Raw genomic sequence first — 57,671 nt, 5'->3', positions numbered from 1 at the left:
AAAATCCTTCAAGAAATCCTTTGAAAAATGGAATTTCTTTATAGTCACCAACAGGTTCTGCAAACGTTCCTGGTGAAAGAATCGCTTTTGTTGCCATAATTGCAATAATTCCAAGTAAAATTGGCGTTAATATTTTTCCGATATGATCTACTAATTTTGATGGATTTAATGATAAGAAGTAGACGACTGTAAAGAAAATCGCGCTAAAGATTAACATAGAGTACCATTGGTCCGGGAAAAGTGGTGCAATCCCAATTTCGTAAGATACAGATCCAGTTCGTGGAATAACAAATAGTGGGCCGATTGAAAGATAAATAATGATAGCGAATATTGCTGCGAATTTTGGATGAACACGGCTTGCTAAAGTGTTAAAACTACCACCGGCAAGGGCAACAGCGACGATAGCTAGTAAAGATAAACCGACGTCTGTAATAATAAATCCTGTAATGGAAATCCACATATTTTCTCCGGAAGAAAGACCGAGAAGGGGCGGGAAAATCATATTACCAGCACCGAAGAAAACTGCGAATAGTAATAAACTAATCGAAAGTATTTGCGCTGGTTTTAAAGTTGTACGCATATAAAGAAAATCCTCCTAATGAGTGTTTTTGTCGAAAATTCAAATAATTTGTCGAGTAACTGTTACTATTTTAAAGGTCTGATGACTAGAAAGCAATAGGGAATTTTGAAAATATTAAAAAATAATGCATTAAATCGAATAAATATACTATTTATATCTTCAATAGGAAGGATTTAACTTTGAACGTAAAAAAAACACATATCGATCGGATACGTGTTTTAAAAAAATATTTTTTTATCACGTTCTTCTTTTAATATTTCAACTGCTTCTCGGAAACGTTGTGAATGGACAATTTCACGTTCACGTAAGAAGCGTAGACTATCATTTATATCTGGATCATCGGATAAATTAATGAGCCATTGATATGTTGCTCTTGCTTTTTCTTCGGCCGCAATATCCTCGTATAGATCGGCGATTGGATCACCTTTAGCCTGTATATACGTTGCAGTAAATGGAACACCAGCTGCATTATGGTAATGAAGTGCGCTATCATGGTCAGCATAATGAGGATCAAGTCCAGCAGCTTTCATTTGTTCAGGAGTTGCATCTTTCGTTAGTTTATAAACCATCGTAGCAATCATTTCAAGGTGAGCAAATTCTTCTGTACCAATATCAGTAAGTAGGCCAATGACTTTATCAGGAATTGTATAACGTTGATTTAAGTAACGTAGTGCAGCAGCTAGCTCGCCATCTGCACCGCCGTATTGCTCAATTAATAATTTTGCAAGTGCTGGATTGCAAGTTCCCACTTTAACTGGGTATTGTAATTTCTTTTCATAAATCCACATAGTTTCTCTCCTTTATATTTGCCATGGCCAAGGACCTTTGCTCCATTCCCAAGGGGAATTCGAATAACTGTTTCCAAACTGTTGGAGTGGTCCGTATTTTTCTTCCATCTTTTGTTTTAATACTCTCCGTTTATAGGAAAAATCATTAAATTGATTAATCGCAGCGGTGTCATCTGGATGTGTATCTAAATAAAGAGTGAGTTCAACTAGTACAAAGTCCAGTTCTTGAAGCTCCAGTAAAAGCTCATAGTATTCTTCAGGTAGCGATTGATTCACGTCAGTAGTCACCGCCCTTTTTTATAAGGATTTTCATAATAGTCATAAAAAACAGGCCATAAAGTCCCTTTTTGTAGTGCTTCTTTTGGTGTGAATTGTGGTAAGTTTGGCGGTTGAAAGCCTAAAAATAAATTAGGAGGAGTAGAATAATATTTTTTTCCGATAGGAGGACAAGGATCGAGAGGGCTATGGTAGGGCACGAATGATCTCATATATTTATTCACGAATAAACCTCCTTACATGTTCATTACTACGTATTGTATTCAGACATAATGAGCATTTATGACACATATAAAAAAGTAATAGGTACGGGGGGAATGAATGTGGAGACTGTGAAACAATTCATTGTATTGGAAGTAAAGAACTTAAAGGAAACTCTGTATTTTTATGAAGGGATTTTAGGAATAACACCTAGTTCAGAAAGGCCGCAATTAGATATTACAGGGGTTTGGTATGATACCGATTCAACGAGAATTAGTTTTGTGATGAATCGCAGTTTGGGCGGGCGTGAGAAGAGTGTTACGGACTCAGTTGATGTTCTAACATTTTCAATTTCTAACATAGAGAATGTAAAGAAGAGGTTAGTATTTTATAAAATTCCATATACAGAAAAAGAAAGTGAGAAAAGTATTGTAGTACAAGACCCGGATGGATATAAACTTCAAGTGGTAGAGAAGGATGAATAAGCGGAGGGGATTTAGTGGAGAGAAATTATGAAGAAAGTGCGTTGTTTGAGCATCAATTTTGGCTAAAGGTACTTACTGATCATGCACAATTTTTACTGGATGCGTTAGCTCCGAAGGAAAAAGAGGATATAAAGAAAGCTACTTACTTTGTTGAAATATTTACGAATCTGTTAAATAAAGTTCGGAATGTAAATCTAATGGCATTCTCAAAAGAGGCTGAACAAGCTGCTAAGGAAATTCGAGCGTTTAAATTAAATATTATGCAGAAGCAGTTGGAAGGGAAAATTACTATTCATTTTACGCCAACTTTTATTAATCATATGGTAAACGAAGTGGAAGAGTATATAACAGTTTTAGAGTTTTTGAAGAAAGGGGAAGTTCCGCCTGTTTTTCATGAATTGCATTATCATCTCGTTTGGTTAACGGATGCGGCTGGTCATGCGGGTTCTATTTCTGGTGGGCTAGATCTTGTTGAAAAAAGATTGAAAGAGAAAAGCGAAGAATTTACGAAGCATTTTGAACAATTTTACTTAAAGGCAGTTGAGATGACTGGATATTTACGAACGGAGCTTCATCATTTTCCAGCATTAAAGAAGTTTACAAAAGATGTTTCACTTGAATTGAAATTATTTTCGCATTTTTTACATGAAGTGGAAGAGCTCGAGTTATCGAATGAAGTATTAAGTGTATTATCAGCTAGAATGGCAGATCATATGGCAAGAGAGGAATGTTACTACTTATTAAAACTAGCTCAATCGTCTGGACTTGAAATGCCGAAATGTAATCCGCTTTAAAGAAAAAAGAGGTCAATTTTATTTGGCCTCTTTTTCTTTTTTGTTTTCTCTTTTTATTTTTGCTTGTTCAATGCTTGCTTGTAATGTCTCCATAATATTAAGGATGTTCGGAGCTGGAGAGATTGTTTCAGTTTTTTTCTGTTGTTCAATTTTATTCTCGATTAATTCGGTAAGGGCTTCTTTATATTCATCTGTATACATTTCTTGTTCAAAAGGATTTGTAAGGTGGTGGATTAAATTAATTGCTGCGGTGAGTTCTTGTTTTTGTATAGGATAATTTTCGTTACTTGGTAAGTTAGGTGTATTTGTTATATCGCGAATTTCATTAGGGTAGTGGATGGTTTGTAACATAAGTCCATCTTCAAAGTTACGGATAATAGCTAAATGTTGTTTTTTTCTAATAGAAATATGAATAAGCCCAAGTTTATTTGTGCGTTCAAGAGCTTCTTTTAATAATAAATAGGATTTTTCATGTCCTGGGGTAGGGCCTATAAAATAAGAACGGTCATAAAGAACAGAATCGATTTCGTTATTTTGGACAAAAGATATAATACGAATGGATCGTGGTTCGTGAGCCTTTTGCAACGCAGCTAATTCTTTTTCATCCATAATAATGTATTTATGAGGTGCATATTCATAGGCTTTGACAATATCTGTATCATCAATTTCTTCATCCGTACAATCAGGAGCGAATTTTTTATATTTAATAGGTGTTAAGCATTCTTTATGGAGACTTAAAAATTTTATATCGTTTTCTTCTACGGCACTGTATAGTTTGATTCCTATATTTAATAGTCCAAGTGAAAGTGCACCTTTCCATACGGTATGCAAATGAAACATCTCCTTTCGTTCAAAAATGATTATGTATATTATGAGATAGTAAGAAATTTCCTATACGTTTTTTGTTTTTTACGGAAGGGCCTGGGATATAAAGTGAAACTTTAATCAGTGGGGGTTTTCTTCATCCCCCACTGATTATCAGCCCTCACCAATCGGACTTTTAGGGGCAGCCCGACCCCAACCTAACTTCTTTGCTTTCGCTAAATTTTGAGGTGGGGGTCTTACTGCCCATTAAAGCGGGATAAAATGTATTGACAAGCCCTCTGAAATATTTTAATGTGAGTGTATAAAATTGTGTATAAAGGGGAGTAACTTATTACAGTAAAGTCGTCATTACAGGGAGAAACCCTCGGCTTTATTGGCAACGTTTCGTTGTTAGTGAGACCTTTACCAGCAATGGTAAAGGCCCCTTTCTGTCTATTTTAGGACCCTTACCATATTTGGTAGGGTTCTTTTTGTATACAAAGAGAGGAGATATAAAAATGAAAAAACTTATTAGTAGATTAAGAGTTGTATTTCATGTTCGCCGATTTGTTCCATTCCTATTTGACTTTTTTACTTCAAAAGAGGTTTCAATAAAGAAGAAAATTTTATCCATTGCTTTTTTAGTTGGTTATGTAGTGATGCCGCTCGATTTAATTCCAGACTTCTTACCGTTTATCGGTATTTTAGATGATATTGGAATTGTATTATTCATTTTGAACCGAATTGTCAAAATGGCGCCAGTTCAATTACAAGAAAAGCATAACGTAAACGTAGGATAGGAGTTAAAAATATGGAGCAAATTATTTTAGATATAATCGAGTTTTTAAAGCAGTTTTCTTATTTTGGAGTTGTGTTAGCATTAACGTTCGAATTTATTCCAGCAGAAGTAGTGTTGCCAATGGTTGGGTATTGGGTATACGAGGGTGATATGAATTTCTGGTTAGCTGTATTAGCAGGGACACTTGGCGGAACGACAGGACCATTAACGCTATACGCACTCGGTTATTACGGTGGTCGTCCGCTATTAATAAAATACGGAAAATACTTCTTTATTAAAGAGGAACAAATTCAAAAAGCAGATGATTTCTTTGAGAAATATGGACCAGTTGTAGCATTTGTTGGACGCTTTGTACCAGGAGTTCGAACGCTTATCTCTGTTCCATGTGGTATGGCGAAAATGAATATATGGAAATTTAGCATATATACATTTGTAGCGATGTTCCCGTTAACGACTTTATATGTGTATTTTGGAATGAAATTAGGGCCGCATTGGGAGAAGGCCGCGGATGTTGTTGGACAATATATGTTACCGATATTAGCGGTCGTAGTTATTGTTGTAGGTGGTATATTCATCTATAAATTTATGAAAAAAAGAAACAGAACGGAATCTATCTAGTCATTTGAATATTTTTTGAAAATAGATGAATCGTACAGGCAAAAGACTCTAAAGGACATACACATATAGGGAATAGAAAAGAGAGAGGGGAAACAACTATGTCTTGTGAGTGCTCAGGGGCTGCATTAACTTGTTGTCCAGATAAAAATTATGTACAAGATAAAGTGTGTAGTCCGTGGTCTGCTACTGTAGTTGCAACAGCAATCGATAATGTTCTTTATACAAATAATATTAACCAAAACGTAGTTGGTACTGGTTTTGTTAAATATGATGTTGGACCAGGCCCAATTACTGTAGAGGCGCTTGATTCTGCTGGTACTGTAATAGATACACAAACATTAAATCCAGGAACGAGTATTGGGTTTACGTATCGTCGTTTTGATATTATACAAGTCGTGTTACCCGCAACACCTGCTGGAACGTATCAAGGAGAATTTTGTATTACAACACGTTATCCACTTTCATAGCAGAATAGGAGAGGATCAAAATGGGAATGAGAAGTTCCAGTTTGTCTTGTTGTTCTAATAAAACACTTGTGCAAGATCAAGTATGTACAGACTGGTCTATTACAGGTGCTGGTACTCAAATTGTATATACGAATAATATTACACAAGAAGTATATGGTTCAGGTTACGTGAAATATGATGTAGGGGCGGCTCCAATTACAGTTGATTTTTTAGTAGGCGCTACGGTAGTTGATACTGTTACTGTTCAACCGCAAAGTAGTGGTACTTTCACTGTACGATATTTTACAACTGTTCGAATTACTACGACAGGCACAACTGTTAATCAAGGAGAGTTTTGTATTACTGTACGTTATCCGATTTCATAAAAAAGCATACCGTAAATGGTATGCTTTTTTATGTTAAGGAAGTGATGAAATTGGCATTCTATAAGCGACATGTAAATTCGCAACAGTACTTACCTTCTAAATATAATGAAGGATTACTTTCTATATTAATAATACTGACAGATTGTAAGTCTTTTCCTGTGTAAGATATCGTATTACCAGGAAAAACAGTGAAAATATTAGTTACTGCTCCAACGATTTGAATTGTAACCGCTTCTGTGCTGCTAGTACTATTGTAAACCGAGACAGTACCTGATATAAGTAGTATTCCATCGCTTTGCCACAGTATCATTGGTTGTGATTTATGTTTGGCAGAGGAAATAGTGTTATTCGTTATAAGAAAATTTCCTGCAAATTCATTTGTTACTAGTTCGTAATTTGGATTTGAAGGAGAGGGCGGTGGACAGGGATTTGGGCAAATAATAGATAAAGGAGCGAAGCAGCCAATACTTTTTTTGTTCTTCAATACAACCCCTCCTTTTAAGTAGTCTTTTACTATTATTAAATGTAGAAGCATGGCCGATGTGTTAAAAAAAGAAGGAAATGTTAAAAATTAAGATTGTCTAATAGGCTTAAACCTTAACTTATCATTAGTGTTATAGAAAAGATTATATGTAAATAGTCATAGGAAAAGAATAATCAGACTCTGTTAGACAAAAGGTGGTTGTATACAATAATACAAGGAATGTTGGACTTAACTTCTAATTAACTGTATATTTACAAAAGTCTAATAAAATTAATTTGTTATTTAAACGGCATTAATATGTTTTAGATAAAATAGCCCTTGTAATGAATCAACTATTATGAGGAGGATTCACGTGGAAAGAACTGTTTTACGAAAAGTAAAAGGTCTTATTGGATTATTAATGGTTTTTGTATTAGCATTCGTATCATTTCCGTGGAGTACATCAGTCAAAGCGGAAGAGAAGAAGCAAGAAAAGGCACCAAGTGAAAAGAAAATAGTTTTTCCAGTCGTAAGTGATGTACATATTAAAAATAGTGGAACGGATGATACGTTTCGCTGGAAAAGAGCGATTGAACAGTTCAATACGCTTGCGCCAAAGCAAGATGCGTTTGTTATTGTAGGTGATTTCACAGATACAGGATCAGTGCAGCAGTATGATCGTTTCATGCAAGTATATAATGAAAATGCAAATAAAGATGCGGTACGAATGAACTCTCTTGGTAATCATGACTATTGGAACGGTTTATCTGTAGAGGGAGCACAGAAGCGTTTCTTAGAAAAGACAGGCATGGAATCAATTTATTATCATAAAGTGGTAAAGGGTTATCACTTCCTTGTCATGTCTCCAGAGAATGGGACAACTCATGGATATTATTCAGACAAGCAAATTAATTGGTTAAAAGAAGAGATGGCAAAAGCGCAAAAAGATGATCCAGAAAAACCAATTTTCGTATTTTTACATCAGCACATTAAAGATACAGTATACGGTAGTCAAGAATGGGGAACGCAAGATAGTGCAAAAATTAATGAGGTATTAAAACAATACCCACAGGTTATTACGTTTTCAGGGCATTCGCATTATCCGTTAGATGACCCAAGATCAATTCATCAAAAAGACTTTACATCAGTTGGTACATCTTCTGTAAGTTATATGGAAGTGGAAGGTGGGAAAGTACAAGGGAATATCCCATCAGGAGCAAGTACATTAAGTCAAGGTTTATTAGTAGAAGTGGATGATAAAGAAGTAACGATTAATCGCCGTGATTTCCATACAAATTCTTGGACAGGCGAACCGTGGAAAATTCAGTTGCCATCAAAGAAAGAAACATTTACACATGTAGAAGATCGTGATAAAGAAAAGCCTTACTTTGCAAAAGATGCGAAGTTATCGGTATCAAATGTAACAGAAAATGCAGCAACAGTAACATTCCAGCAAGCGTTGGACAACCTTCTTGTTCATTCTTACCGTGTACAAGCTAAAGATAAGCAAACAGGTGAAATAAAGAATAAATTGTTAGCATTTTCAGAGTTTTATCGTGATCCAGTACCGAAAGAGTTGACATTTACACTTGCAGGTTTAGATGGCGGGAAAACATATACACTTGAAGTTGTTGCGATTGATTCATTTGGCAATGAGAGTGTACAGCCGTTAACAGCAGAGATCACTACGAAAAAAGATAATATTGATCCGAATGTGAAAGTACCAAAGGCCGATGTTTTTGATGTAAACTTTGCAGATGGTACATTTAAAGACAATTCATCATTTGGTACAAAAGGTGATGTTAAGGGCAATGTGACTATTGAATATGATAAAGCATTGAAAAAGAATGTTATGAAGCTAAATGGAAAAGCAAATACATTTGGATACCTTCCGTTTTCAGCAGCACAAAAAGAGAAAGTAGCAAATACGTTTACGCTAGAAACTGTATTTTCAATGAATGAACTCCGTGGACAAGGTATTTTGCAAAATACAGAGAGCGGCGGAATTGGCTTTGAATCTACAGGAAGTGGTTATGTAGAATTATGGGCTCATATTGGCGGTAGCTATAAACGTGTTGGCGTTCAATTAGCGGCCAACAAAACATACCATTTAACAGGAACGTATAACGGCAGTGAAGTAGCAATTTACGTAGATGGTAAAAAAGTAAATAGTCAACCAGCTACAGGGAAAGTATATCACCCGAACGTACCATTTGCACTTGGTGCTGACCCTGATAGTAACGGGAATGGTGGTATTCCGTTAAATGGACAAATTGCGCTTGCGAAATTATATAGTAAAGCGTTAAGTTCTTCAGAAGTATTAGCAGCGTATAATGAGTTTTCTAATCGTACAAAGTTAGAAGAAGTACACGCGTTATATGAAGAGCTTGGGAAAGTGAAAGAAGTGTTAGCTGGTACGTATGAGTTTGGTGATAAGCCAGGTCAATATTCAAAAGAAGCATTTCAAGCATTAGAGAAAAGCTATAACGCTGCAAAGCAAGTGTTTGAAAATGTAGGAAGTACTGGAGAACAAGTTGTTCAAACGTATAATGAATTAAAAACAGCTAATGTAACATTTGTACAATCAAAAGTGGCAGAAGAACAACCGAAAACACCGAAAGAAAAATTACAAATGAATATTGCATCTGCAAAAGCAGTAGTGAAAAAAGCGCAAGCTGCAAATGTAACGGACGGTTCAGTGAAATCATTGAGTCAAAAAATTACAGTGGCAGAATCTGTGTTAAAAGATGCGAAAGTAAAAGATGCACAAGTAGAAACGATGAATCGTACGGTAGAGTATGCAATTTCACTCGTTGAAAAAAGCATAAACAAATAAGAGAGAAGAAAAAGAAGCTTATCATGATAGGCTTCTTTTTTGTTATACTAAAAGTAGCATAGAATGAAGGAGCGAATAATTTGGAAGAGAAAAAGCTGAAAAGAATTCTTGAATATGTATGGATCGCGGTTGTGCTCCTTGTAGGATATTATTTCTTAAAAGAAAAAAGTATATGGGTTCTATTTTTAATGACGTTTTTATTAGCGGGTTTAGGCACGTTATTTATTAACTTCTTCTTTGATAGTTTAAATGCATGGAAGAAGAAAAAGAAGGGAACGAAGTAAAGGAGGGAACATATGCAAAAGTGGAAGCTACTATATCAGGTGATTATTTTCTTAGTGCTTGTAGGTATTGGAATTATTAAATACGGAACGCCAATAGGAAATTGGGCATCGTTTACAGCTTGCATCGGCATATTTTTCATTTTACAATCGTTAACGAAAAAATATAATAGTACAGAAAGATAGCTCGCCGCTAAAACGGCGAGCTATTTTGTTATGCTTTTTTCTGTTCATCATTTGTTTTTTCAGAAGCTAAATGACTATGTTTTCTAGAGTAGAAGAAATAGAAACATAAACCGACTATAAGCCAAGCTATAAAGCTAATCCATGTCGTTTTAGATAAATTAGCCATCAAATATAAACAGCAAAGAATTGCGACAACTGGTAATACAGGTACGAAAGGTGTACGGAATCCGCGTTTCAAGTCAGGGTGTGTTTTTCGTAAAATAAGTACTGCACAGCAAACGAATGTAAAGGCTGTTAACGTACCGATGTTAACTAAATTAGCTAGTAAATGTAAGTCTAAAAGTCCTGCTAATAAAGCGGCAACAACGCCAGTGATCCATGTGTTTAATAAAGGAATTTTGACTCTTTTATTTACACGTGCTAACGCTTTTGGAAGTAGGCCATCGCGGCTCATCGCATAAGAGACGCGAACTTGTCCATACATAACGACGAGGAGAACGGTTGTCATTCCAGTCATCGCTCCAACAGCGAGTAGTCCAGCAATTGTATCTTCACCAACGAAATGTAAGGCAAACGCAACTGGATCAGAAACATCTAATTGTGTATACGGAACCATACCAGTTAAAACGAAAGATACAATCATGTATAAAACAGTACAAATAAGAAGGGAACCGATAATGCCAATTGGCAAATCACGCTGTGGTTTTTTCGTTTCTTCTGCAGCGGTTGCGATTGCATCAAAGCCTAAAAAGGCGAAGAATACAGTGGCAGCTCCAGTAATAATACCGTCGTATCCGAACGGAATGAAAGGTGTCCAATTTTCAGGTTTTACATATTTCGCACCTGCTACGATAAAGGCGATAATAACAGCTAACTTGATAAGAACCATAATATTATTAATGCGTGCGCTTTCACGTATACCGAAACTTAAAAGACCAGTAATGAGTAGTAAAATACAAACAGCTGGTAGATCGATAAGACCACCTTTTCCTACGCCAGGGGCCGAGGCGATTATGGCGGGCAGATGGACGTTAAATCCTTGTAGTAAAGATTGTAAATAACCAGACCAACCGACAGCTACTGCCGCGACTGCAAGTAAATATTCGAGCATTAAACACCAGCCGACGATGAAGGCGACGACTTCTCCGACTGTCATGTATGCGTAAGTATACACACTTCCTGAGACAGGAATAGAAGAAGCGAATTCGGCATAACAAAAGGCTACACAAGCACAAGTAAATGCAGCAATAAGGAATGATAGCATAATACCAGGACCAGAATGTTTCGCTGCGACAATACCTGTTAATACAAAGATCCCTGTCCCAATTACGGCGCCAATTCCTAAAAACGTTAAATCAAGTGCAGTTAATGTTCTATTTAACTGCCGTGGTGATTCAGTACTAAGCGCTTTTTTTCGTAATAATGACTTCACTTTGGACTCTCCCCCCGTTTTTTCATTTCCATAACTGCGAATATAGTAGGAGCCCACTAGAAAAGAGTATGTAAGTAAATGGAGGTACAGTTATGGTATGTAGTTTTTTAAAATTGCTGGATTAATCTTAATATAATTCAGAATATTTTGTCAAATAAAAATGTGAAAAATAAAATGCGAATGAATAGGGGAAACTACTGGCAGGAATGGACGAGGGTTAATAATCCACCCATTAAAGTTAAAGTAGGAGCAGATGCTATGTTATTTTATTTTGAACTTGTCGTCATTTTACTTTGTACGAAATTAGCTGGCGATATTAGCGTGAGACTCGGCCAGCCTTCTGTACTTGGTAAATTAATTGTCGGTATTATTATCGGTCCGGCTGTACTCGGTATTATTAATAGCTCTGAATTAATCGATGAACTGAGTGAGATTGGTGTTTTACTACTTATGTTTATGGCAGGGCTTGAAACCGATTTAGAAGAGTTAAATCGGAATTTGAAATCGTCATTTGCAGTAGCGGCTGGTGGAATTATTTTTCCTTTCATCGGTGGTTATGTAACAGGATTGTTGTTTGGATTAATACAATCTCATGCAATTTTCTTAGGTTTATTACTTTGCGCAACATCAGTTAGTATTACGGTACAAACGCTAAGGGATTTAGGGAAAATGAATACGAGAGAAAGTACAACGATTTTAGGTGCTGCCGTATTTGATGATGTTATCGTCGTTATTTTATTAGCGTTTGTTATGAGTTTTTTAGGAACGCAAGATGTGAATATAACACTTGTTATCGTAAAGAAAATTATTTTCTTCGTCAGCATAGTTTTTATCGCATGGAAAGTTGTTCCGTGGATTATGAAAATGCTTGTGCCACTTCGTGTAACTGAGGCATTGATTAGTGCAGCTCTTATTATTTGTTTCTCTTTTTCGTATTACAGTGAAATGATGGGGATTGCAGGTATTATCGGAGCATTTGCAGCTGGAATTGCCATTTCTCAAACAGAGTATAAGCACGAAGTAGAACATAAAATTGAACCGATTGCGTATGCGATATTTGTGCCAGTGTTCTTCGTAAGTATCGGAATGGAAATTACATTTCAAGGTATCGGAAGCCAGCTTTGGTTCATTATCATTATGACGCTTATTGCGATTTTTACAAAGTTAATCGGATCAGGTTTAGGAGCAAGACTAACAGGGTTCAACCTTCAATCTTCTATTAGTATCGGAGCAGGGATGGTATCGCGTGGTGAAGTAGCACTTATCATCGCTGCGAATGGACTTACGGCAAATTTATTAGCGAAAGAAAATTTCACAGCGATTGTTATTGTTGTTATATTAACGACGATTATTACGCCGCCGCTTTTGAAGAAGTATTTTGTATAGAGAGGAAGAGCTTATCTGATGGAGGTAAGCTCTTTTTTTATTGGAAAAAGCAATAGTCATATAGCGTGAATAGGTTGTAATTATGGTAAAATCTACGTATATGATAAGTCAAGGGGAGAAAATGTGTGAAGATTACGAAGGGGAAGGTTATCGGTGTAATCACACTTATTGCACTCTGTATATCATTTACCGCATGGAAAGAGTCAAAAGTGAAAGATTTTCCAGTTTCTATTTTTTCTTCTTATGTAGAAGACGAAAACCTGAAAGACTATAAGTACACTGCTTTTGTACCTGACTTTGCAATTTGGATACATGGATGGGAAAAACAGCGATCTGAAGGTGAAATAACGTCATATAAAAAAGGGGATCGAACTGTAATCGTTCACCATCCACCTGGTAATGATGGTTTTTATCTATATGATACAAATGATAGTAGAGAATATACGCAACCGTAAGAAGTGGAGGTTAAATAGTGAAAGCTTCGACGTTACTATTTAAAATTGAAAGTAATATGGATCAATTTTCACCAGCTGAAAAGAAGGTTGCCATGTACATAATGGAGAATGCAGAGATTGTTCCGAACTTAACGACGAAAGAAGTGTCAACGAATGCAGGCGCAAGTGAAGCAAGTGTTGTTCGCTTTTGTAAATCGATTGGAATCGGAAGTTTTAAAGCATTTAAAATTGCGCTCGTTCGTGAATTAACGATTGCTGATTATAATATTAATGATTTTTCAGTGATGAATACGGAAGATGGACCGTACGACTTGTTTAATAAAGTTACGTATGTGAATAAAGCTGCAATTGAGGCAAGCGTTACAGCTATAGATAAAAAAGAACTTGAAAAAGCTGCAGATCGTATTGTAAATGCCGATAAAATTATCTTTTATGGAGTAGGCGGATCAGCTACTCCAGCGATGGACGGAGCTTATAAATTTACAAGGCTCGGATTTACAGCGATGATGCTATCTGATTTTCATATGATGTTGCCGCTTGTGACGAATTTAAAAGAAGGCGATATATTTGTGGCGATTTCAACATCTGGTCGTACGAAAGATGTACTTGAAATGGCGCAATATGCGAAGAGACAAGGTGCAACAGTTATTGCGATTACGAAGCTTGATCAATCATCACCGTTATATAAAGAGGCGGATATTCGTCTTTGTATGCCAGATGTAGAACAAGATCATCGTATTGCAAGTATTGCTTCAAGAATGACGCAACTCAATATGATAGATGCTCTATATGTGATTACTTTTAATCGCATTGGTAATAAAGTGCTGGATCAATTTATGGAAACAAGAGAAGAAGCTTTGCGATTACGGAAGCTGAAATGAGAAGATGGGGAAACCCATCTTTTTTTCGTATCGACATAAAGTGAAACTTTAATAATTGGGGGTTTTGTTCATCCCCCAATTATTATTAGTTGAACCAATCGGACTTTTACAGGCAGTTGATCCCCCACCTATCTTTTTTGCTTTCGCTGAATTTGAGGTGGGGGTCTTACTGCCAGTTAAAGTGGGATAAATTCGTCATGAAAAGAAATTAAATTTCATAAAATAATAAAGTAATATTGATTTTAAATTTCTTGAAGTTATAATGAAAGTATGAAATAAAATTTCAAAGTAGGTGGTAATATGTTAGAAAATTTATCGACAGAACATCGTAATGAGAAGACGATGAATTTAGATGAGATGAGCATAAAAGAAGTGTTGCAAAGTATGAATGAAGAAGATCGAACTGTTGCGTTAGCAGTTGAAAATGAAATAGAAGAAATTGAAAAGGTTGTAGGGGCTGTTATTCAGTCTTTTGAAGAAGAGGGCCGATTAATTTACATTGGGGCTGGTACGAGTGGCCGTTTAGGTATTTTGGACGCAGTGGAATGTCCGCCGACATTTGGCACAGATGATACAATGGTGCAAGGATTTATAGCAGGTGGATTGAAAGCGTTTACTAAAGCGGTAGAAGGTGCCGAAGACCGTGAAGAATTGGCAGAAGAAGATTTAAAAAGTATTGGATTAAACGAGAAAGATACATTGATTGGAATTGCAGCAAGTGGCCGAACTCCTTACGTAATTGGCGGCTTGAAGTACGCAAATAGCGTAGGAGCGAGTACAGCTAGTATCTCCTGTAATAAAAATGCTGAAATAAGTAAATATGCAAAACTAAATGTGGAAGTAGAAACAGGCGCAGAGATTTTAACAGGCTCAACACGTTTGAAAGCTGGTACAGCGCAGAAATTAGTACTGAATATGATTTCGACAGCATCTATGATTGGTGTTGGGAAAGTATATAAAAACTTAATGGTAGATGTGCAATCTACAAATGAAAAATTAGTAGAACGATCAAAACGAATCATTATGGAAGCAACAGGTGTTAGTTATGAAGTAGCGGCAGAGCATTATGAAAAGGCAGAACGTAATGTGAAAGCTGCGATTGTTATGGTGTTATTACAGTGTGAGCAAGGGGAAGCACTGCAGAAATTAAAAGAAGCGAAAGGGTTTGTGAAGAAGGCACTATAAGATAATAGGGAGGGGGATTCTATTATGAAGAAAGAAGAGAGAATGGCCAAAGAAATTTCAGAGCAACTTGGGGGAATAAAAAATATTCGCGGCATTGCTCATTGTATGACGAGACTGCGATTAACGCTTCATGATGAAAGTAAAGTGAATATGGAACTTTTGAAAAAGGTTGAAGGGGTTATGGGTGTTATTGAAGATGAGACGCTTCAAGTCGTTGTTGGACCAGGGACAGTAAATAAAGTAGCAGCTGAGATGGAAGGTTTAACAGGACTACGGATTGGTGAGGTGGCAGATCATCACCTTGAAGACCTTGGGCAAGAGATGAAGTCAGAGAGGAAGAAGAAAAATAATACGCCAGTGAAAAACTTTTTACGAAAAATAGGAAGTATTTTCATTCCGTTAATTCCTGGTCTTGTTGCGTCAGGTATTATAAACGGGGTCGCTAACTTTGCGAAAAACGCAGGTGCTGATCCGAATGCAACGTGGCTACAAATGTTATTACTCATTGGCGGCGGTATCTTTACTTTCTTAGGAATTTTAGTCGGTTGGAATACAGCGAAAGAATTTGGCGGGACACCAGTTCTTGGAGCAATTGCTGGTATTTTAATTTTTAACCCAGCGATGGCGAACGTAAAATTATTCGGTGAAGCGCTTGTACCTGGACGGGGTGGATTGTTTGCCGTTATTTTTGCAGCATGGCTTATGGTTGTAGTGGAAAGACAAGTTCGAAAAGCAGTGCCAAATGCAGTTGATATTATTATAACGCCGCTTATTACTGTGTTAGTGGTGAGTATCGTAACGATGTTAGCGATTCAGCCGGTAGCAGGTTTCTTATCTGAAGGAATTACAAGCGGCATTAATGGTATTTTAAGTATTGGTGGAGCGTTTGCTGGAGCAGTACTTGCGGGAACATTTTTACCACTCGTTATGGTCGGTTTGCATCATGGTTTAACACCAATTCATATGGAGTTTATTAATCAAACGCACGTAACGCCTCTATTACCAGTACTTGCGATGGCTGGAGCTGGGCAAGTAGGAGCAGCGATTGCCATCTATGTGAAAACAAAAAACAAACGACTTCGTAACGTAATTAAAGGAGCATTACCAGTTGGCTTTTTAGGAATTGGCGAACCGTTATTATACGGGGTTACATTACCACTTGGGAAACCGTTTCTTACAGCTTGTTTAGGAGCAGCAGTTGGCGGTGCATTCCAAGCAGTTATGAAAACAGCCGCACTCGGAATCGGTGTATCAGGATTATCATTAATTCCGTTAATTGCTGATAATAAATATTTACTATATTTCCTTGGATTAGTAGTGGCATATACGTTCGGATTCATCTTTACGTACTTCTTCGGATTTAAAGAAGAAATGGCAGAAAACATATAGAGAAAGGGATTCCTTTCTCTTTTTCTATTCATAGAAAGGGAGATTCATATGATCGGAGTTTCAATTTACCTTGCAAAAGAACGAGTAAAGAAGCAAGAAGAGTGGCTAAAAGTAGCGAAGGAAAACGGGTTCTCATCTATTTTTACATCATTGCACATTCCTGAAGATGACCCTGGTACGTATAAAGAGCTAATTCAAATACTTGGGAAACAAGCTCTTGAAAATGAAATGGAATTAATGGTCGATGTTTCTCCAAAATCGTTACACCATTTAGGGATGACGTATGAAAATGTGGAGGAGCTATTGGACTGGGGCATTACAGGCTTAAGAATGGACTATGGCATCAAGCCGAAAGAGATTGCACGCGTATCTCACAAGATGAAAGTAGCTTTAAATGCGAGTACGATTACAGATTCATTTTGGAAAGAGTTAATCATAGAAAATATAAAGGTAGAGAATATAGAAGCGTGGCATAATTTTTACCCGCGACCAGAAACAGGACTAGCAAAATCATTCTTACAAAAAAAAAACGAATACTTACATGAGTGCGGAATAAAAACGATGGCATTTATTCCGGGAGATGGTGAAAAACGTGGTCCGCTATGTGAAGGTTTGCCAACGTTAGAAAAGCACCGCAATATACGCCCGCTTGAAGCATACTTAGAACTTGTACAAGATTGTGGTGTCGATAAGGTGTTAATCGGGGATATAAGCGGAAGCATAGAAAGTGTACAAGAGATAGCGAGTGCGAGTAGAGGAATTATTCCGCTGCGGTATGAGCCATTGATAGAGAAAAGTGAAGTATTAAAAATGGTAGAACAAGTGCATACAAATAGACTAGATCCAGCGCGTGATGTCATTCGTTCTGTAGAATCACGAGAAGAAAATAAAGTCGTGTTACAGCCAATGCATACAATTGCAAGAAAGAAAGGCAGCATTACAATTGATAATGAATTGTACGGTAGATATGCAGGAGAGATGCAGGTTGTTATACATGATTTGCCTGTAGATGAGAAAGTGAATGTTGTTGGGATGGTTGTAGAAGAGGACTTGTCTTTATTTCCGTATGTTGGCGCTGGAAAAATGTTTCAAATTTTTTGTGTAATAGAGTAAAAGCTTGAATTGGCACTATTCTGTAGGAAAACATTATCCGTAAAAGGGATAATGTTTTTTGTTTTCTTAAAAAAAGTATTTGACGAATGAAATAAAATACCGTATTGTTTTGACTTGTAAATAAAAGTTCACCATAACAAAACAAAAAGGAGAGTTCAAAATGAACCAATATATTGGGAATTTAATTATTCGTATCGTGTTAGGAGTGACATTTTTTGCGCACGGTTTAGCGAAGTTTCAATCAGGTATCGATAACGTAGCAGGATGGTTTACAAGCATCGGCTTACCAGGTGGTCTTGCATACGGCGTAGCAACAGTTGAATTAGTTGGTGGTATATTATTAATTATCGGTTTAGGCGTAAAATATGTAGGATTGTTATTCGCTCTTATTTTAGCTGGAGCTATCGTAAAGGTAAATGGAGCAGCAGGTTTATTAGGAGATGGAAAGAATCCAGGATATGAATTGGATCTTGCATTATTATCAATGGGTGCGTATTTATTCGTTGTAAAAGCAGAAGGGTATGTAGATCGTTTCTTAAAAGAGAAAGTAATGAAAACGAAGTAAACTTATTTATAAATTGTTGACTTGAATCGTTAATGTAACTATAATGATTACGACGTGTGAATTAAGAATAAAACAATTTAAATATTTTTTTACACAAGGTGTAACAATGAAGGTTACATCTTGTGTAAAAAATAAATAGAAAGGAAGGAAGTAACATGCCTAAATCAAATTTAGAAGTTATTCGAAGTACATATGAAGGATCTGCTTCTTCGAATGCAAAACATTTAGCGGAAGCCCTCTCTGAAAAAGTAGAATGGACAGAGGCAGCAGGATTCCCATACGGGGGAACTTATATAGGTGTAGAAGAAATAATGAAAAATGTATTTAGCCGATTAGGATCAGAATGGGATGAGTATAAAGCGAGTGTAAATATGTACCATGAAGTAAGCGGAAAAGATGTGATTATTGCTGAAGGTGTTTATTCAGGAGTTTATAAAGAAACGGGAAAATCATTTGAAGCAGATTTCGTTCATGTATGGCAACTGGAGAACGGAAAAATCGTGAAGTTTAAGCAGTATGTAGATAGTCATCTTGTTAGAGAAGCGATGCAGAGATAATGCTTTTTAAATGGATCGTAAGTATATGCATTACAATTATTGTAATTTTCTCGTCTATAGTTGGCGGAAAAAAATTGCTTGCATATGTGGAAAAAGAAAATAAAAATATTCAAACCGAGCGAGTGGCAAACGAAAAAGAGAAGAAAGTTGCAGAAGAATCCCCACAAGTTAGTGAAGGTGAAATTATTTCTACTATGCACAAAATGGTACACCAAAAGGTAAAATCCTCTGAAAAATGGGGATTTGTAGAAATGACAAATAAGGAAATTTCTAATGTGAAAAGAGATATTGAAAATAGTACAGGTTTTCAATATAAAATGAAGTTATTTTCTATTATAAATAGATGGGAAAAAGGAGATTTTTCTCAAACTGTTGAGGAGCACAACTTTTTATGGAGTCTTCAAGGTGGAGATACTGGCAAGGCAACAAAACGTTTATCACCAGAAGAGGAAAAGCAGTATATAAAAGAAATGAAGAATAAATAAAAAACATCGCCAACTCAGGTGACGATGTTTTTTCATTAAGAATGTTTTCGCATGAAAGCTCTAGTCGGCTGAACAGTAACCGTTTTGAAATGAGAAAATAAATAACATCCTGTGACAACGATCATTGTCCCTACAATTTGTATCCACGTTAGTTCTTCACCGAGGAAAAGGAATGCTAAAATCGCTGTGAAAATCGGATTGAAGTTTAGAAAAATCCCGGATGTCGTAGCTCCTAATTTTTGTACACCAATATTCCAAAACACCATACAGAGAACGGTAGAAATAAGCCCTGTATATAAAAGAGATGTCAGGAAAGAAGCATTTATATTTGTAACAGTGAAGCTCCCGATGTTAAAGGGCAATAATAAAATAACACCGAAAATACCAGAGTATAATGTGGCCATGAGCGGTGTCGTTGTTTTTGTTGCCCATTTACTACAAACAGAATACATTCCCCAAATACAAACAGCCGCAATCATCCATAAATCGCCGCTATTAAAATGTAGTGAAAATAAAAGTGCAAAGTTACCTTTTAATAGGACAAGAATAACCCCAAAAAATGAAAGAATCATGGATAGAATTTGAAGTGTATTTACTTTTTCTTTTAGAAATAATACTGAAAATAGTGCAATGGAAATCGCATTTAATGTAGAAATAAGTCCTACATTCGTTGCGGATGTTTTTTCTAGTGCTAGAAATTGAAAGATGTTAAAAAGAGCGACCCCTGAAATTCCCATGAGTATTAACGGAAGTATGGCAGCGCGAGGTGGAATGATTTTCTTTTCTTTAAACCATACCATCGGTAATAAACAAACGATCGCAATCATCCATCTTAAGCTTGTAAGTGTCATCGGAGACGCGTGATCAACGAGCGATTTTCCAACGACGAAATTTCCTCCCCATAATAAGCTCGTTAGTAATAGTAAAAAGACATAAAAATAAGGCATATAAAAATCCCCTTTGTTGTAATCAATATGAATTGTAAATAATTTTAGCATTTTTCTTTATTGTGTAATATATTCTTTTGTATAATAGGGAAAAGTCGATAAGATATTTTGTTTTGAGTGATATTTACAGAAAGATATTCGGTTTTATGTAGGTTATAAGTTGTTTTTTCGAATAATCATCGGTAAGAAAAAGGGGGAATTTTGATGGAGTCGTCAGTTATTAAAGTGTTAGATGATTTAGACGTACAAATTTTAGATATATTGCAGAAGGAGTCTCAAGTAAGTAATGCAGAGCTTGCGCGACGCGTTAATTTATCGCCAGCTGCGATGCATGCGAGAATAAAAAGATTAGATGGAGAAGGGTTCATTGATAAGCAAGTAGCCATTTTAAATCAAGAAAAGCTTGGTTTTGATTTGTTATGCTTTATTTTTATGAGTACGAATATTCATCAATCGGATAAACTGGAAGTGCTGGAAAAAGAATTAGAAGCAATGCCTGAAGTGTTAGAATGTCACTGTTTAACAGGAGAGTATGATTATTTATTAAAAGTTGCAAATCGTGATCGTAAAGAGTTGGAGCAGTTTATTAGAAAGCTAAATAAGCTTGGTATTACAAGGATACAGACGAGTTTAGCACTTCGTGAAATTAAATATTCGACGGTATTGCCGATACGAAATGAGGAACCAAGCATCGATTAGATTGCTTGGTTTTTTGTTTGTATAAAGTGATTGACGGGGAGAAAGGAGAGATGTATTATTATATAAAATTATGTATTAAAATTCATTTTGGTTTATAAATATTAATATCGTGGGCAAGGGGATAGAATATGAAAATCTTTAATGCAGTTACGAGTGATGTGAAAGAAATTTATAGTCTTATTGAAGCTTATGCAAAAGAGGGAGTAGTTTTACCGCGTTCTCTTTTATCTCTCTATCAATATTTACAATGTTTATATGTAGTGAAAGAAAGCGATAAGATTGTTGGAGTTGCTGGTTTACATGTGTTAGGAGAGGACCTTGCAGAAGTCCGATCATTGGTCGTTTCGCATACATATGCAGGAAAAGGAATCGGGCGTATGTTAGTGAACCATGTAATAAATGAGGCAGCGAAAATAAAAGTGAATAGAGTTATTTCTTTAACATATGAAACGGAATTTTTTCAAAAGTGCGGGTTTGATTTTGTAAATAGAGAGGCGTTACCAGAAAAAGTATGGATTGATTGTAGGCATTGTCCGAAGGTTGATTATTGTGATGAGGTGGCAATGATTCGGTATGTTGGGTGAAGCTTTTGGAGAGAAAAAACTCTCACTGTTATAGGAGAAATAATGAGATAAGTGATTGCTTTATTAAACGGGTTGGCGGAGGACTATTATAGTAGACAAACTGCGATTTCCGACATGTAAGTTTATAAACGAAGAAGAGTCTGATATGGCTCTCAGACTCTTCCCTCAATAGCAAAGAGTAAGTCTTTTAATTACTCTTCTCCTATATAATACACAAGAAGTATTTAGATGTGTAGAACAATAAATTCCAATATAGTTATTCGAATATATTGTTTAAAAATAAAAATAGATGATTTAAAAGAGGAATTAAATTACAAATGTTGATTTACCGCATGACGGAAAACCATTTATATGAAAAGATGGTTAATAAAGTGATATTGAAATAATAAAATATGAAATATTGCATATTGAATTGTGGAACAAAAAAGTGAAAATGTTATTTTGTAGACAAGGATGTTCAGCTTGCATTTTGAATAATTTAAACAGCTTATTACTAATTTAGAATGAATCCTAAATGAATTTTTGAGAGTTCATAGCGAGGGATATCATGATAGCATTACATAATCAAATATGTATTTTGGATCAAGTGAACATGCGATGGAATGGGATTATGGAAGGTGAAAAATAAAAAGAGCAGCTAGCAAAAGCTAACTACTCTATTCAAGGGATCTCTCCAAGGGGGAGTGGAGAAAATATTATGTTACTAGCAGTATTGACAGATTATTAGGGAATATACAAACCGGATGAAATAAATTTTAAATAAACTTTCGGCATTGACAGCTTTTAAGATATTCATGTACAATACTTATGAATGACATTCAGTCATTTTTGTATAACAGGATGTAGTGAGTTTAGCAACTGAACAAATACAACGGTAAATGAGGATGATAGTTGTTTATATATAGTAGTGATGAAAGTATATTTTTTTAAAATAAAAATGACTGATAGTCAGTCATAAGAGGTGAGAGGTATGAAAAATAGAGCTTGGTTATATGTCATATTAACATGTATCTTTGAAATTTTTTGGGTGTTTGGTTTTAATACGGCCGATACTTGGTGGCATTGGATCGTTATTTTAGGCGTTATCGCTGTTGATTTTTACTTCCTTTCTAAAGCTTGTGAACATCTTGCAACAGGAACTGTATATGCCATCTTTGCCGGAGCTGGTACGGTAGGTACTTTCTTAATGGACGTATTCCTATTCGGCGGGAGTTTTAGTGTAGGGAAATTATTCTTTATCGTGATGGTTGTAGCTGGCGTTATCGGTTTAAAGCTAGCTGATAATAAAGAAGAAACTGTGGAAGGAGCTGCTTAAAGATGGGTTGGTTTTTCGTATTTTGCGCTGCAATTAGTGAAATAGTCGGTGTGATCGGTCTGAAAATGTATAGTAAAGATAAAACGTTAGCAAATGGAGCACTTTATATAGGCGGGTTTGCTACATCCTTCGCATTCTTGTATACATCTTTCTTATTCTTACAAGTCAGTGTCGCGTATGCGGTTTGGATTGGTATTGGAACAGCAGGTGCCGTTTTATTAAACATGTTCCTGTTTGGTGAGTCAAAAAGTAAAGCGCGTATCATTAGTGTGGCTCTTATTGTATGCGGAGTGACAGGATTAAAGGCTCTTTCGTAAAGATATACTGTATCTCCTAACAAGTCGTTAGGAGATTTTTACTATAAAAAGTGCACGATAATTGACAGTACAGCTAGTTATTTTATAAAATGAGTGACAGTCATTCAATATGCGTTTGAAAGGGTTTAGATGATGAATAAAAAAGAGAAAATTGTCTATGCAGCTATTGAAGTGTTTCAGGAAAAGGGCGTTGAAAAAACGAAGATTTCTGATATCGTGAAATTGGCTGGCATTGCACAAGGAACTTTCTATTTATATTTTCCTTCTAAGTTATCTGTTATGCCTGCAATAGCAGAAGTGATGGTTGAAAAGATGATCCTTGCAGTGAAAGAAAAAGTGCAAAATGATGCGCCTTTCTCAAGTAAAGTTACGCAAGTAATAGATGCGGTGTTTCACTTCATAGCTGAGTATCGTGAAATACAAGCTTTAATGTATGCAGGTCTTGCATCTACAGAACATATAAAAGAATGGGAAGCTGTGTATGAGCCTCTTTATATGTGGCTGAGTGAATTTTTAAATGAGGCGAAAGAAGCTGGTGAAATTCGCGATTCGGTTCATGCAGAGCGAACAGCTAAGTTATTTATCGCTCTAGTTGAATCAGCAGCGGAACAAGTTTATTTATATGATCATAAAGATGATGAGCAAGTCGAGCTACAAAAGGCAGAAGTACTAGATTTTTTAACACATGCACTACATATAAAGAAGTAGTAAGATGAACCTGTCTGAAAAGGTAGGTTTATTTTTGAGGAAAAATGAATGATAGTCATTCACCTAATACTTATGTATGTGTGGAAGGATAGAGTAAAATTCTAATGGGTAGGGGCATCTCTACTCATGATTAGCCCACTAATAGTAGGATAAAGAAAAAGCTTCTTGGGCATTATTTTTTTGAGAGGAGCTTACGGGAAGAGGTGTTAAAAAGTGAAGAAACCGATAAAGGAACAAAAGATGGTACTGGTCATTCTTTTGAGTAATATATTTATCGCTTTTTTAGGGATTGGATTAATCATTCCGGTTATGCCGTCCTTTATGAATGATATGCATTTAACAGGGAAGACGATGGGATATCTCGTTGCAGTGTTTGCAATGGCTCAGCTCATTTCGTCACCTATTACAGGCCGGTGGGTCGATCTTTACGGTAGGAAGAAAATGATCATCATTGGATTATTTATTTTTGGTGTTTCAGAACTTCTTTTTGGATTAGGAAAAGATGTGTGGATGCTTTATGTGGCACGGGTGTTAGGCGGAATTAGTGCTGCGTTTATTATGCCTGGTGTTACGGCATATGTTGCGGATATTACCTCTATGCAAGAGCGTCCAAAGGCGATGGGATATTTATCTGCGGCAATTAGTACTGGATTTATTATAGGGCCTGGAATTGGCGGATTTATTGCAGAATACGGTATACGTGTGCCGTTCTTTGTAGCTGCAGCAATTGCTTTTATAGCATGTGTGATTTCGATCTTTATTTTAAAAGAACCGTTAACGAAAGAAGAACTTGCAGAGATTTCTTCTAATACGAAGGAATCAAGTTTTATTGGTGATTTAAAGAAATCATTACATCCAATGTATGCAATTGCATTTATTATCGTATTTGTACTCGCATTCGGATTATCAGCGTATGAAACTGTGTTTAGTCTGTTTTCTGATCATAAATTTGGATTCACACCGAAAGATATTGCGGCAATCATTACAATTAGTTCAATCTTTGGGGTAGTTGTGCAAGTATTTATGTTTGGTAAATTGGTTGATATATTCGGTGAAAAAGTGTTAATTCAAATATGTTTAATTGTAGGTGCAGTATTAGCGTTTGTTTCAACTGTAGTCTTTAATTATTGGATTGTACTTCTCGTTACGTGCTTCATTTTCCTTGCATTTGATTTACTTCGTCCAGCTTTAACGACGTTTTTATCAAAAGCAGCTGGAAAAGAGCAAGGATTCGTTGCTGGTATGAACTCGACTTATACGAGTTTAGGAAATATCGCAGGACCAGCGATGGGCGGCATATTATTTGATATGAATATTCATTATCCATATGCTTTCTCAGGAGTTGTTTTAATAGTTGGTCTCGGTATCACGTTTATGTGGAGAGAGAAACAGCTAGCTGAAAGTTTTGCGAAGTAATAAAACCCCTTACGACGGTAAGGGGTTTTTGTTTTATAAACTTAATCCAAATCGTTTTAACTCAATGAAAATCCCCTCTAATTGTTTGCCTTTATCCGTTAATGTGTACTCTACACGAGGCGGAACTTCTGGATATACTTTTCTCGTTATAATGCCTTGAGACTCTAGTTCTTTTAGTCGAAGCGATAATGTTTTCGGACTAATCCCGTCCATTGATTTTTGTAAATCACTAAAGCGTAATGTTCCTTCGATAAGAAGGTCGCGAATGATTAAAAACGTCCATTTTGTACGAATTACATCAAGCGTTTTAGCGATGGGACAAGGTATGCCAGGTAAACCTTTCGTTAATTCAACTGGATCTATATTGTTCATGGAACTAGCCTCCATAAAATTTTTTTGGATGAATTTGCTTTATAGTATCACAAAACTATACTTTTGGTAACTATATGAAAAAAATATCACTACTTCCATAAAGAAAGTTAGTGAATATACAATAGCAATACGAAATACAAAGGGTTTAGATGAAGAGGAGGTGATTTTCATGTGGGTGAAAAATTTGTTTAGATTTCTTAGTTTGTTTGTTGTTTGTATTGTACTTGTAGCATGCGGCGCAGAAGAAAAAACGGAAGTCCAGTTATTAAAAGAAATGCCAAAGCCAAAAGCAATGACAATTGACCCCTCACTAAGTCAAAAGGAAGCGACCGAAATGGTTCATGCAGCGCAGCGTTTTTATGCATTTTGGGATACAGGTAAAGAGGAGCTTATTCCGCAGACTGTTACTGAAAATTTTTTCGATCATACATTGCCGAAAGGGCGACCACAAGGTACGGAAGGATTAAAGTTTGCAGCGAAAAATTTTCGTGAAGTTGTTCCTAATATACATTGCGAGATTGAAGATTTATTAGTCGTCGGTGATAAAGTAACAGCCCGTCTTTCTTTTATAGGAACGCACAATGATAAGAAAATCAATTTTTTTGCCATTGATATTTTACATGTGAAAGACGGAAAGATAACGGAAGACTGGCATTTAGAAGATAATCTTACGCTGAAACAACAACTTGCGTTAATAGCTGAAGAGTAAATTATATAGGGGAGAGAAAAGTGATGAAAAATATATTTATTATAAATGGACATGAAAAATACGGTACGAAAGAAGGACGATTAAATAGAACGTTAGTTGATTATATGGTAACGGTATTAAGTGAGAAGCATCATGTGAAAACAACAACAATCCAAGAGGGCTATAGTATTAAAGAAGAACAAGAGAAGTTTTTATGGGCTGATGTTGTAATTTATCAAACGCCGATTTACTGGTTTAGTGTACCAGGGTTATTTAAAACGTATATGGATGAAGTATATGAATACGGTTTGTTCTTTAAAGGTGCTGATGAATATGGAACAGGTGGTTTATTAAAAGAGAAAGAGTATATGTTTTCTACAACTTGGAATGCGCCTGAGAAAGCATTTGGAGATAAGACGAAGTTCTTTGAAGGGGGAAGTTTAGAGTCAGCGCTTAGCCACTTACATCGCGTACAAAAGTTTCTTGGCATGAGTCCGTTAAAGAGCTTTGCTTGTTATGATGTGGTGAAGAATCCGAATATTGAGCAATATTTATTGAACTTGAAAGATCACTTAGATGGAGTAATTAAATAGTAGTTTGCATCTTGGGGCATGAGTGCTCTGTACTTTATCGTTGGTATGAGCAGTATTTTATTATTTATGAAGGCGATTGGGAGAGAGAAGTATGAGGGGGAGGTTTCTCAGATTGGATAAAACGATATGAAAAGCGATGCTAGAAATCGCTTTTCATATGGCTTTTAAAACGGATCAACTTCAGCTAAATCAGGATTGCTATTTGGGTTTGTTAATAAGACTTTCAGCTCAACTACTTCAGAGAGCGCAACAAGGATATAACCACTAATAAGGACGACGAGTCCGATGACGCTTAATGTTTGCAGTGTAATGTCACGGCTATTGTTTTCGGAGTTGTCTTGGGGCGTTGAAGGTGGATTGTTATTCATGATTAAGGCTCCCATATTTTTTTTATTTATATATGTGCAAAATCATTATTTAACTTATGGATAGGAATCGTATAGTCATTTTCACTATATGAAAAATGCCTATGAAAAGTGATTAGAAATTTTGGGACGAGAAAAGAGTGTAAACCAAAAGGTCATTAAAACTGCACTTTTGGATTACACTCTTTTTATTTATCTCGCTATTTGTGGAGGTCGGATTGCCTGTAAACGACCAGTTGGTGAGGGCTAATAATCAGTAGGGGATGAACAAAACCCCACTGATTAAATTTTTTTCATACAAATAAAATGAGGTTAGCCAAAGTAACTATCCTAATACACGCAACGATTCTTCAATAAACGCCGGTATATCTTCTGGTTGTCTACTTGTGACCAGCTGATTTTGGCATACGACAACCTCTTTGTCATGAAAATTTCCGCCGGCATTTTTCAAATCGACCGCAATGGATTTATAGCCAGTCACATCGCGTCCTTCAAGTGTTTGTGCAGTGATGAGTAATTGGGGTCCGTGACAAATAGCAAAAACAGGTTTTTTCGCATCCATAAATGCTTTGCTAAAGCGAACGAAACGTTCATCTGCACGAAGTATATCTGGGGAAAATCCGCCTGGTATGAAGAGGGCATCAAAGTCCTCTGGAGAAACATCATCGATACCTTTATCGATTACGACTTCACTATTTCCTTGTTTACCGTGTACCGTTTTACCTTTTTCTGCTTCAATAGTTGTTAATTCATATCCCTTTTGTTTAAAAGCTTCTGCTGGCTCTGTGTATTCTGTGTCCTCGAAATAATCTGTTATTAAAGTAGCAATTTTTTTACTCATTCTCATCCGCTCCTTATATTATATTATCGATTTCAGAATCATCCTTGAGCAATGTCTTTTATAAAGTGAGACTTTAATTCATATTTTTCCATTCCCTTCAGTTCCTTTGCCCTGTTAATTTAATACATACCCTTTTTATTTGGACGTAAACATGTATTATCATTTTTGTATGTAAAATTATAAACTATCGATTGTGCGGGTGATTCTTGTTTGAGAAGGAAAAATAAAAAAGCCAAGGAGAGAATTTTTCTCTCCTTGACTTTTAAGATAATTCTTTTCGTTAAAACGAGGAAACGCGTTGCTTCGTTTTTGGTACAATAATAAATTTGATCCAGAGTAACCCGACAATCATAATGATAAGGCTATGTAAAAATTGACCTGTAGCAAGGAGTATAACAATTGAAAATACAATGAGTTGAATGATTAGCAGTATAAAGATTAAGCGAAGAAATTGATTCATTCGTTTTTCAGTATCAATTGGATATAATGCTACAATAATATTTCCCGAAAAATATTTCCACAGGGAACGGAGTTGCATAGAAATCATATATAGGACGATATATGCGATAGCGCCTTTTACGTATATATTTGGTATAAAATATAAGGCGAAGGCACCGATCAATCCTAAGCGGATATATATACCGAAATAATCATTCCCACGTAAAAATGCGAGTGTATGTAAATAGAAGAAAGTTGCTTGCTTTTTATGTAATAAAGGTTCAATCCAATTTGTAAGCCATTTTCTTTTACTTACTTGCTTATTCAGTTGCGGAACGTCGGTGAAAATGCTAGCAAATTGATAAAAACGAACGTTCATTTTTTCTTCTTGTTCAATTATGTAATCCCACGGAATTCGTTTTGTAGGTTGCTTTTTCGTATATAGAAGCAGGAAAGCAAGTAGTAAGAGCAATCCGCCTAATATGAGAACATGGGCCGAGTAAAACAACATGTAAATAATGAGTGAGTTACAAGTAATACGAATAATTAACCATATGCTTTTTTCATGACTATCACGCCACATCCAATGTATGTACATGTTCCAAGCTTTCGTAATCATTAAAACGATAAAGATTGTACATAAGAAAGGTACTGTTACTTGTAATGATTGCATGGCAAGTGGAACGAGAATCAAGAACGTGAACAATAATGGGAAAAGCTGCATGATGTAATTATATAGAAGAGATTTTTTAAAATAAGATGTTAGTTTCTCTTCTAATGCGAGTAAATAGACAGCATCAGGTTTTTGAATAAATGTACGGATCGGGCATCTCGTTATAATGAATGTAAGTACAATTGTGATAAGTAGTAAAGATATTCCTTTAGAAGGAGATGCTTTTAAAAACTGAGCATAGTAGTATGCGCCAACGCATGAAATAAAGATAAAGCTATATAGTAAACCGTTAATCATACGTGCAAAGTATGTAATGATATTTTGCATATGTTGTTGGAAGCGACTGCTCCATAGCGATTCGATTGACATGTTTTTCACCTCTTTGTTCTATTATATATGTTTTACAAAAGAAAAAACGAGCAAATTGCGTTATGCAACTTGCCCGTTTTTCTTTTCGTTATTTTTTTTCTGATCACGATTCATTAATGGATAGAAGGCAAAGCCGATTACGAATAAACCAATTCCGAGAAGGAATGTTTTTATATCGGCTGCGCCCGTTTTAATAACCCATAGTGCGTAGCAAAGTGCGATCACTGCGACTATACCATCTGTAATTCTTGCCCGCATTTCATTTTTATACGTTTCACCAGTAGCGACTAGTTTTAACTGGAAGATTGGTGAAACGAGATATGGAATGAGGTAGGCCAATGTTGATACGGTAATAACGAATGTATAAGCTTCCGCAATGGTTCCTGATAATGTTGAGAATAAGAACACTTGCGACATAATGTTTGTTAATCGTAATGAGTAAATTGGACTTCCTTTTTTATTTGTTTTCGTGAAGAAGGAAGGGAAGAAACCTTCTTTTGCTGCTTGATATGGTACTTCTGAGCTTAATAAAATCCAGCCTAAGATAGAACCGAATAGGGAAGTAAGAGCAAGTAATGCCATTAGTTTCCCGCCGCCATGACCCATTGCAGCGTTTAGTGCGTCTGCTAATGGACGTTCAGAAGCTTGTAATGTATCAACGTGAAGTACACCCATTGTTAAAATGGTAATTCCTAAGTAAATCGCAACGGTAATAAGTAATCCCGCAACTGTCGCGCGTTTTACCGTTTTTGGAGAAACAGCACGATTTGATAAAAGTACTGCTGATTCGATTCCGATAAATGCCCAAAGTGTTGTAAGAGCAGCTAAGTTTACTTGTGAAAGTAGGCCGTGTGATACACCTGATTTATCGATCATCGGTGTGTACCATTGTCCAAACTTAGAAGCTTCGAATGCAAATAACGTAACGACGATGAATAAAAGGAATCCAGTTACTTTCGTTGTTGTTGCTAAGAAGTTTAGCTTTCCAGCTCCGCTTACACCGTTCGTTAATATAATATGAGTTCCCCAAAGTAAGATGGAACAAATCGTAAATGTAATTAGTTTTCCGACTTCTACGTTAAAAGAACCGATTGAAAATAGTAGTCGTGTATCTTTCATAATTGGGAAGAAGAGTGATAAATATCCCGCAAATGATGTAATGATGGCAACGTTACTTGCCCAGTTTGCAACCCAATATCCCCATACCATACTGAAACCAGCCATTTTTTTCTTTTTTGGTGTTGAGAATAAAGCATATGCATGACTTTGTGGTCCTGTCGTTAAATCAGGACGACGAATTGCTAAATTACCGAAAACAAGAGCTAGCATTAAAACACCAAACCCTGTTGTTAACCAAGCTAGTGTGACACCGAGAGGGCTTGCTGTTTGTGCCAACGTACTTGGCACCATGAAAATCCCAGCGCCAACCATATTACCGACAACGAAAGCTGTTAGTACCCAAAAGCCCCATTTTTTTTGTTGCATAGAAAATACCTCCAAAGTTAGTATAACCAAGTCAAGCGAGGAGATATGTATGTCTTCTTAGTAGAGAAGAGAAGTTCCAAACAAAACAAAAAAAGCACGTAATTTGCCGCTACATGCTTTCTATCTTATAAGAAACCCACGACATACCTCTCGATAGCTCTCCACAAACGAAACGTTTCATTTGTGACAGTTCTGCACTTATTAAATGCAGACCCAGCAAGCGTGCATGGTGGACACGGGCTTACTTCGGCAATCATTCCTTTCTCATTCCTTCATCAATGCCACTACATCTCCTGAAATGATACTCTTAATGATTGCAACCTCTACCTCACCGAGATACGAATGAGGATTTAAATATTAAATTAACGTATTTAAGAGTAACAAATGAATTTTTATACGTCAATGGATATGGTAATAATCAGATTATAGAGAAGAGTTTGTGATTAAAAGGGAGAGGGATTATTATGTAATATTGAATTTTCATAATATAATAAATGTTATTGGCGCTAGAAGATTGAGAAGGGGATGAAGTATATGTCTGTATGTCATAAACATTCAGTAATAGGTGTGTTAGATTCGGGAGTTGGGGGATTAACAGTTGCGAGCGAAATTATAAGACAATTGCCTAAAGAGAGCATTTATTATATTGGTGATAATGAGCGTTGTCCGTATGGGCCAAGAAGTGTAGAAGAGGTACAATCTTTCGTATTTGAAATGGTTGAGTTCCTCAAACAGTTTCCGTTAAAAGCTCTAGTGGTAGCATGTAATACTGCTGCAGCTGCTGCATTGACTGATTTGCAAGAAGCACTTTCTATTCCAGTTATTGGCGTTATACATCCGGGAGCCAGAGCTGCAATTAAAGTGACGAAGAAAGGCAAAATCGGGGTAATTGGAACTGTAGGTACGATAAAATCTAATATGTACGAAAAAGCATTACACGAGCTTGATACATATTTGGAAGTGCATAGTCATGCATGCCCGACTTTAGCTACAGTTGTAGAAAATTACTTAGAAGATACAGCATATGTAACGGAGCAAGTGAAACAAGCTTTACTGCCATTAACGAAAGAAGATATAGATACGCTAATTCTTGGGTGTACACATTATCCACTGTTAGAGTCCTATATAAAAAAGGAGTTAGAGGCTGTGACGGTTATTAGTTCCGCAGAAGAAACAGCGATAGAGTTAAGCACAATTTTACAGCACAAAGGAATTCTGTCTGACAATCTTAATCCGAAACATCGATTTTTTACAACAGGCTCTGCCTTATCATTTGAACATATTGCTGAGAGATGGTTAGGGTATCAAATTTCTGTAGAATGTGTACATTTGCCCATGAAAAATGCACGTATGTATAATTAGGGTTTATTAAATTACTTTTTTAATAAAACAGGTTCGTTCCATAAGAAGGAAAGATTAAGCTTTTCATTGAAATGATTAAGGTCATTTCAATGAAAGGAGGGGTTTGATTATGGAATTATCAAGATCTCAATTATTTGCTTTACAGTATATTTCAAAATATGCAGAGAACGAAAAACGTGAGGCTAAAGCAACAATTAATCATATATTGAAAATGTCTAATATTACAGATGAAATGTTTGAAGAAGCTGTCATTCATTTAAAATCAAATGCGAGGATTGCTTTACACTTTCATCCAGACAGATTAGATTCGAATATGAAAAGTATCGCTGAAGCACTGTTTGAGCAAGGCATATATAAAAGTCAGTTTGAAACATTGCTATCTAATGGGAGTGTATCTGCTTATCCGGGTGGTGAGCGTGACCTTTGGGAACAGAGAATATTTGGAGGCGCATATCAATTGGAAGGCGTAACGAATAATGAACGGCCTAAATACGGGGCACTAAATGTAATGTTACATCCAGATGGGCCTGCCCCGCGTTTTGGATCATGTTATTTTCTCTTATCTCCAAAAGTTTCTTATCGCTCTACATATACGTATTTAGATTCGCATCAAGATCCAAAAGAAAAGGGTACTTATGAAGAGTTTGATATGATTTTAGCTGCACTTTTGGAAGAGACATTCGTAAGAGATTTTGCAATTGGTGAAGGGAATTTGACTCCAACAAGATTCATTCGTCATTTACTGGATAACCTCGAAAGGCCGTTTATAGATTTCGTAAACAAAGAGTCAGCCCGTAATCTTAATCATTATATTGAAGCACAGATTCATGGAGATATTTCTCTTAAAGAAGATGTGGAAGCACTTGTTGTAGATCCTTCATTTAAGGGTACGAATGTAGGTAGAACTTTAGAAGAAATTTGTTTGAAGTATTCTATTGATTTGTATTGGCACATGGGTTTTGTACTTACGGTGGATGAAGTTCCGATGGATTTTAGAGGTTCAAAAATGCCATCTTTAGCAAGACGCATTGCACGAAATAATTGTATCGATGCACATATAATCGGCTCTGCTGTAGTGGATTTGAAAAGGAATCCACTATCTTGGAGTGATCGCGGAACATATGAAGAGGTGCTTCAGGAATTAAAATTATTATGGCATGTTTTAGTTCGATTTGGAAAACCAAATCGGAATGTGAAATAAACACGCTATTGTCTTGGGAAGCATGTATATAAAGTGAAACTTTAATCAGTGGGGGATTCTTCATCCCCCACTGATTATCAGCCCTCACCAATCGGACTTTAATGGGCAGCCCGTCCACCACTTAAATTCTTTGCTTTCGCTGAATTTTGAGGTGGGGGTCTTACTGCCCATTAAAGTGAGATAAAAAGAAGCTGATCTAAAACTAGATCAGCTTCTACATATAAGATTAAACTAAGTTTAATACTGTTACTTTTTCACGTGTCATAGACTCAAGGCTCTTACGAATACCTTGTGCGCCCATACCTGAACCTTTTACACCGATGAATGGGAAGTGGTCAGGGCCGCGCTCTGTGCGTCCGTTAATTTGAACAGAACCAGTTTCGATTTTGTTAGCAATTGCAAATGCTTTGTTAATGTCTTTTGTGAAGACACTTGCTTGTAAGCCGAACTCTGATTTGTTAGCAATTTCAATTGCTTGCTCATCTGAAGAAACGCGGATGATCGGAAGGATTGGGCCGAATGGCTCTTCCCAAGCAACTTTCATTTCTTCTGTTACGTGATCGATTAATGTTGGGTAAATTAAGTTACGCTCACGTTTGTTACCGATAACAATTGTTGCACCTTTTTCTACAGCGTCGTCAACTAAACCTTGAACGAAGTCAGCAGACTTGTCGTCGATTAATGGAACGATTGTGCTATCTTGTTCTGGAGATCCAACTGATAGTTCAGCTACTTGCGCTTTTAATAAGCTAACAAGCTTGTCTGCTACGTTTTCGTGTACAAGTACACGTTTAATAGCTGTACAACGTTGACCAGAGTAAGAGAATGCACCGCTTACGATATGGTTTGCAGCATCTTGTAAGTCAGCATCTTCACGAACGATACCAGGGTCTTTACCACCAAGTTCTAATACAAGTGGAATCATTGAAGCTTTTTTCGCTAAATGTTTACCTGTGTTTGTACCACCTGTGAACGATACCATATTGATGCCTTCGTGCTCTACTAAGTAGTCACCAATGACAGAACCGCGTCCTGTCGCTACGTTTACAAGACCTTTTGGAAGGCCAGCTTTATGAAGTGCTTCAATCATTTTAATACCACTAATCGCACCTTGAGTTGCTGGTTTGAAAATAACAGCGTTACCCATAATTAATGCTGGTGCAAGTTTTGCAGCAGATAAGTTTACTGGGTAGTTAAACGGTGCGATTGCTAATATAACACCAAGTGGTGCGCGTTGGATGATCGCAAGTTTAGATTTTGTACCGCCTGGGAAGCTATCTCCCATCATGCTTTCTCCGTGCATATGTAAAGCTTCTTCGATCGTGTAACGAATGAAGTCAGCTGTACGAACAACTTCTTTCTTCGCATCTTTATATCCTTTACCGACTTCTTTCATAATGATATCGGCAATTTCATCTTGCATATTTACGAGCTCATCAGCCCATTTATATAAATATTTTGCGCGATCTTGTAGAGAAGCTTCTGCCCATGATTTTTGAGCTTCTTTTGCAGATGCAATTGCTTCATCTACTTCTCCGCGAGTAATTGCTTGTACTTGTCCAATTACTTCGTGTAAGTATGGAGATGGAATTTCGATTGTTTCTCCTGAAGAGCTTTCTCTCCATTCTCCGTTTAAATAAAATTTGTACGTATTGCTAGTTGTCATGATTAGTCCTCCTAAAATAGCAACTTGTAAGAGTGAGTATAAGGTGATTGTAGGTGGTTTGATAACATTTTTCAAATGAAATGTTTGTGAAAACGATTTCTTATTCTTTTTTTATTTTGTATGCCCTTTCTTACAGAACATTCTCTTATTTCAAAATGATGTAGCGTATATTTTCATTCGGCTTGCAAAAAAACAATTGACAGAATACTCAATAAAGTTGTAAGATTATAAATGGAAAATAAATGAAGGGGGTGTGCGTAATGATTGTAATCGTAAATGTAATGGGTTTAGCTCTGTTAAATGGCAGAAAACATTCATATCATTACGCAACCCGTACGGATATATAGGGCATCTTTGTCTTATAAAAAGCGTACGTTGCGTATATCGTAACGTACGCTTTTATGCATTCCTGTGCATATCGTCAAGCGACGGTATGCTTTTTTTTGTTTATTTTCCCTTGTTTAGTTCCGATAAAAACTTTGGAAGGTGGAAAAATGTGATGAGATTGTATGGGTTACGAAATGTAAATGTGATGGGTCTGGATAGCGGATAAAGAAATGAGAGGGAAACGAGAACGAGAAGGGAGAGGTTACATTGTTATCAGTATTACTAAAGTTAAAATGGTTTTTTAAAGAGCATTGGAAGAGATATAGTATCGCCATTGGAGCTCTTTTAATTGTAAATATAGTTGAAGTCATTCCCCCGAAAGTGTTAGGGGTTACGATTGATAACATAAAAACAGGAACGTTATCGAATGAAGCAATTATGCAATCTATTCTTATTTTAATAGGGGTTACGATCGTTGGATACGGTCTTACTTTCGTTTGGCAACATCAGCTGTTTGGTGGTGCATTCGTACTGGAGAAGACGATGCGCTCCAAATTTATGGGGCATTTACTTAAAATGACACCGACGTTTTATCAAAAAAATCGTACTGGTGATTTAATGGCGAGAGCGACAAATGATTTAAAAGCAATTGCTATGACAGCTGGTTTCGGTATATTAACGCTCGTGGATTCGAGCTTATATATGCTTACGATTGTCTTTATGATGGGATTTACAATTAGTTGGGAGCTTACATTTGCGGCACTTATCCCGCTTCCGATTATGGCGTATGCAATGAATATATATGGAAAGAAATTGCATGAAAGATTTACAGTTGCGCAAGATGCGTTCGGTGATATGAATGATAAAGTACTAGAATCGATCGCTGGTGTACGTGTGATTCGTGCATACGTACAAGAAAGTGCAGACGAGGAAAGATTTCATCATTTAGGAGATGACGTCTACGAAAAAAATATGAAGGTAGCTAAAATTGATGCGTTATTCCAGCCGACTGTGAAAATGCTTGTCGGTCTTAGTTATTTAATTGGTTTAGTGTATGGTGCGTATCTTGTATTTCAATCAAAGGTAACACTTGGCGAACTCGTTTCATTTAACGTGTATTTAGGTATGATGATTTGGCCGATGTTTGCAATTGGCGAATTAATTAATGTTATGCAACGAGGAAATGCTTCATTAGACCGTGTGAATGAAACGTTGGCGTATGAACCAGATGTAAAGGATCCGAAAAATCCAAAGCTTGTACAAGAGCCGGATTATATTCAGTTTGATGACGTTACCTTTTCATATCCTTCATCAACTGAAATAAATTTAAAAAAGGTTTCATTTACATTAAAACAAGGGGAAACGCTTGGGGTTGTCGGAAAAACAGGAAGCGGAAAAACGACGCTCGTCCGTCAGCTTCTTCGTCAATATCCGCTGGGAGATGGGGATATTGCAGTCTCTGATGTGACGCTAGATAAAATGACAAATGAAAATGTGCTTGGTTGGATTGGATATGTACCTCAGGAACATATTTTGTTCTCAAAAACAGCGAGGGAAAATATTTTATTCGGAAATAGGGAAGCGACGGAAGAAGAACTCGAGAAAGCGATTGAAATCGCGGCGTTTACAAAGGATTTAGAGTTTTTACCAGAAGGGTTAGAAACGCTCGTTGGAGAGAAGGGTGTTTCTTTATCAGGAGGGCAAAAACAAAGAATCTCGATTGCGCGAGCTGTAATTCAAAATCCGGAAATATTAATTTTGGACGATTCTTTATCAGCTGTTGATGCTCGTACGGAAGCAGCGATCATTGACAATATAAGAACAGAAAGAAGCGGAAAGACGACGATTATTACGACGCACCGTTTATCGGCTGTACAACATGCGGATTGGATTCTCGTTATGGATGACGGGCAAGTAATAGAAGAAGGTACGCATGATCAGCTTATTAAAAGCGGAGGCTGGTATGCGGAGCAGTTTGAAAGACAACAAGGGGAAAGTGAAAGTGCGGATAGTGGGGTGAAAATATGAGCGTTTCAAAACGATTGTTTCAATATGCGATGAAAGTGAAAGGTACGATTTTTGCAGCGATGTTAATGTTATTTATTTTCGTCATCGCAGAGCTTGCGGGTCCTTTCGTCGCGAAAACGATGATTGACGATCATATCGTTGGAATAGAGAAGCCTTGGTATGAAACAGAAAAGAGTGAAGAGGCTGTTTCGTATAATGGTGCCTTTTATAAGCGAAGCGATCGCTTCCAGGAAGGTGAGAAAAAAGGAGAAGAAGTACGCGTGATGCAAGTTGGTTTTCAATATTACTTTGTACCGAATAAAGTGAATATTGAGGGGTCACGTTCTGTAAAAGATGATATGATTACGGTTCAAAATGGTAAAGCGGTGCAAGTGTATAAAGCGAAAGCATTAACGAAAGAAGAAGTGTTTGCGTTTTATAAACCAGAAATAAACCGTCTATTATTACTTGGTGGTGGCTATTTCGCTTTATTAGTAGTCGTTTCATTATTTGCATATGGAAAGCAATTTTTCTTACAGAAGGCAGCGAACAAAATTATTCAAATTATGAGGGAAGATGTCTTTTCTCATATTCAAACGTTGCCGATTCGTTATTTCGATCATTTACCAGCAGGAAAAATTGTATCGCGTGTCACGAATGATACGGAAGCCATTCGTGATTTATATGTAACGGTACTTGCGACATTCGTCTCTAGTATCATTTATATTATCGGGATATTTGCGGCATTATTTTTACTCGATGTAAAATTGGCAACGATATGTTTACTTATTATCCCGATTTTAATCGTTTGGGCCATTCTTTATAGAAAGTATGCGTCTGTATACAATCATAAAATGCGTTCACGTTTATCTGATATTAACGGAACAGTGAATGAATCCATTCAAGGGATGCCAATTATTCAAGCGTTCCGTCAAGAGCATGAAACGAAGAAAGAGTTTGATGAATTAAATGGCGATTATTTTAAATATCAAAATAAAATTTTGAATTTAAATGCAGCAACTTCACATAACTTAGTAGGTGTATTAAGAAATATCGCTTTCACAGGTGTGATTTGGTATTTCGGTGGCGCTTCATTAAGTGCTACAGGCGTCATTTCTCTAGGGATACTGTATGCGTTCGTTGATTATTTAACACGATTGTTCTCACCGATTACAAATATGGTAAATCAGCTTGCTAACTTAGAACAATCGCGCGTTGCATCAGAACGTGTTTTTGAATTGTTAGAGGAAAAAGGGGAAGCAGTAGAAGAGGAACGTATACCTCGCTTACAAGGAAATGTGAAGTTTGATAATGTGTCGTTTTCTTATAATGGAAAAGATGAAGTGTTAAAAAATATTTCTTTTGAAGCGAAACAAGGCGAGACAGTAGCACTTGTCGGCCATACTGGATCAGGAAAAAGTTCCATTATGAATGTACTCTTTCAGTTTTATGAGTTTGAAAAAGGAAAGCTTACGATTGACGGACATGATGTAAAAGAGATGCCGAAACAAGCAACTCGTGAACATATGGGAATCGTACTGCAAGATCCGTTTTTATTTAGCGGGACAGTGGCGTCTAATGTTAGCTTAGAGAATGAAAACATTTCAAAAGATCGCATCGTAAAAGCATTGCGCGATGTTGGTGCGGAAAGATTTGCGAACAATATAAATGAAGAAATTACGGAGAAAGGAAGTACACTTTCAACCGGGGAACGTCAGCTTATATCGTTTGCTAGAGCACTTGCATTTGATCCAGCTATTTTAATTTTAGATGAAGCGACATCTAGTATTGATACAGAGACAGAAGCGATGATTCAACAGGCGCTAGAAGTCGTGAAAAAAGGGAGAACGACATTTATTATTGCCCACCGACTTTCTACAATTAAAAGCGCAGATCAAATTATTGTACTCGATAGAGGAACAATCTTGGAAAAAGGTTCTCATGATGAACTAATGAAAAAGCGCGGGCGTTATTACGATATGTATAAAACGCAAATGGAAGGAAACCAGAGCGCTTAATATGTACGGGGGAGAACTTGCGATTTTCGCAAGTTCTTTTTTTAGTGAATCAGGGCAGTTAAATAAGAAGTATTATTTTACCTTTCCTACAATAAATGCTATATTAAAAAATGTTACTTATTTTTTGTATGTAGCGTTATTTTTCCCTTTTGTTTGATTATGAAGAAAAAGGATAAACTAAATAAGAACATTTTCATTGAAAAATTGTTCAAGATTGCATACAATCAATATAGTTTTTAAATTCCTATCAGAATACTTGGAGGATTACAATCATGAAAAAATTATTTTCAGTACTTGCAGTAACTACATTAGCGATCGGGATTGTAGCGGGCTGCGGTAAAGAAGAGAAAAAAGATACAGCTAGTCAAGACGCGTTACAAAAGATTAAACAAAGCGGTGAACTTGTAATTGGTACAGAAGGTACATACCCACCATTTACGTTCCACGATTCAAGCAATAAATTAACTGGATTTGATGTTGAATTAGCAGAAGAAGTTTCAAAACGTTTAGGAGTAAAACCTGTATTTAAAGAAACACAATGGGATAGCTTACTTGCTGGTTTAGATGCAAAACGTTTCGACATGGTAGCGAATGAAGTTGGTATTCGTGAAGATCGTCAAAAGAAATATGACTTCTCTAGTCCATACGTTTCATCTTCAGCGGTATTAGTTATTGCAAAAGATAAAGATAAACCTGCTACATTTGCTGATGTAAAAGGATTAAAAGCAGCACAATCTTTAACAAGTAACTATGCAGATATTGCTAAGAAAAATGGTGCGGAAATTACGAATGTAGAAGGCTTTAGCCAAGCAGCAGAATTATTAAATACTGGCCGTGTTGATTTCACAATCAATGATAAATTATCAGTGTTAAACTATTTAGAAACGAAAAAAGATGCAAAAATTAAAATTGTAGATACAGAAAAAGAAGCGTCACAAAGTGGATTCTTATTCCGTAAAGGTAGCGACAAGCTAGTACAAGAAGTAAATAAAGCGTTAGAAGATATGAAAAAAGACGGTACGTACGATAAAATAGCGAAAAAATGGTTCGGTGAAAATGTATCTAAGTAGTGCATTGGTTTCAGATCGATTGTCTACTTGGATAGATATTATGCAGTCTTCCTTCATGCCTATGCTGAAGGAAGCTGTTCTTACGACAATTCCATTAACGCTTATTACATTTATTATCGGGATTATACTTGCGACGTTAACGGCGCTTGCACGTATTTCAGGTAGTCGTATTTTACAATGGATTGCTCGTATCTATGTATCTATCATTCGCGGAACGCCACTTCTTGTACAATTATTTATTATTTTCTATGGTCTTCCAACTCTTAATATTGAAGTTGAGCCATATACAGCAGCAGTTATTGGATTTTCATTAAATGTCGGTGCATATGCATCTGAAATTATTCGTGCTTCTATCCTTTCTATTCCGAAAGGGCAGTGGGAAGCAGCTTACACAATTGGAATGACGTATCCGCAAGCGTTAAAACGCGTTATTTTACCGCAAGCGACGCGCGTATCCATTCCGCCGCTTTCGAACACGTTTATTAGTTTAGTGAAAGATACTTCATTAGCATCGTTAATTTTAGTAACAGAAATGTTCCGAAAAGCGCAGGAAATTGCGGCAATGAACTATGAGTTTTTAATTGTTTATTTCGAAGCAGGTCTTATTTATTGGGTTATTTGTTTCTTATTATCAATCGTACAACAGATGTTAGAAAAGCGTTCAGAACGCTACACATTAAAATAATCCTTTTACAAAAGGAGTTTTTGTTTTTATGATCTCAATTCAGCACTTACAAAAAAGTTTCGGAGATAATACCGTACTAAAGCATATAGATTTATCAGTTGAGAAGGGGGAAGTTGTTGTTATTATCGGGCCATCTGGATCTGGTAAAACGACATTCTTACGTTGTCTCAACGTGTTAGAAACGCCGAACGCTGGTAGTATTCGCATCGGTAATAAAGAACTCGACTTCTCTCAAAAAGTAACGAAGAAAGATATTGTCAATCTTCGTACGCAAACAGGTATGGTATTCCAGCACCATAACTTATTTCCGCATTTAACAGCACTTCAAAATGTAATGGAAGGGCTCGTTACAGTGAAAAAGATGGGGAAAGAAGAAGCGAAGAAGAAAGCAAACTATTTCCTTGAAAAAGTTGGTCTTGCGGATAAAGTAGACTTATATCCGTTCCAACTATCGGGCGGACAACAACAGCGCGTTGGAATTGCTCGCGCGCTTGCGATGGAGCCGGAAGTGTTACTATTTGATGAGCCGACGTCAGCACTTGATCCTGAACTCGTTCAAGAAGTTCTGAAAGTAATGAAGGAACTTGCTAAAGAAGGTATGACGATGGTGATTGTAACGCACGAAATGCGCTTTGCACATCAAATTGCAAACCGCGTTATTTTCATGGATGGCGGTGTCGTTGTCGAACAAGGTACACCAGAAGAAGTGTTTACAAATCCAAAAGAAGAACGTACGAAGAAGTTTTTACAAATGTTGCAATAAATTAAGGAAGGTCTCAAGGCATATGCCTTGAGACCTTTTTGCCATATATATTTATTTGTGGAATCCGCCAAGGCTTTGCTCAGCCATTGCAACTAGACGTTTTGTAATTTCGCCACCAACAGAACCGTTAGCACGAGCCGTAGAATCTGCTCCTAATTGTACACCAAATTCTTGAGCGATTTCGTACTTCATTTGGTCGATTGCAGCTGTTGCTCCTGGTACTACTAATTGATTTGAAGAATTTTGGTTTGCCATAGGAATATATCCTCCTTAGAGTTATAAAAATTTTTTTTGGTTGGACTAGCTGGAGTTGAACCAGATTATCGCCCCGTTTGGCGCTAATCCATCGGTAATTAAGTTTGTACTCATAGTATGGATGTTACCTAGAAAGATATACGAAATAATAATTTGTAAATTTTGTAAAAAATCTTAGTGATTTCGTAAATTATGAAATAAGAGTAATCGTTGTATTTTTTAGAAAGAAGGTAAAACTAAGAGCGATTTGAAATATGTTTTTTGTATCCCGCTATTGTGGGACAAATCATTTTATAGCTCTATTTTGAATAGGAGCGGGACAAAATGCTCCTATGCACGGCTAGATGCTCTCTTTAATCAGCTTATAAATGATAATGCATGGAGGAATCATGATGGGAATTTGCCCGCTTTGCAACGCATTAGAATCACAAACATATTCTTGTCAAAATTGCCAAAGTATACTCCAAGATTACGGGAAAACTGTAGATTACATAGACGATTATAGTGCGTATATGGACCAAGAGTTATTAAGTGCAGTAGATGGATTAACAAATAATAATTCAAATGAATACTGTAATCATATTTTTTATTGCGGAGTATGTAATGTGGAAACAGAGATTGTAGTAAAACTTGTGTAAATAGAAAACTTCCACCTTATGAATGAGGTGGAAGTTTTTGTTTTCGTATTTGTGAGTGAATCATAGGGGACGGGATATGCTTGGTAGTTGAGGAAGCTTCTGATTTTATTTGAGACATTTTTTCTTTTGCATCGCGTAAAGAATGTTCAGTTAAGTAGATGGCATATTCGTAAAATAATTGGCGCGTTAGTTCACTTTGTTCTTTTAATTTGGCGTCTTGGAATACAGTTCGCCCAGGTTTAGAGTTTGCTTCAAAGAGCCACGGGTTTTCCTGTGTGTCTAAACCGATATCAAAACCGATTTCTCCAATATTTCCGGTTACTTGTTCATCGAGTGCATAACTAATTTGTAAAGCTGTATGTTTTAACTTATTTTCAATTTGAACTTGTTTCGTTGAATCGGGAAAAAGTTCTTGCAGTAATTTCGTATCACCACCGCTATTTACATGCGTTGTTAAGCTACCTTTGCCAGCAATTTTTGCGACGATTGCACTGACCATCCATTGGCCGAAATGATTTTTATTTGTATGAATGCGAAAATCAACAGGTTGCCCATCAAAGCGAAGTAAGGAAATACCTTGTTGTACGATAAATTTTTTTAAATCATGTCCTTTTAACACATGATTTAGAAGTGTTTCTAATGATTGATACTTTCTTAGTTTGTTTTCTTCATTTTCTCGATAACGACAGTAATAGCAATTTTCTGCTTGAGAATAAAATAGTTGATGAATATTTCTACCGAAGCTGCCGTGAATCGGTTTCATGTAAATCGATTTATACGTACCGAGAAATCGTTCTACTTGTTCGAAGTGCTGAAATGTTTCTGTGTTTGGTAATAACGGCATGATTGATTCGTCTTTCATAAGAAGTTGATGCACTTCCCACTTATTAAAAAATCCTGGATTAAACCATGGAATCGCATAGTCATGCTCTAATTTTCTTTTTGCTCTTACGATTGGCTTATAATTTTCGGCTTTCCGATTTGGTAAGCGGTCGTAAATGACATTCGGAAAAGGTACTTTTTTCTTTATCCATTGTTCCTCTTGAAAGAAATATCCTTCAATTGTTTCATTTTCCCAGTCTATATGTTGCACACCAAAAACGAATACAAATGGTCGCAAAGCGAATGGGGGCGTGAGTAACTCGCCAAGAGAAGTTGAGCGGTTCCCTAAAGGATTAGAAGAATCATCGTTAAAACCAGTTGTGAAAATCCCGATTAATGGTCCGAAAATAATCGTTTCATTTTGCGTGAATGCATGGATAGTAGTGGAATGAGGAAGTAAAAGTTTCTCTGCAATTTGTTGTCCAATAATGATTTCACGAGTAAAGGAATAATGAATTTTTACATTTTCACTTGCAACATGGCGTATACCGAAGGAAAGGGATGTAATGGGTGGTGTAATGGAAAATATATAAGGTAAAGTAATACTGTTTGGATGCTCATCTGAAATGTTTAATGTATATATGTGCTCTTTCAAAATGGTGTTACCTCCTTTCATTATGGTGTAAAGCGACTAAATTTTAGTGGTCCGTGATATATTTTCTCGGCTAATGAATCACTATGACGAATGTAATGTTCGTACGGGGGAATCGTGTTGACATACATAAGCCAAATGGCCCCTTTTTGATCCATAATGGTGGAAAGCTCTAGCTCGAATAAAGAAGAATAAGATTGATCTAATGTTTGAAACACTTCATTTATAATGTCTTGTAAAGCGTCTTGTAATAATTGTACACCGGTACTAGATAATACGTATTTAATTTTTGAAAATGAATGTAGCGAAGAATCATCCGTTACCGAAAATAAAAGTTGATCCGGAAATGAGCTTTTTTGTATAAATTGACCGATAACGTTCCAATTCTGTTCTTTATTTTTTTGTAAAATGGTCCGAATATGGAGCGGGTATGTTAATTGATTTGGTGGTTGCAGCATTGTATGGGTAATATAACATGCTGATCGTATGTTACGTTTGTACCAAGATATAAATTCATCGGTCCGCTTCATTTGAGCAGAATTATGATAGGCGTCATTGATTGTATCGATATGGAACGTTTTATTTTTATAAGCGACCCGGTACAGACTTTCATTGGAATGTGTGTTAGTAGGACGTATAATAATATCTTTTGTTTTTAATAACAGTTTGAAAACGTTTTGTATCGTCGCTATTTCAAATTTTGGTATATAAGGAGATAATTTTTTGTTCGTGAGAAATACATCATGTAGTTCGCTTAAGTCAATGAGTGTGTTATTTAAAAAGGTAGTGGTAGGACGGTTGTGTAATGAGTGAATAATTGATTTTGCTTTTTCGAAGTTTGTTTCTTCGTTAAAAGAAGAACGATCATATATATAAGAAGGAATAGGGAATATTTGCTCTTTCCATTTTCCTGTATCAGTATCATAAATCAGACCAGAAATAAGATCTGTTTTAGGATCAATACTAAATGGCGTAAACTGGGCAACGACATTATGATAAAGCCGAGCGCGTTTAGCGATTTCGGTGTAATACGTTTGCTCATAATGGGGGTGAGAAGTTAAAATACCGAGAACCAACGAAATCACTCCTTTACTAACAAAATGTTGGCACAATAGGCGAAGCTATATATTGCAAATACGTTTTTATACCATTATACTTTTGTCCGTATGATGATATGCTATAGTTTTGGAGAAGTGAAAGGTTGATTGTAATGAATATATGGTTAAGTATGTTAACGACGACAGGGCTCGGAGCGATTATTGGAGGATTTACAAATCATTTAGCGATAAAAATGTTATTTCGTCCTCACCGTCCTATTTATATTGGGAAATTTCAAGTTCCATTTACACCAGGATTAATTCCGAAGCGCCGCGATGAGCTTGCGGTTCAATTAGGAAAAATGGTTGTGGAGCATTTGTTAACGCCAGAAGGAATCGGAAAGAAGTTAGCGAATGAAGAGTTTCAAAAAAGTTTAATACACTGGGCACAAGTAGAAGTGGACAAAGTAATGATGAATGAACAATCACTGCGACAAATGTTAGAACAATGGGATGTAGCGCATGTAGAAAAAGAAGCGATCGAGAAAATTGAACATGTGATTACAGAAAAGATTGAGATGTTTTTAGAAGAGTACTATACATATACATGGGAACAAGCTTTACCTCATTCTGTTCACGAGAAAATAGAGAATGTGATTCCAAATGTTTCGGCATTTATTTTAGGGCGAGCAACTCAGTTTTTTGAGAGTGAAGAAGGGAAAGCACGTCTTTCAAAAATGATTGATGATTTCTTTGCTTCTAGGGGAACGCTACTTAACTTAGTCGGAATGTTTTTAGGGAATGTAAGTGTAGTGGATCGTGTGCAGCCAGAAGTCATTAAGTTTTTAGGGCAAGAAGTTACGAAACAGCTTTTAACTGAAGTATTGCAAAAAGAGTGGGAAAAGTTAAAAGGAAGAGATGTAAAAGAAGTAGAAACGTTTGTAGAAAAAGAAATGATTGTAAGCTCCATATTGTCTGCAGTTAAAGTGGAGGAAACAGTAAGTAAATTTTTAAATCAATCTGTGCAGCAAGTATGTGAGCCAGTTCGAGAAACAATTATGGAAAAGGTAGTTCCAAGTGCAGTAACGAAAGGCTTAAAGTGGGGAACAGAAAACGTAGCGAGTATACTAAATAATCTCCACTTGGCTGAAATTGTCCAGCAAGAAGTATCCACATTTTCAACGGAGAGACTAGAGGATTTAGTGCTGTCCATTACAAAAAATGAACTAAAAATGATTACGTATTTAGGGGCATTATTAGGCGGAATGATTGGACTCGTGCAAGGATTATTACTGCTGTTTCTTAAATAATAAGGTAAGTACATAGAAATAAAAGTGAAATTTCTTCACATCTCTTGCATAGTTTGATATGGTAAGAAGAGGTGCGTATGTAAACGCACTGAAAAGGCAGTGCGCATGACAAGTGCTAGCCTTCTAAAGGAGGAAAAATAAAATGACAAAAAACATTCATGATGTTGCATATGAATTACAAAAAGCAATCGCTGAAAACGAAGATTTCCAAACATTAAAAGCAAGCTACGCAGCAGTACAAGGTGACGCAGCTTCAAAGAACTTATTCGATGAGTTCCGCACAATGCAACTTGGCTTACAACAAAAAATGATGCAAGGTCAAGAAATCACTGAAGAAGATAACCAAAAAGCACAAGAAGTTGTAGCTCGCATTCAACAAGATGCTAAAATCACAAAGTTAATGGAAACTGAGCAACGCCTAAACATTGTTATCACTGACGTTAACAAAATTATCATGAAGCCACTTGAAGATTTATATAACGCGCAACAACAAGCGTAATGAGAGAAGACGCCCCTAGGATGGGGCGTCTTTTTTGTTTGTTATTTGTGGAAATACTCCGTTTCAATATTCTTCGCCTTCAAAAATGTTTCAATTTCTTTTTGCTTCCTACCATTCACTTTCTCAAAGCGTTTTGTAAAAGAAAAATCAGTTTTGAATAAGTTACCATCTTGAGCGAGTTTGTCTAATTCTTGCTCTAGTTCTACTGAAAGTACCGTAGACGATGAAATGTAATCATGAATTTCCTTTGAAGGCTGTTTGTAATCATCAGGAATCGTATTGTTACTAATAAAATTAAGGAAGTTCGCATCGTTTTGTTGCGCTAAATCTACTAGTTGTTTTAATTTCTCCCGATCGGATTCCGTGACTTCTTCGTCAGACATGGCTGATGAAAGTGGAACGATGTTTTCGTCTAACTCTCCGCTATAATCTAAATATGTTTTTATATTTTGTTTTATTTCGTCTTCGTTAATCGCTTCATTCTTTTTTGAGGAAGTGAATATAGTTTCTGGAATTTTAACCGTAACATCTTTAATAGATTGTACATCGTTTTCTTCTTTAGGTTGCGCACTGTTTGAACAAGCTGATAGCAATAAAAATGTAAGTAATATGAGTGGGTATAAAATATACTTTTTCATCTTAATCTCCTTTTGCATTAGTATCTTTGTAAAATAGCTACATTCCATTTCAAGTACTTAACTAAAGCTGCGTATAGATGTTTAATCATTTGATAACATATGACGGATATGAGTAAACCGCTGCAAAAAGCGATGAACACATTATAAACATCAGAATAACTGATTTGATGAAACCCTTTGAAAAATCCTAATCCTATTAATAAAATAGGTGAAATGATTAATAATGGAGTGGCAATGATAAGTGCTAGAATAATCGGTAATAAAAAGAGTAGTACGAAAAAGGCGATAATGATAAAGGCAAAGTTTAAAACACTTAAGCTCATAACAGAAAATAGTGCAGTTATTATATTTTTGAAGCTTCGTTTCTTGTCAGCATTGCTTATTGCATAGGAAACAGTAAGTTCTTTCCCGATCGTTTTAGGATTTCCTAGTTTTCTAGCAATTTCTTCTTCACATTTCCCATCCTGCTTACCACTGATAAAATGAGTTTCATACTCTGAAATAATATCTTTCTTTTCTACATTGGGCATATTCTGCAGGGAAGAACTAAGTTGTTCCAAAAATTCACTTTTGTTCATAACAATCACTTTCCTTTATAGAATGATGAATTACAGCTGAGAATGCTATCTTTTGAAAAGGGGATACGAATTATAAAGCACATTCCAATTAATGGTTATTCCAATATTTACAAATATATCATTTACTAGTGTTCTTTGCAAGGTACTGTGAAGTTTTTAATACTATGATGAGATGGAAGTTTTTGTTCATTTTTAGAGGAGATGTAAAAATATTATTTTAGGATAAGTAAAGGGTTGTAAGCGCATTCCTTATTGTTTGTCAAAATACTGTCAAATTCATATTCTTGGAAAAATAATGCATTTGTACTATAATGATAAATAATACTTCACCACGTTAATTAACTAGGTGAAATTAAAAAATCTTTATTACACACATTATGAAATAAAGGAATGATTAGTTTGAGTACAGATGTAAAAGCAAACGACGTGAAGACAAAAACAAAAGGAGCAGATCTTGTTGTTGATTGTTTAATTAAACAAGGTGTTACACATGTTTTCGGTATTCCAGGAGCGAAGATTGACTCTGTATTTGATGTACTGCAAGAAAGAGGACCAGAGTTAATTGTTTGTCGTCATGAACAAAACGCAGCATTTATGGCAGCTGCTATTGGTAGATTAACAGGGAAACCGGGCGTATGTCTTGTAACTTCAGGGCCAGGGACATCAAATTTAGCGACAGGTCTTGTTACTGCGAATGCGGAGAGTGATCCCGTTGTTGCTTTAGCTGGTGCAGTTCCGCGTACAGATCGATTAAAACGTACGCATCAATCTATGGATAATGCTGCACTATTCGAACCAATCACAAAATATAGCGTAGAAGTAGAGCATCCTGATAATGTGCCAGAAGCATTATCAAATGCATTCCGAAGTGCAACTTCTACAAATCCAGGAGCTACTTTAGTAAGTTTACCGCAAGACGTTATGACTGCAGAAACGACTGTAGAGTCTATCGGTGCGCTTTCTAAGCCACAGCTTGGAATCGCTCCCACAAATGATATTACATATGTAGTAGAAAAAATAAAAGCAGCGAAATTACCAGTTATTTTACTCGGTATGAGAGCGAGCACAAATGAAGTGACGAAAGCTGTTCGTAAATTAATTGCGGATACAGAACTTCCTGTCGTTGAAACATATCAAGCAGCTGGTGCCATTTCACGTGAGTTAGAAGATCATTTCTTCGGCCGTGTTGGACTATTCCGTAACCAACCAGGTGATATTTTACTAGAAGAGGCAGATCTTGTTATTTCTATCGGTTATGATCCAATCGAGTATGATCCAAAGTTCTGGAATAAACTTGGCGACAGAACAATTATTCATCTTGACGACCATCAAGCAGATATCGACCATGATTACCAACCAGAGCGTGAATTAATTGGTGATATTGCCTTAACGGTAAATAGCATCGCGGAGAAATTACCGAAACTTGTATTAAGTACGAAATCAGAAGCGGTATTAGAACGATTACGTGCGAAATTATCAGAACAAGCAGAAGTTCCAAATCGTCCTTCAGAAGGTGTTACGCATCCACTTCAAGTGATTCGTACACTTCGTTCTTTAATTAGTGACGACACAACCGTTACATGTGACATCGGTTCCCATTCTATTTGGATGGCGAGATGTTTCCGTTCTTATGAACCACGTAGATTATTATTTAGTAACGGCATGCAAACGTTAGGTGTTGCACTTCCTTGGGCAATTGCTGCTACTTTAGTAGAACCAGGTAAAAAAGTAGTTTCCGTATCAGGTGACGGTGGTTTCTTATTCTCAGCGATGGAGTTAGAAACGGCGGTACGTTTAAATTCTCCAATCGTCCATCTTGTTTGGAGAGACGGCACATATGATATGGTTGCATTCCAACAAATGATGAAATACGGCAGAACATCAGCTACAGAGTTTGGCGATGTTGATCTTGTGAAATATGCGGAAAGTTTCGGGGCGTTAGGTCTTCGTGTTAACACGCCTGATGAATTAGAAGGTGTATTAAAAGAGGCACTAGCAGCAGACGGTCCTGTCATTATTGATATTCCAATCGACTACCGTGATAACATTAAATTAAGCGAAAAATTATTACCAAACCAATTAAACTAATGGAGGCAGATTTGAGATGACTGTTGCGCAATTAATCGATATTGATGCAAAAAAAACGAAAATGAGCAATGAAGTATATCAAACATCTACAATGCTTGCGCTATTAGATGGTATATATGATGGTGTGATTAGCTTTGAGGAACTAAAGGAACGTGGTGATTTCGGCATCGGCACATTTGATCAATTAGATGGTGAAATGATTGCATTTGATAACGAATTTTATCATTTACGTTCAGACGGTTCAGCAGAAAAAGTAGAGCCAGAAGAAACAACACCGTTTGCGACGGTAACTTTTTTTGAAAAAGAAATGAGTTATACAGTAGAGCGTCCGATGAATCGTGAAGAAGTTGAGGCATTATTACATGAATTAATGCCAAGTAAAAACTTATTTTACGCGATTCGAATGGACGGTACATTCCGTGAAGTAAGAACGAGAACTGTTCCAAGACAAGAAAAACCGTATACACCGCTCGTTGAAGTGACGAAATCACAGCCAATCTTTTCGTTTAAAGAGACAAAAGGTACGCTTGCTGGATTTTGGACGCCAGATTATGCGCAAGGCATTGGTGTAGCTGGTTTCCACTTACATTATATTGATGATGAAAGAAGCGGGGGCGGGCACGTTTTCGATTATGTTATAGAAAACTGTACGATCCAAATTTGTCAAAAAGCTCATATGCATTTAGCGCTTCCAGAAACAGCTGATTTTATGGCGGCTGAATTATCTAGAGAAAATTTAGAGGATAATATTGCGACTGCGGAAGGTGCGGAGTAAAAAGGGAAGCCGATTCGGCTTCCCTTTTATTCTTGATTAATCCCGATATGCGGAACAATGTTCATCAGAAATGAAATAGTTCTCTTTACCAGTTAAGGCTGATACTTCTACCAATTGATGCCCAAGCCCATCCCATACTGTAACAGTATGTAAGGAGGACCATTCAATATTCCCACGAGCGAGTCGGAAAGAATAATAGTCGTTATTTGTTGTTACTAAAACTTTGTTATAAATAATATTTTTCGTTTTTTTATTTTGCAAAATAAGAACAAAGTCTAGTTTATCTTCATCTTTTGGAATTTGTAGTATTCTCGCTACAAACATTCCATTTGGGTTTTTCTTCGTTTTATAGACTTTTTCTGACTCTATTTTTTGTTCAGGTTTGCCCCTCATAGTCTCTCCCTTTACATATGTTTATTTCTTTGAAACGAACGGATGACCCTCATAATAAAAACGCCACGGATAATGTACAGCTTCTTCCGCATAGTCGATGTTAATACGAGGTCCTGCTGTTATTTTATATTGTGATGATATGTGTTCTTCTTCTGGGACGAGTTCAATATGTAATGTATCACTTTGTAAGGATACGCCTCGTTCTTCTAAAGTAATTCCGAGGGCACGGCATAGTTTGCCAGGGCCGTTCGTTACATTTTTATACTGCGCTTTTGTAATGTCGGTTTTGTTGTAGCGCGCTAGTTTTATTTCTTCTATTCCATCTACCGGCTCAAGGGCTCGAATGAGAACACCTTGTGGGGTGCCAACTGGCGCTGTAATGACGTTAAAACAATGATACATACCATAAATCAAATATACGTAAGCATGTCCCGGTGCGCCAAACATGACTTCTGTACGATCCGTTCGTCTGCCGCCGTAACTATGCGCGGCTTTATCATCCGGACCTTTATATGCTTCTACTTCTACAATGATTCCGCTTCGTTTTACTCCGTCTACAATATGTACAAGTTTTTGTCCGAGTAATTTCTTTGCGACTTCTAACGTATCGCCTTCATAAAAGGAAGGTGGTGCCTGCATTGTACTATCTCCTTTGTTAAGTGTATATGTATATAGTAAACCAAATTTTCAGTAGTAATTCTAACTCGTTCTATTTGCTACATTTATTTCATAAATTATGGATAGAGTACAACAGCGAAGAGGGGGAGTGCGACATGATTTATCGCTTACTAGCTCTTAATATAGATGGGACACTACTATACAACAACGGAAAAATTGCAAAAGGATTACGAGAAACGATTGAATTTGTGAAAAGAAAAGATGTATACGTTACATTATTTACGAGCCGTAATTTTCAGTCTGCTCATAAAGTAGCAAAGGCGCTAAAATTAGATTCTATATTAGTGACACATGGCGGTGCTTTCGTTTCAGCGACGTTAGATAAGCCGTACGCTCAAAGAAGATTATCGGAAGAGAAGACGTTTAACATTGTGCAAGTGTTAGAGCACTTCGATTGTAACGTCCGCATTTCTCATGAACGGTTTTCAATCGGAAATCGTGAGAGAAATACACCGAACTTAATTGCGCGTACTGTATTATCAAGCGCAGATCCATTATTTTATCCAGTTCAATTTGTAGACTCGTTAGGCGATGCGCTTCGTGATCATCCAGTAGCGGCGCCAAAAATTGATGTTATTTTCCAAACGAAAGGTGAAAAAGAACGAGGGCTCCATACATTAAGAAAAGCGTTCCAAGATTTAGAGTATGTTGAGTGTGATTCAAAACGAATAGAAATTTTGCCGCAAAATGTATCAAAATTACGTGGATTACAATTGCTTGGAGAGCATTTAAATATTTCGCTAAACGAAATGGTTGCGATTGGAGATAGTTTAGAAGATCTAGAAGTAATTGAAAATGTAGGACTCGGGGTAGCGATGGGGAATTCGCCTGTAGAGTTAAAACAAGCAGCTGACTGGATTACACGTTCAAATAGTGAGAACGGTGTAGAGTATATGATTAAAGAACATTTCCGTAAGCAATTTCCACTTCCGTTTTTGAAGAATCATAAAAATACGCCGAAACGATGAAAGAAAAACGTAGCTTTTTGGCTACGTTTTTTATTCGTTTTATTTTAGGAATGAAAGCGTTTCATGAAGGTGAATTGTGTCTGAAATCTATACAATTCACTTGAATCCTTTAGAAAACTGTTGTAAAGTGGATGATGTTGCCAAGATAGTTACACCACATGAAATATTCTCCAGGTTAATTTTATTGAGATCCCATACGTAAAAAACACTTCGCATGTTAGTTTCGTTCACGTAGTATTTCAAAAATGAATTGTAGTAATGTTATTAATTTGTTCTAGATTTTCTTTGGTTTATTTAAATGGATTATTTTAAGTTAATGTGAGTAAGGGTTGATACATATGAAATGTGCTTCATTTCGTAAATTTAGAAATTATAAAAGGGGGAATGAATTTTTTGAGGAAATCATTTAATCAAAAAATAAAAAAATTAAGTAGTAGTTTTATAGTTGTGTTACTAGTATGTATGAATTTTTTAATCCATTTACCGTATAAAGCAGAGGCAGCTACAACAGAATTAAAAGGTTTAGGTGATGTATCTTATTACAATGCAATCATTTTTGGAGATCATAGTGCAACGAGTGCGGATATTGAGGGTGCGATGGCTGTTCAAAAAAATATGAATGCATCAAGTTATACAGTCGTAGCGGCTGCAACTGGAGCGAATAATTTAGCTGGAGCGAAATGGGTAGATGAAGGATATCCGTCATTATTACTAGGTGGCCAATTTACGAAAGCGGGAGCAGGACAAGTAATTATCCAAGATGGAACAGTGGCTATGACAAAAGATGGTGACCCAGAAGGTGCAATGAAATCATCATATGACCGTATCTCGTATAAAGAGCAAGCGGAGATTGATGCTAAATTTAAAGAGTTTAGAAAAGACGTTAATAGTGTAATTGAGGATGCGGGTCAATTACATACTGATAAACCAAAACCGGGTATAACTTTTGGAATCGGTGAAGATGTAAATAATTCTAATATTTATGTCTCTTCAGGATTAGAAGGGCAAGAACCATTCAATGTAAAGGATGTTTATCTTCCAAATGTAAATAACAAAGATTTTATTGTTATTCATTCAGATGCAGAAGAAGTTAATTTTGGTGGCGGTGCAATCCTGTATGATACGACAGATAAGGGCGGGTTCACATTAGTTAATACCTCTCAAGCATATGACCCTAATTCCTTCTTCACTGAGTTAGCTAGTAAAGTCATTTGGGTGTTCCCTAATGCTAAAAAGATAACAACTAAAGGATATGGTGTAGTAGGAAGTGTATTTGCACCTAATGCAGTTGTAGAGACAAAGGGTGGTTCAATTAATGGACAAGCCTTTGTTGGTGGATTACACCAAAGAGATGGATTTGAGGTTCATAATTTTAAATTTAACTGGCCAAAGTGGAAAAAGCCGGCAGCTGAAAAAGGAAATTTACAAATTAAAAAAGTTGATGAAGACAATGAAAACATTGTTTTAAAAGACGCAAAATTTGATGTTATAGACAAAGATAATCATGTTGTGGCTACTGTTACAACAAACGAAAAGGGTATTGCGGAAGTTAAAGATTTACCATTTGGTGATTATTTTGTAAAAGAAATTAGTGCACCAGAGGGATATATAAAAGTTGATACACCAGCAAAAGTAACAATTGATAATACAAACATAATTGAATTTGTTATGAAGAATACGAAAAAAGTAGAAGATGGTCAATTTAAATTATTGAAAAAAGATAGTGAATCTGGTCAACTTTTACCAGGTGCAAAATTTGATGTTATAGATAAAGATGGGAACGTTGTCGAAACAATTATTACAGATGGTAAAGGTGAAGCTTTATCAAAACAACTTCCAGTTGGAACATATACATTAAAAGAAGTTGAAGCACCAAAAGGTTACGAACTATCATCTAGTTTAGTTCATGTTGATGTAGCTGCTAATAATATAGTGACTGTAGATGTGTTGAATAAAAAAATCGTTGAAAAAGTAACAGGTCAATTTGAAATCGTAAAAGTAGATGCAGAAGATAAAACGAAAGTATTGTCAGACGCAGAATTTGAAGTGTACAAAGATGGTAAAAAAGTAGAGACGTTACGAACAGATAAAACTGGTAAAGTAATCTCTCAGAAATTAGAGCCAGGAACATACACATTAAAAGAAACGAAAGCACCGCAAGGATATACAGTATTAAAAGAAGAAATTGAAGTCGTTGTGGAAGCAAACAAAGTAGTAGAAGTACAAGTAGAAAATGCAAAAGAACTAGGAAGCTTACAAGTAATCAAAAAGGATGCAGAGAGTGGAAAAGTTCTAGAAGGCGCAGAATTTAGACTAAAGAACGAAAATGGTCAAGTAGTTGGAGAAGCGAAAACAACGAATAAAGACGGTGTAGTAAAATTCGAAAACTTAGTACCAGGTAAGTATACGTTAGAAGAAACGAAAGCGCCGGAAGGTTATAAAGCAGTAGAAGTAACAGTCGAAGTAAACGTAGTAGCAAATGAAGTAGTAAAACAAGAAGTTATGAATGAAAAAGTAACAGGTCAATTTGAAATTGTAAAAGTAGATGCGAATGATAAAGCGAAAGTATTATCAGATGCAGAATTTACAGTATATAAAGATGGTAAAAAGGTAGCGGAACTGAAAACAGATGAGAGTGGAAAAGTGATGTCACCAAAATTACCATTAGGTGAATATACAGTGAAAGAAACGAAAGCACCAGAAGGTTACAAGCTTTCAAATAAAGAATGGAAAGTAACAATACAAAACGAGAAAGAAGTAGTAAAAGTAGAGGCGGAAAACGAAAGAATCTTAGGTTCTCTACAAATTATTAAGACGGATGATAAAGATCAAGCGAAACGTTTAGCAGGCGCAGAATTCACATTGAAAGATACGCAAGGGAAAGTTGTAAAAGAAGGAATTACAACAGATAAGTCTGGAATTGTTAAAGTAGATGGACTAGTGCCTGGTGAATATACGTTAGAAGAAACAAAAGCGCCAGAAGGTTATGAGTTAACAAAACAAGTAATTCATGTAACAGTTGATGGTGAAAAAGTTATTGATGTAAAAGTAACGAATAGTAAGAGCCTTGGTCAATTCGAAATCGTAAAAGTAGATGCAAACGATAAAACGAAAGTATTATCAGATGCAGAATTTGAAGTGTACAAAGATGGTAAAAAAGTAGAGACGTTACGAACAGATAAAAATGGTAAAGTAACCTCTCAGAAATTAGAACCAGGAACATACACATTAAAAGAAACGAAAGCACCACAAGGATATAAGTTGTTAAAAGAAGAAATTGAAGTCGTTGTGGAAGCAAACAAAGTAGTACAAGTACAAGTAGAAAACGCAAAAGAACTAGGAAGCTTACAAGTAATCAAAAAGGATGCAGAGAGTGGAAAAGTTCTAGAAGGTGCAGAATTTAAGTTAAAGAATGAAACTGGTCAAGTAGTTGGAGAAGCGAAAACAACGAATAAAGACGGTGTAGTAACATTCGAAAACTTAGTGCCAGGAAAGTATACGTTAGAAGAAACGAAAGCGCCAGAAGGCTATAAAGCGTTAGAAGTGACGGTAGAAGTAAATGTTGTTGCAAATACAGTAGTAAAACAAGAAGTATTAAATGAAAAAGTGAAAGAAAAGATTAAAGGTCAAGTAGAAATTACAAAGGTAGATGCTAATGATAAAGATAAAAAATTAGCGGGCGCAGTGTTTGAAATTTTGAAAGATGGAGCAAAAATAGACACATTAACATCAGATGAAAATGGTAAAGCAACTTCGAAAGAATTAGAGCCAGGAGATTATGTTTTAAAAGAAGTTCAAGCGCCAGAAGGTTATGAGTTATCTGGTAAGGAAATTGAATTTACGATTTCTAATCAAAAAATTGAAGTAGTAAAACTTCAAATTACAAATGAAAAAGAAACAAGCAAAGGTCCAGAGAATCCAGGTGGAGAAACAGAAACGCCAGGTGGAGAAACAGAAACACCGGGTGGAGAGACAGAAACGCCAGGTGGAGAGACAGAAACGCCAGGTGGAGAGACAGAAACGCCAGGTGGAGAGACAGA

The 57,671-nt window shown here is 36.3% G+C and carries 61 protein-coding genes, 1 pseudogene and 1 riboswitch (1 of these 63 only partly in view); of the genes and pseudogenes, 41 read left to right on the top strand and 21 right to left on the bottom strand.

Annotated elements, in window-relative coordinates; all coding sequences use genetic code 11:
- The 4 genes from brnQ2 to AC3WVA_RS22765 all read right to left on the bottom strand — a co-directional run.
- Positions 1 to 580, bottom strand: the beginning of a protein-coding gene (gene brnQ2 / locus AC3WVA_RS22780) for a branched-chain amino acid transport system II carrier protein BrnQ2 (RefSeq protein ID WP_151627730.1). 737 nt of this gene lie to the left of the window's left edge; 580 of the gene's 1,317 nt are visible here — the first part of the coding sequence; its start codon is at positions 578 to 580; its stop codon lies off the left edge, out of view.
- Positions 581 to 798: 218 nt separating this feature from the next.
- Entirely contained in the window at positions 799 to 1,368 is a 570-nt protein-coding gene (gene cotJC, locus AC3WVA_RS22775) for a spore coat protein CotJC (protein WP_000265273.1), read from the bottom strand.
- A gap of 12 nt (positions 1,369 to 1,380) precedes the next feature.
- Entirely contained in the window at positions 1,381 to 1,644 is a 264-nt protein-coding gene (locus AC3WVA_RS22770; RefSeq protein WP_141539430.1) for a spore coat protein CotJB, read from the bottom strand.
- 8 nt (positions 1,645 to 1,652) lie between these two features.
- On the bottom strand, positions 1,653 to 1,868 hold the full coding sequence (locus AC3WVA_RS22765) for a spore coat associated protein CotJA (RefSeq protein WP_001046257.1): 216 nt from the start codon (positions 1,866 to 1,868) through the stop codon (positions 1,653 to 1,655).
- A 48-nt stretch (positions 1,869 to 1,916) separates the two neighbouring features.
- Between AC3WVA_RS22765 and AC3WVA_RS22760 the strand changes: the two genes are divergently transcribed.
- Together AC3WVA_RS22760 and AC3WVA_RS22755 are read left to right on the top strand one after the other, a co-directional pair.
- On the top strand, positions 1,917 to 2,330 hold the full coding sequence (locus tag AC3WVA_RS22760) for a VOC family protein (protein WP_141539429.1): 414 nt from the start codon (positions 1,917 to 1,919) through the stop codon (positions 2,328 to 2,330).
- A gap of 14 nt (positions 2,331 to 2,344) precedes the next feature.
- Positions 2,345 to 3,124, top strand: a complete 780-nt coding sequence (locus tag AC3WVA_RS22755; protein WP_195756221.1) for a DUF2935 domain-containing protein — start codon at positions 2,345 to 2,347, stop codon at positions 3,122 to 3,124.
- Between the two features lie 18 nt (positions 3,125 to 3,142).
- Here the strand turns inward: AC3WVA_RS22755 and ku are convergent, their stop codons facing one another.
- Entirely contained in the window at positions 3,143 to 3,955 is an 813-nt protein-coding gene (gene ku, locus AC3WVA_RS22750; protein ID WP_195756222.1) for a non-homologous end joining protein Ku, read from the bottom strand.
- 491 nt (positions 3,956 to 4,446) lie between these two features.
- On the opposite strand from ku, the gene AC3WVA_RS22745 reads away from it, so the two are divergent.
- The 4 genes from AC3WVA_RS22745 to AC3WVA_RS22730 all read left to right on the top strand — a co-directional run bounded on the left by AC3WVA_RS22745 (position 4,447) and on the right by AC3WVA_RS22730 (position 6,177).
- A complete protein-coding gene (locus tag AC3WVA_RS22745) occupies positions 4,447 to 4,728 on the top strand; it encodes a YkvA family protein (RefSeq protein WP_048526326.1) in 282 nt (93 codons plus the stop codon).
- A gap of 11 nt (positions 4,729 to 4,739) precedes the next feature.
- Entirely contained in the window at positions 4,740 to 5,345 is a 606-nt protein-coding gene (locus AC3WVA_RS22740; protein WP_048526327.1) for a DedA family protein, read from the top strand.
- Positions 5,346 to 5,443: 98 nt separating this feature from the next.
- Positions 5,444 to 5,812 carry a DUF3992 domain-containing protein gene (locus tag AC3WVA_RS22735; RefSeq protein WP_001277529.1) on the top strand — a complete coding sequence of 123 codons (369 nt, stop codon included), beginning with the start codon at positions 5,444 to 5,446 and terminating at the stop codon, positions 5,810 to 5,812.
- 20 nt (positions 5,813 to 5,832) lie between these two features.
- Positions 5,833 to 6,177, top strand: a complete 345-nt coding sequence (locus AC3WVA_RS22730; protein WP_000525813.1) for a DUF3992 domain-containing protein — start codon at positions 5,833 to 5,835, stop codon at positions 6,175 to 6,177.
- A 58-nt stretch (positions 6,178 to 6,235) separates the two neighbouring features.
- Here AC3WVA_RS22730 and AC3WVA_RS22725 read toward each other — a convergent pair whose 3' ends face one another.
- Positions 6,236 to 6,661, bottom strand: a complete 426-nt coding sequence (locus AC3WVA_RS22725; protein WP_048526328.1) for an S-Ena type endospore appendage — start codon at positions 6,659 to 6,661, stop codon at positions 6,236 to 6,238.
- A 352-nt stretch (positions 6,662 to 7,013) separates the two neighbouring features.
- Here AC3WVA_RS22725 and AC3WVA_RS22720 point away from each other — a divergent pair, with 352 nt between their 5' ends.
- From AC3WVA_RS22720 to AC3WVA_RS22710, 3 genes are all read left to right on the top strand, one after another.
- Positions 7,014 to 9,476 carry a LamG-like jellyroll fold domain-containing protein gene (locus tag AC3WVA_RS22720; protein WP_141539428.1) on the top strand — a complete coding sequence of 821 codons (2,463 nt, stop codon included), beginning with the start codon at positions 7,014 to 7,016 and terminating at the stop codon, positions 9,474 to 9,476.
- 80 nt (positions 9,477 to 9,556) lie between these two features.
- On the top strand, positions 9,557 to 9,760 hold the full coding sequence (locus AC3WVA_RS22715; protein ID WP_000391504.1) for a hypothetical protein: 204 nt from the start codon (positions 9,557 to 9,559) through the stop codon (positions 9,758 to 9,760).
- A 12-nt stretch (positions 9,761 to 9,772) separates the two neighbouring features.
- Positions 9,773 to 9,943: a hypothetical protein gene (locus tag AC3WVA_RS22710; protein WP_071759262.1), complete on the top strand. Its 171-nt coding sequence runs from the start codon at positions 9,773 to 9,775 to the stop codon at positions 9,941 to 9,943.
- 28 nt (positions 9,944 to 9,971) lie between these two features.
- On the opposite strand, the gene bcaP is transcribed toward AC3WVA_RS22710, so the two are convergent.
- On the bottom strand, positions 9,972 to 11,375 hold the full coding sequence (gene bcaP / locus AC3WVA_RS22705; protein ID WP_071759261.1) for a branched-chain amino acid transporter BcaP: 1,404 nt from the start codon (positions 11,373 to 11,375) through the stop codon (positions 9,972 to 9,974).
- Between the two features lie 258 nt (positions 11,376 to 11,633).
- Here bcaP and AC3WVA_RS22700 point away from each other — a divergent pair, with 258 nt between their 5' ends.
- From AC3WVA_RS22700 to AC3WVA_RS22660, 9 genes are all read left to right on the top strand, one after another.
- The gene (locus tag AC3WVA_RS22700; protein WP_001985966.1) at positions 11,634 to 12,761 is read left to right on the top strand and encodes a cation:proton antiporter; all 1,128 of its coding nucleotides are present in this window, start codon (positions 11,634 to 11,636) and stop codon (positions 12,759 to 12,761) included.
- Positions 12,762 to 12,886: 125 nt separating this feature from the next.
- Positions 12,887 to 13,216, top strand: coding sequence for an outer surface protein (locus AC3WVA_RS22695; protein ID WP_098346380.1), 330 nt, complete (start codon positions 12,887 to 12,889; stop codon positions 13,214 to 13,216).
- Positions 13,217 to 13,233: 17 nt separating this feature from the next.
- Positions 13,234 to 14,097 carry a MurR/RpiR family transcriptional regulator gene (locus tag AC3WVA_RS22690; protein WP_000648163.1) on the top strand — a complete coding sequence of 288 codons (864 nt, stop codon included), beginning with the start codon at positions 13,234 to 13,236 and terminating at the stop codon, positions 14,095 to 14,097.
- A 300-nt stretch (positions 14,098 to 14,397) separates the two neighbouring features.
- On the top strand, positions 14,398 to 15,282 hold the full coding sequence (gene murQ / locus AC3WVA_RS22685; protein ID WP_098520029.1) for an N-acetylmuramic acid 6-phosphate etherase: 885 nt from the start codon (positions 14,398 to 14,400) through the stop codon (positions 15,280 to 15,282).
- Positions 15,283 to 15,306: 24 nt separating this feature from the next.
- Positions 15,307 to 16,671 (top strand): PTS transporter subunit EIIC, encoded by a 1,365-nt coding sequence (locus AC3WVA_RS22680; RefSeq protein WP_098520028.1) that lies wholly within the window; start codon positions 15,307 to 15,309, stop codon positions 16,669 to 16,671.
- 48 nt (positions 16,672 to 16,719) lie between these two features.
- The gene (locus AC3WVA_RS22675; protein WP_492322192.1) at positions 16,720 to 17,784 is read left to right on the top strand and encodes a DUF871 domain-containing protein; all 1,065 of its coding nucleotides are present in this window, start codon (positions 16,720 to 16,722) and stop codon (positions 17,782 to 17,784) included.
- Positions 17,785 to 17,944: 160 nt separating this feature from the next.
- Positions 17,945 to 18,349 carry a DoxX family protein gene (locus tag AC3WVA_RS22670; protein ID WP_048526337.1) on the top strand — a complete coding sequence of 135 codons (405 nt, stop codon included), beginning with the start codon at positions 17,945 to 17,947 and terminating at the stop codon, positions 18,347 to 18,349.
- A gap of 155 nt (positions 18,350 to 18,504) precedes the next feature.
- Positions 18,505 to 18,906, top strand: a complete 402-nt coding sequence (locus tag AC3WVA_RS22665; RefSeq protein ID WP_098346376.1) for a nuclear transport factor 2 family protein — start codon at positions 18,505 to 18,507, stop codon at positions 18,904 to 18,906.
- Positions 18,906 to 19,391, top strand: a complete 486-nt coding sequence (locus AC3WVA_RS22660) for a PRK06770 family protein (RefSeq protein WP_048526339.1) — start codon at positions 18,906 to 18,908, stop codon at positions 19,389 to 19,391. The genes AC3WVA_RS22665 and AC3WVA_RS22660 overlap by 1 nt, the downstream gene beginning before the upstream one ends.
- A 35-nt stretch (positions 19,392 to 19,426) precedes the next feature.
- Here AC3WVA_RS22660 and AC3WVA_RS22655 read toward each other — a convergent pair whose 3' ends face one another.
- On the bottom strand, positions 19,427 to 20,338 hold the full coding sequence (locus AC3WVA_RS22655; protein ID WP_071759257.1) for a DMT family transporter: 912 nt from the start codon (positions 20,336 to 20,338) through the stop codon (positions 19,427 to 19,429).
- 204 nt (positions 20,339 to 20,542) lie between these two features.
- Here AC3WVA_RS22655 and AC3WVA_RS22650 point away from each other — a divergent pair, with 204 nt between their 5' ends.
- The 6 genes from AC3WVA_RS22650 (at position 20,543) to AC3WVA_RS22625 (ending at position 25,377) form a co-directional block, all read left to right on the top strand.
- Positions 20,543 to 21,037: an Lrp/AsnC family transcriptional regulator gene (locus AC3WVA_RS22650; protein ID WP_000446106.1), complete on the top strand. Its 495-nt coding sequence runs from the start codon at positions 20,543 to 20,545 to the stop codon at positions 21,035 to 21,037.
- A gap of 128 nt (positions 21,038 to 21,165) precedes the next feature.
- A complete protein-coding gene (locus tag AC3WVA_RS22645) occupies positions 21,166 to 21,621 on the top strand; it encodes an N-acetyltransferase (RefSeq protein ID WP_048526342.1) in 456 nt (151 codons plus the stop codon).
- Between the two features lie 970 nt (positions 21,622 to 22,591).
- Complete coding sequence (locus tag AC3WVA_RS22640; RefSeq protein WP_216475365.1) at positions 22,592 to 22,936, top strand: DMT family transporter; 345 nt, start codon at positions 22,592 to 22,594, stop codon at positions 22,934 to 22,936.
- Between the two features lie 2 nt (positions 22,937 to 22,938).
- Positions 22,939 to 23,253 carry a DMT family transporter gene (locus AC3WVA_RS22635; RefSeq protein ID WP_000539674.1) on the top strand — a complete coding sequence of 105 codons (315 nt, stop codon included), beginning with the start codon at positions 22,939 to 22,941 and terminating at the stop codon, positions 23,251 to 23,253.
- A 129-nt stretch (positions 23,254 to 23,382) separates the two neighbouring features.
- Positions 23,383 to 23,961, top strand: a complete 579-nt coding sequence (locus tag AC3WVA_RS22630) for a TetR/AcrR family transcriptional regulator (protein WP_001996782.1) — start codon at positions 23,383 to 23,385, stop codon at positions 23,959 to 23,961.
- 213 nt (positions 23,962 to 24,174) lie between these two features.
- A complete protein-coding gene (locus tag AC3WVA_RS22625; protein WP_341013819.1) occupies positions 24,175 to 25,377 on the top strand; it encodes an MFS transporter in 1,203 nt (400 codons plus the stop codon).
- Between the two features lie 33 nt (positions 25,378 to 25,410).
- On the opposite strand, the gene AC3WVA_RS22620 is transcribed toward AC3WVA_RS22625, so the two are convergent.
- Entirely contained in the window at positions 25,411 to 25,749 is a 339-nt protein-coding gene (locus AC3WVA_RS22620) for a winged helix-turn-helix transcriptional regulator (RefSeq protein WP_001059468.1), read from the bottom strand.
- 169 nt (positions 25,750 to 25,918) lie between these two features.
- Between AC3WVA_RS22620 and AC3WVA_RS22615 the strand changes: the two genes are divergently transcribed.
- The 3 genes and pseudogenes from AC3WVA_RS22615 to AC3WVA_RS22605 all read left to right on the top strand — a co-directional run.
- Positions 25,919 to 26,458 carry an ester cyclase gene (locus AC3WVA_RS22615; RefSeq protein ID WP_048525085.1) on the top strand — a complete coding sequence of 180 codons (540 nt, stop codon included), beginning with the start codon at positions 25,919 to 25,921 and terminating at the stop codon, positions 26,456 to 26,458.
- Positions 26,459 to 26,481: 23 nt separating this feature from the next.
- Positions 26,482 to 27,030 carry an NAD(P)H-dependent oxidoreductase gene (locus AC3WVA_RS22610; RefSeq protein ID WP_048525107.1) on the top strand — a complete coding sequence of 183 codons (549 nt, stop codon included), beginning with the start codon at positions 26,482 to 26,484 and terminating at the stop codon, positions 27,028 to 27,030.
- A 6-nt stretch (positions 27,031 to 27,036) separates the two neighbouring features.
- Positions 27,037 to 27,150 (top strand): annotated as a pseudogene (locus tag AC3WVA_RS22605) (multidrug transporter); the annotation flags it as partial.
- Positions 27,151 to 27,194: 44 nt separating this feature from the next.
- Here the strand turns inward: AC3WVA_RS22605 and AC3WVA_RS22600 are convergent.
- The 4 genes from AC3WVA_RS22600 to AC3WVA_RS22585 all read right to left on the bottom strand — a co-directional run bounded on the left by AC3WVA_RS22600 (position 27,195) and on the right by AC3WVA_RS22585 (position 31,201).
- Complete coding sequence (locus AC3WVA_RS22600) at positions 27,195 to 27,398, bottom strand: hypothetical protein (RefSeq protein WP_048525086.1); 204 nt, start codon at positions 27,396 to 27,398, stop codon at positions 27,195 to 27,197.
- A 322-nt stretch (positions 27,399 to 27,720) separates the two neighbouring features.
- Positions 27,721 to 28,236, bottom strand: a complete 516-nt coding sequence (locus tag AC3WVA_RS22595) for a type 1 glutamine amidotransferase domain-containing protein (RefSeq protein WP_195756226.1) — start codon at positions 28,234 to 28,236, stop codon at positions 27,721 to 27,723.
- Between the two features lie 280 nt (positions 28,237 to 28,516).
- A complete protein-coding gene (locus AC3WVA_RS22590; protein WP_098346370.1) occupies positions 28,517 to 29,716 on the bottom strand; it encodes an ABC transporter permease in 1,200 nt (399 codons plus the stop codon).
- Between the two features lie 60 nt (positions 29,717 to 29,776).
- A complete protein-coding gene (locus AC3WVA_RS22585; RefSeq protein WP_001186318.1) occupies positions 29,777 to 31,201 on the bottom strand; it encodes an amino acid permease in 1,425 nt (474 codons plus the stop codon).
- 146 nt (positions 31,202 to 31,347) lie between these two features.
- Positions 31,348 to 31,535: riboswitch (Lysine riboswitch) on the bottom strand.
- A gap of 200 nt (positions 31,536 to 31,735) precedes the next feature.
- On the opposite strand from AC3WVA_RS22585, the gene racE reads away from it, so the two are divergent.
- Together racE and AC3WVA_RS22575 are read left to right on the top strand one after the other, a co-directional pair.
- Positions 31,736 to 32,563: a glutamate racemase gene (gene racE, locus AC3WVA_RS22580; protein WP_341013814.1), complete on the top strand. Its 828-nt coding sequence runs from the start codon at positions 31,736 to 31,738 to the stop codon at positions 32,561 to 32,563.
- Between the two features lie 109 nt (positions 32,564 to 32,672).
- Positions 32,673 to 33,764, top strand: a complete 1,092-nt coding sequence (locus AC3WVA_RS22575; RefSeq protein ID WP_492322191.1) for a DUF3626 domain-containing protein — start codon at positions 32,673 to 32,675, stop codon at positions 33,762 to 33,764.
- A gap of 226 nt (positions 33,765 to 33,990) precedes the next feature.
- Here the strand turns inward: AC3WVA_RS22575 and gapN are convergent, their stop codons facing one another.
- Positions 33,991 to 35,430, bottom strand: a complete 1,440-nt coding sequence (gapN, locus tag AC3WVA_RS22570) for an NADP-dependent glyceraldehyde-3-phosphate dehydrogenase (RefSeq protein ID WP_417902693.1) — start codon at positions 35,428 to 35,430, stop codon at positions 33,991 to 33,993.
- A 594-nt stretch (positions 35,431 to 36,024) separates the two neighbouring features.
- Here gapN and AC3WVA_RS22565 point away from each other — a divergent pair.
- The 5 genes from AC3WVA_RS22565 (at position 36,025) to AC3WVA_RS22545 (ending at position 42,300) form a co-directional block, all read left to right on the top strand.
- On the top strand, positions 36,025 to 37,785 hold the full coding sequence (locus AC3WVA_RS22565) for an ABC transporter ATP-binding protein (RefSeq protein ID WP_071759248.1): 1,761 nt from the start codon (positions 36,025 to 36,027) through the stop codon (positions 37,783 to 37,785).
- On the top strand, positions 37,782 to 39,782 hold the full coding sequence (locus tag AC3WVA_RS22560; protein WP_098520016.1) for an ABC transporter ATP-binding protein: 2,001 nt from the start codon (positions 37,782 to 37,784) through the stop codon (positions 39,780 to 39,782). The genes AC3WVA_RS22565 and AC3WVA_RS22560 overlap by 4 nt, the downstream gene beginning before the upstream one ends.
- Before the next feature lie 272 nt (positions 39,783 to 40,054).
- Positions 40,055 to 40,852, top strand: coding sequence for an amino acid ABC transporter substrate-binding protein (locus AC3WVA_RS22555; RefSeq protein ID WP_000732853.1), 798 nt, complete (start codon positions 40,055 to 40,057; stop codon positions 40,850 to 40,852).
- Positions 40,839 to 41,537, top strand: coding sequence for an amino acid ABC transporter permease (locus AC3WVA_RS22550; RefSeq protein ID WP_071759246.1), 699 nt, complete (start codon positions 40,839 to 40,841; stop codon positions 41,535 to 41,537). The genes AC3WVA_RS22555 and AC3WVA_RS22550 overlap by 14 nt, the downstream gene beginning before the upstream one ends.
- A 28-nt stretch (positions 41,538 to 41,565) precedes the next feature.
- Positions 41,566 to 42,300, top strand: a complete 735-nt coding sequence (locus tag AC3WVA_RS22545; RefSeq protein ID WP_001970173.1) for an amino acid ABC transporter ATP-binding protein — start codon at positions 41,566 to 41,568, stop codon at positions 42,298 to 42,300.
- A gap of 51 nt (positions 42,301 to 42,351) precedes the next feature.
- On the opposite strand, the gene sasP is transcribed toward AC3WVA_RS22545, so the two are convergent.
- Entirely contained in the window at positions 42,352 to 42,555 is a 204-nt protein-coding gene (sasP, locus tag AC3WVA_RS22540) for a small acid-soluble spore protein, SasP family (protein WP_000013338.1), read from the bottom strand.
- Between the two features lie 392 nt (positions 42,556 to 42,947).
- Between sasP and AC3WVA_RS22535 the strand changes: the two genes are divergently transcribed.
- Positions 42,948 to 43,193: a hypothetical protein gene (locus AC3WVA_RS22535; protein ID WP_048525095.1), complete on the top strand. Its 246-nt coding sequence runs from the start codon at positions 42,948 to 42,950 to the stop codon at positions 43,191 to 43,193.
- Positions 43,194 to 43,209: 16 nt separating this feature from the next.
- On the opposite strand, the gene AC3WVA_RS22530 is transcribed toward AC3WVA_RS22535, so the two are convergent.
- Together AC3WVA_RS22530 and AC3WVA_RS22525 are read right to left on the bottom strand one after the other, a co-directional pair.
- Positions 43,210 to 44,670 carry a YheC/YheD family endospore coat-associated protein gene (locus AC3WVA_RS22530; RefSeq protein ID WP_098346364.1) on the bottom strand — a complete coding sequence of 487 codons (1,461 nt, stop codon included), beginning with the start codon at positions 44,668 to 44,670 and terminating at the stop codon, positions 43,210 to 43,212.
- 20 nt (positions 44,671 to 44,690) lie between these two features.
- Complete coding sequence (locus tag AC3WVA_RS22525; RefSeq protein ID WP_098346363.1) at positions 44,691 to 45,743, bottom strand: YheC/YheD family protein; 1,053 nt, start codon at positions 45,741 to 45,743, stop codon at positions 44,691 to 44,693.
- Positions 45,744 to 45,877: 134 nt separating this feature from the next.
- Here AC3WVA_RS22525 and AC3WVA_RS22520 point away from each other — a divergent pair, with 134 nt between their 5' ends.
- Together AC3WVA_RS22520 and AC3WVA_RS22515 are read left to right on the top strand one after the other, a co-directional pair.
- Positions 45,878 to 47,014, top strand: coding sequence for a DUF445 family protein (locus AC3WVA_RS22520; RefSeq protein ID WP_142342046.1), 1,137 nt, complete (start codon positions 45,878 to 45,880; stop codon positions 47,012 to 47,014).
- 142 nt (positions 47,015 to 47,156) lie between these two features.
- Positions 47,157 to 47,513 (top strand): YlbF/YmcA family competence regulator, encoded by a 357-nt coding sequence (locus AC3WVA_RS22515; protein WP_048525099.1) that lies wholly within the window; start codon positions 47,157 to 47,159, stop codon positions 47,511 to 47,513.
- A gap of 41 nt (positions 47,514 to 47,554) precedes the next feature.
- Here the strand turns inward: AC3WVA_RS22515 and AC3WVA_RS22510 are convergent, their stop codons facing one another.
- Both AC3WVA_RS22510 and AC3WVA_RS22505 read right to left on the bottom strand, forming a co-directional pair.
- Positions 47,555 to 48,151 (bottom strand): NDxxF motif lipoprotein, encoded by a 597-nt coding sequence (locus AC3WVA_RS22510; RefSeq protein WP_098881389.1) that lies wholly within the window; start codon positions 48,149 to 48,151, stop codon positions 47,555 to 47,557.
- A 17-nt stretch (positions 48,152 to 48,168) separates the two neighbouring features.
- Positions 48,169 to 48,729, bottom strand: a complete 561-nt coding sequence (locus AC3WVA_RS22505; protein ID WP_098520012.1) for an HAAS signaling domain-containing protein — start codon at positions 48,727 to 48,729, stop codon at positions 48,169 to 48,171.
- Between the two features lie 399 nt (positions 48,730 to 49,128).
- Here AC3WVA_RS22505 and alsS point away from each other — a divergent pair, with 399 nt between their 5' ends.
- Complete coding sequence (gene alsS / locus AC3WVA_RS22500; RefSeq protein WP_098520011.1) at positions 49,129 to 50,817, top strand: acetolactate synthase AlsS; 1,689 nt, start codon at positions 49,129 to 49,131, stop codon at positions 50,815 to 50,817.
- Positions 50,818 to 50,833: 16 nt separating this feature from the next.
- Positions 50,834 to 51,592 carry an alpha-acetolactate decarboxylase gene (gene alsD / locus AC3WVA_RS22495; protein ID WP_098881390.1) on the top strand — a complete coding sequence of 253 codons (759 nt, stop codon included), beginning with the start codon at positions 50,834 to 50,836 and terminating at the stop codon, positions 51,590 to 51,592.
- 36 nt (positions 51,593 to 51,628) lie between these two features.
- On the opposite strand, the gene AC3WVA_RS22490 is transcribed toward alsD, so the two are convergent.
- Positions 51,629 to 51,985: a hypothetical protein gene (locus tag AC3WVA_RS22490; protein ID WP_071759238.1), complete on the bottom strand. Its 357-nt coding sequence runs from the start codon at positions 51,983 to 51,985 to the stop codon at positions 51,629 to 51,631.
- Positions 51,986 to 52,006: 21 nt separating this feature from the next.
- Positions 52,007 to 52,624: a DNA-3-methyladenine glycosylase gene (locus tag AC3WVA_RS22485; RefSeq protein ID WP_098346357.1), complete on the bottom strand. Its 618-nt coding sequence runs from the start codon at positions 52,622 to 52,624 to the stop codon at positions 52,007 to 52,009.
- Positions 52,625 to 52,758: 134 nt separating this feature from the next.
- Here AC3WVA_RS22485 and AC3WVA_RS22480 point away from each other — a divergent pair, with 134 nt between their 5' ends.
- Positions 52,759 to 53,631 (top strand): Cof-type HAD-IIB family hydrolase, encoded by an 873-nt coding sequence (locus tag AC3WVA_RS22480; RefSeq protein WP_048525106.1) that lies wholly within the window; start codon positions 52,759 to 52,761, stop codon positions 53,629 to 53,631.
- A gap of 393 nt (positions 53,632 to 54,024) precedes the next feature.
- A partial coding sequence (locus tag AC3WVA_RS22475; protein ID WP_492322190.1) for an MSCRAMM family protein occupies positions 54,025 to 57,671 on the top strand: 3,647 nt, incomplete at its 3' end.

The organism is Bacillus sp. EB106-04-02-XG92, assembly GCF_058791995.1.
Note: the sequence above shows the minus strand (reverse complement) of the source record. Positions and strands in the feature narration are given on the sequence as shown.

Bases quoted from the DNA above. Each gene is read 5' to 3' on its own strand.
- AC3WVA_RS22515 (WP_048525099.1), top strand. From the start codon at position 47,157: ATGACAAAAAACATTCATGATGTTGCATATGAATTACAAAAAGCAATC.
- AC3WVA_RS22735 (WP_001277529.1), top strand. From the start codon at position 5,444: ATGTCTTGTGAGTGCTCAGGGGCTGCATTAACTTGTTGTCCAGATAAA.
- murQ (WP_098520029.1), top strand. From the start codon at position 14,398: ATGTTAGAAAATTTATCGACAGAACATCGTAATGAGAAGACGATGAAT.
- AC3WVA_RS22520 (WP_142342046.1), top strand. From the start codon at position 45,878: ATGAATATATGGTTAAGTATGTTAACGACGACAGGGCTCGGAGCGATT.
- AC3WVA_RS22650 (WP_000446106.1), top strand. From the start codon at position 20,543: ATGGAGTCGTCAGTTATTAAAGTGTTAGATGATTTAGACGTACAAATT.
- racE (WP_341013814.1), top strand. From the start codon at position 31,736: ATGTCTGTATGTCATAAACATTCAGTAATAGGTGTGTTAGATTCGGGA.
- AC3WVA_RS22490 (WP_071759238.1), bottom strand. From the start codon at position 51,985: ATGAGGGGCAAACCTGAACAAAAAATAGAGTCAGAAAAAGTCTATAAA.
- AC3WVA_RS22655 (WP_071759257.1), bottom strand. From the start codon at position 20,338: ATGCCTTATTTTTATGTCTTTTTACTATTACTAACGAGCTTATTATGG.
- AC3WVA_RS22660 (WP_048526339.1), top strand. From the start codon at position 18,906: ATGCTTTTTAAATGGATCGTAAGTATATGCATTACAATTATTGTAATT.
- cotJC (WP_000265273.1), bottom strand. From the start codon at position 1,368: ATGTGGATTTATGAAAAGAAATTACAATACCCAGTTAAAGTGGGAACT.
- AC3WVA_RS22680 (WP_098520028.1), top strand. From the start codon at position 15,307: ATGAAGAAAGAAGAGAGAATGGCCAAAGAAATTTCAGAGCAACTTGGG.
- AC3WVA_RS22480 (WP_048525106.1), top strand. From the start codon at position 52,759: ATGATTTATCGCTTACTAGCTCTTAATATAGATGGGACACTACTATAC.
- AC3WVA_RS22665 (WP_098346376.1), top strand. From the start codon at position 18,505: ATGCCTAAATCAAATTTAGAAGTTATTCGAAGTACATATGAAGGATCT.
- sasP (WP_000013338.1), bottom strand. From the start codon at position 42,555: ATGGCAAACCAAAATTCTTCAAATCAATTAGTAGTACCAGGAGCAACA.
- AC3WVA_RS22620 (WP_001059468.1), bottom strand. From the start codon at position 25,749: ATGAACAATATAGATCCAGTTGAATTAACGAAAGGTTTACCTGGCATA.
- AC3WVA_RS22535 (WP_048525095.1), top strand. From the start codon at position 42,948: ATGGGAATTTGCCCGCTTTGCAACGCATTAGAATCACAAACATATTCT.
- AC3WVA_RS22595 (WP_195756226.1), bottom strand. From the start codon at position 28,236: ATGAGTAAAAAAATTGCTACTTTAATAACAGATTATTTCGAGGACACA.
- AC3WVA_RS22615 (WP_048525085.1), top strand. From the start codon at position 25,919: ATGTGGGTGAAAAATTTGTTTAGATTTCTTAGTTTGTTTGTTGTTTGT.
- AC3WVA_RS22600 (WP_048525086.1), bottom strand. From the start codon at position 27,398: ATGAATAACAATCCACCTTCAACGCCCCAAGACAACTCCGAAAACAAT.
- AC3WVA_RS22575 (WP_492322191.1), top strand. From the start codon at position 32,673: ATGGAATTATCAAGATCTCAATTATTTGCTTTACAGTATATTTCAAAA.
- AC3WVA_RS22610 (WP_048525107.1), top strand. From the start codon at position 26,482: ATGAAAAATATATTTATTATAAATGGACATGAAAAATACGGTACGAAA.
- AC3WVA_RS22630 (WP_001996782.1), top strand. From the start codon at position 23,383: ATGATGAATAAAAAAGAGAAAATTGTCTATGCAGCTATTGAAGTGTTT.
- AC3WVA_RS22560 (WP_098520016.1), top strand. From the start codon at position 37,782: ATGAGCGTTTCAAAACGATTGTTTCAATATGCGATGAAAGTGAAAGGT.
- AC3WVA_RS22485 (WP_098346357.1), bottom strand. From the start codon at position 52,624: ATGCAGGCACCACCTTCCTTTTATGAAGGCGATACGTTAGAAGTCGCA.
- AC3WVA_RS22760 (WP_141539429.1), top strand. From the start codon at position 1,917: ATGAGCATTTATGACACATATAAAAAAGTAATAGGTACGGGGGGAATG.
- AC3WVA_RS22640 (WP_216475365.1), top strand. From the start codon at position 22,592: ATGAAAAATAGAGCTTGGTTATATGTCATATTAACATGTATCTTTGAA.
- alsD (WP_098881390.1), top strand. From the start codon at position 50,834: ATGACTGTTGCGCAATTAATCGATATTGATGCAAAAAAAACGAAAATG.
- AC3WVA_RS22675 (WP_492322192.1), top strand. From the start codon at position 16,720: ATGATCGGAGTTTCAATTTACCTTGCAAAAGAACGAGTAAAGAAGCAA.
- AC3WVA_RS22730 (WP_000525813.1), top strand. From the start codon at position 5,833: ATGGGAATGAGAAGTTCCAGTTTGTCTTGTTGTTCTAATAAAACACTT.
- gapN (WP_417902693.1), bottom strand. From the start codon at position 35,430: ATGACAACTAGCAATACGTACAAATTTTATTTAAACGGAGAATGGAGA.
- AC3WVA_RS22745 (WP_048526326.1), top strand. From the start codon at position 4,447: ATGAAAAAACTTATTAGTAGATTAAGAGTTGTATTTCATGTTCGCCGA.
- AC3WVA_RS22545 (WP_001970173.1), top strand. From the start codon at position 41,566: ATGATCTCAATTCAGCACTTACAAAAAAGTTTCGGAGATAATACCGTA.
- AC3WVA_RS22585 (WP_001186318.1), bottom strand. From the start codon at position 31,201: ATGCAACAAAAAAAATGGGGCTTTTGGGTACTAACAGCTTTCGTTGTC.
- AC3WVA_RS22645 (WP_048526342.1), top strand. From the start codon at position 21,166: ATGAAAATCTTTAATGCAGTTACGAGTGATGTGAAAGAAATTTATAGT.
- AC3WVA_RS22635 (WP_000539674.1), top strand. From the start codon at position 22,939: ATGGGTTGGTTTTTCGTATTTTGCGCTGCAATTAGTGAAATAGTCGGT.
- AC3WVA_RS22700 (WP_001985966.1), top strand. From the start codon at position 11,634: ATGTTATTTTATTTTGAACTTGTCGTCATTTTACTTTGTACGAAATTA.
- AC3WVA_RS22670 (WP_048526337.1), top strand. From the start codon at position 17,945: ATGAACCAATATATTGGGAATTTAATTATTCGTATCGTGTTAGGAGTG.
- AC3WVA_RS22505 (WP_098520012.1), bottom strand. From the start codon at position 48,729: ATGAACAAAAGTGAATTTTTGGAACAACTTAGTTCTTCCCTGCAGAAT.
- AC3WVA_RS22550 (WP_071759246.1), top strand. From the start codon at position 40,839: ATGTATCTAAGTAGTGCATTGGTTTCAGATCGATTGTCTACTTGGATA.
- AC3WVA_RS22555 (WP_000732853.1), top strand. From the start codon at position 40,055: ATGAAAAAATTATTTTCAGTACTTGCAGTAACTACATTAGCGATCGGG.
- AC3WVA_RS22740 (WP_048526327.1), top strand. From the start codon at position 4,740: ATGGAGCAAATTATTTTAGATATAATCGAGTTTTTAAAGCAGTTTTCT.
- AC3WVA_RS22710 (WP_071759262.1), top strand. From the start codon at position 9,773: ATGCAAAAGTGGAAGCTACTATATCAGGTGATTATTTTCTTAGTGCTT.
- AC3WVA_RS22590 (WP_098346370.1), bottom strand. From the start codon at position 29,716: ATGTCAATCGAATCGCTATGGAGCAGTCGCTTCCAACAACATATGCAA.
- AC3WVA_RS22510 (WP_098881389.1), bottom strand. From the start codon at position 48,151: ATGAAAAAGTATATTTTATACCCACTCATATTACTTACATTTTTATTG.